The organism is Bilifractor sp. HCP3S3_D3 (assembly GCF_052063915.1).
In the GTDB taxonomy this organism is placed as follows: domain Bacteria; phylum Bacillota; class Clostridia; order Lachnospirales; family Lachnospiraceae; genus Bilifractor.
The window spans coordinates 115344-173014 of the sequence record NZ_JBQHWP010000003.1 but is presented as its reverse complement, the minus strand read 5'-3'; the positions used below and the strand labels follow the sequence as shown (position 1 = coordinate 173014).

The window sequence follows — 57671 nt, the reverse complement described above, 5'->3', positions numbered from 1 at the left end:
CCGTAGCTGTTGATCAGGTGCCGAAGTACTGCGTTTAGTATGTGTGGATTCTGGGAGAGGTCATGCTGACCAGCGGGATCTCCGTGATCATGATTATAAGTAAAATCTACAAAAAGGGAGATATTTCTCTGCCTGGCAGATTCAACGGCAAGATCGAGATTGGAAAAGTCCAATGCTCCGTTTCGGGGATTTATGCGAACCAGTTCTTCCGTGAAGAGGTTAAAGCATCGGAAGCAGCGAAAAGGAAGACGATCTCCATATGTTTCAAGGCCGAGAAAAAATGAATCCTTCAGCATGTTGGAGAGCGGACCGATGTTAATGGTATCCTGCCAGTTTTTTTGAAAAGGGGTCAATTCGTCGGAGGAAAGCGTCAGATTCATGCTGACCGGCTGGCTGGCAATATTCTGCCATGTAATCTGTGCGCTGACTGCGTCAGGATTCTTCCCTTCTGTTTTCTTGCGGGTCCGATAAACGGCAGGGGGCATTCCGTATTTGGCGCGAAATGCTTTTTCCATGGATGAAATTCCGGGAAAGCCGTTGGTAAGTGCGATATCCGTGATAGAGCGGTTGGTGTTTTCAATGTCAAAGACGGCATGCTCCAGCCTTATCTCCCGCAGAAGTGTGGAAAAAGTTTTTCCAAAATTCTTTCTTATAAATTGAGACAGATACTGCGGAGTCAGAAAAAATGTACTGGCCAGTCCGGACAGAGACAGGGGCTGACCATAGTTGGCTTCAAGAAAGTCGTAAAGCTTCTGGGCCCTGGACTCTGCTGAGGTGTTCGAAAATCTGGCGGATAGTGCGGCGGTATGGGTGAATCTCTGGCTAAGCTGCTCGAGCAGTTCAAGCAGCAGGGACAAAATGAGAGTTTCATCCTGATTTGTAATGTAGGCGGAGCCGATTCGTATCAATATATCAATAAGGGTCGGGTAATAGGGATTGTCGCTGTCCTTGACCGAATTGCAGAGAATTGATCTGCCGTCTTCTTCTATGGTACTGATAAAGGAACGGTTGACGGAAATACAGAGAAGAGAATCTGTATCTACAGAGATACAGGAGAATTCCTTCTCGGGAGCAATCAGAATCACGCCGTGATGAGGAAGAATACAGGGAACAGATTCATCCGGAAGGATAAGCGTGATGGATCCGCTGAGGGGGATAAAGAATCGAAAGTCTTCTGATGCCGGCGCGTGCAGATAAAACGTATTCAGGATATGAGCGTGGATATCAACATGGATATGTCTGTTTATTTTCATGCAAATACCTCCAGTCATTTCTTTGTCTCTTGATTTTCATAGATTAGTTGACACTACCCTATTCTTTGATTTTGTATTCACCATTTGCTCCTTAAGTCCTTATATATGCTTCTCAAGCGTTACCAGGCGGACTTCATTGTAACTCAGAGAAGCGGTCAGGTCGAAATGGTCTTCGACGGTTACTGCCTGTATCTCGACAGCTGGAGCGGAATCATGGAGAAGAAATTCATACTCCTCCGCACGGAGATCATTCCAGTAATTGAGCTTTCGCCAGCTGTTCAGTATATTTCCGTGAAGCAGGTCGATCTGTTCTTCACGCATCAGATAATTGCCTGGTTCGACGCCTCTGATACGCAGCGTCAGATCCAGCGGGGGTTCACTCTCAAAGGCAGAAAACGGATAGTGAAGGACATCTTTTCCGCGGGGAGTCATGGCAAACTCCTTATTCAGCCGAACCAGACGGAAAAACAGGATGTGCCAGTTTGCCCCGTTTCTCGTTACGATATAGTTTCGTGATCGCGCGACACAGATATTATCCAGAAGATTAAGCATGCGCAGAGCATAAAAACCGGATTTCGGCAGTCCGCTGGCGGATACGATGCCGTTGCCGCCCCAGAAAGGCCTTCCGGTGATTTCGTACTGGAGAGAGGTGTCGGATGCCAGCCAGTAAGCAATTACCTGCGCAAGAGAGTGGTTCTGAATCATCTGATACACAAGATATGCTGAAGGGTAGGTGGAATCGTTGATGAAATTTCCCGAACTTGTAAAGGCTCCAAGCTCTGTTACATAGAGCGGCGTATGGGCAAAACCTTCCTCTCTGAGAATTTCACTCATAGCAGTTAGTTTGATCTGCAGCAGATCTGTCTCGGAGCTTACCGGATAATTGCCGTCATCGTGAGAATTTACCGGAAGATAAGGAAAGTAGATTACGGAAATAAAGTCCGGCCGGTGTGTCATATGGCACAGCGAGGTCAGATATGTGCGATAGCTTTCCGGTTCTCTGTAAAGATTAAAGCCGGGACCTCCAAGCCTTGCCTCGGGGAGGATATTCTTCAGAAGCGCTGCGGTCTGCTGAAAACGGCGCGAGTATTTTGACGGTGGTTCCATGGAAGCAAGGCTCGCACTGTATCGCGCCCAGAGCTCAAACTGCCACAAGGAAACTTCTTCTATTCCATAGCGGTTCACACATGCCCGGATCAGAGCCGAAAAGAGCTCCGGGAATTCTCTGTCATAGGAAGTATAGTCTGCAAGATTCCGGTAATCGCTGTTCGGATCTTCCGGTTCCTGATAGATATGAAATGGTTTGCCGCTCAGCTCGATGAACGGTTTCAGATGAAGCTTCAGCATAAAATCTACGGCGTCAAAAAAACGGCTGAAATCATAGTAAGTTCGGATTGGTGGATCAGGATGCCGGATCAGCTTTGAGAATTCCAGAAAACGTGCGTATTGAAAATGAAGCGCGTCCTGAATGATTTTCAGAGAATAACGGTATCTGGGATTTTCAAAATCAGAGGCAGCGCCTGTATTGAAGAGCACATTCCAGGGGCATCTCAGGACTTCTGAAGGAGAAGGGGAGATGTCGGCTGTGACTGTTGTGCTCGCGGGAGCTTTTTCAGGTGCGTCAAAGCTTCCGGGAAGATAATTGTAGAGATAATCCATGATCAGTGGATAGTCTGTGATTCGCATAAACTCCGGCGGCATGGGAGGAATTGCCATAAGCCGATGCAGGTTCACATACTTTCCGGGAGTGGTATGAAACGATTCTTCGAATGCCTTCAGGAAAGACGCCTGGTTAGGAAATCCGGACAGGGAAGCGACGCGCGACAGAGGCTCGTCTGTCTTCTGGAGAAGAAGGAGTGCCAGTGCCAGACGGGGCTTCGTGACAAGTTCTATGAAACCGGTATGCATTTTTTTGCGGATGAAGGAAGAAAGATACTGCGGGGTGCATCCGAGCTCTTTCGAGGCATGCTCCAGAAGACAGCGGGAGCGGTAGTTCTCATTGATATAGTTCATTAAACGGTCTTCATAGCTGTCCGTGCAATTGCTTCTTTCCGCGGAAAAATGACGCAGGAAGTCGAAGGCCAGCAGAAGAATCTGCGTTCGTGGGCCAGAGGAACGGTGGGTGTGACAGGAAGCAACGAGAGAGGCGAGATCTGCGGCGTATTCTCTCTTTTCAGAGGAGGGGTGCTGTCCGGAAAAATAGGAGAGTTCTGAATATTCCGGGCCTAACACATCTGCCAGAAGCCAGGGGTGGAATTCAAGCAGGATGACGGTGGAGCTTTTCAGAGGGATTATGGAGCAGGTTTCATCCGGTTTTATATAAAGAATGTCGGAAGGAGCAAGCAGATAGGAATCCTTATTGGTCTGGATTTTCAGACTCCCCGACAGAAGACAAAAAAAGTCAGACGAAGGCCGCTGCATTGAAAAAGACTTGGAAATCTGTCCGAAAAAGGAGCAGACAGGCGGAATAACAGATGAAATTTCGTACACTGGGCACCTCCACGGTTTTGTGCAATGAGCTATGAACCTGAAATAGTGTGTGATTTTTAAAATGATTCAGATGCAATCACATCATATACTTCGGATTATACCAGGAATTATATAAAATCACGAAGAAAAATAAAAGAAAAGATTAAAAAAACATATTAAAAAATTAATGCGCGACTCGCATGAGTGAATTTTTATATCAAAGATCATAAAAATGAGCAAGTGCAGGGAGAAAAAAGCTTACCTGTGAAAGAGAAGATGAACCGTTATTTTGGGTATACTGTCATCACAAGCAAATCATACAGCGCATATGGTGCCAGTGCCATATGGAGAGTGCTGTAAAATTGAGTATTACGTATTTGGGAGGAGAAAAGCATGAAAAAGAAGCTGGTATCCATTATTCTTTCCGGAATCATGGCGGCATCGGTTCTTGCCGGTTGCGGAGGAACAGCAACAGAGGAGGGAGCAGAGACCTCGGAATCTGCAGCTTCTGCAGAATCAACGGAGGCTGTAGGTTCAGGCAGCAGTGTATCATCAACGTCAGGATCGGCAGCGGCAAAGAAGGTTTCCGATGGAGATGTTGTAGATATCGAGATGTACGGTCTGGGATTTTTTGGTGAAAACGGGCTGGATGAGGTCATGGATGAGATCAACAAGATCTCTGAGGCGAAGATCGGCGTCCATGTAAACTATCACATTCTTGATATTGCGACATATATGCAGCAGATGCCGCTGATGCTGACCGGAGGAAGTGATCAGGTAGACCTGATCATGGATACGGCAATGCCGACCACCAGCTTCTCCACCTTTACGGCACAGAATCAGCTGATGGACATTTCTGAGTATCTGGATGATTATGCGCCGGATGCCAAGAAACTGCTGAGCGAATATCTCCCGGCGACTACCATTGACGGAGCGGTTTACGCGCTTCCTGCATACAGAACTTACAATTCCAGTTATTACATTATCATGCGCAAGGATATCCTGGATGAACTGGGACTTACGGAAAAGGCACAGAACCTGTCCTCGTGGAGTGAGTTCAAGGAACTTCTCCAGACGGTTCATGATTCTCAGGATAAGCTTCCGGACAATATGAAGACGACTGCCATGCTGTGCAATGCAGATACGCAGGGAAATGTCATGATGGGAACTTATACAGATACCGCTGCGGACAGCTTTGCGGATGACTATGGATTTGACGTTCTCGGGGACGCAAACCGGATTATCCGGGCGAATGATGACGGTACCGTGGACAATTATTTTGCAAGCGATGATTACAAGGCGAGTGTTGAGAGAACCATCGACTTTTATAACAGCGATCTGATCTATAAGGATTCTGCCACCGCGCAGGACGGAGCAGATCAGCAGATGGCCAACGGCGTGACCTTCGCATATACTGTTCAGTCTGAAATCGGCGTAGAACAGGCGAAGAAATCTGCTACCGGATACGATGTGGTATGCGTGCCATACCTGGATGTTCCGGTACAGTCCTCGAATGTAAACACCTGGGGATGGTCTGTTCCCTCAACCTCTGAAGAGCCGGAAGCGGCTGTGGCTTTCATGAATTTGATGTACACCGATCCGGATATCGAGAACCTCTTTGTATACGGCATTGAGGGCAGGGATTATGAACTGAATGACCAGGGAGAAGCTAAGCTTCTGGATACCAAGGAGTACCAGAACAGTGACTTCTTCTTTGGAAACCAGTTTAATGCATATCCTGCGGAGGGCACAGGATCGGATTTCCGCACAAAAGCAAAGGAAGCTCTGGATAATGCCGAGATTTCTCCGTATTTTGGTTTAGTGGTCAACACCGAACCCATCGCAAACGAGCAGACGGCGCTTTCAGCGGTTCTGAAGAAATACGAAAATGCATTGGAATCCGGATCCGCCGATATCAGTACATTAGATGCGATGAACAGTGAGCTGGAGGGCGCGGGACTGCAAAAGTACCTCGACTATTATCAGGAACAGCTGGATAACTGGAAAGCAGAGCAAAAATAATACAGCTGAAAAGAATATCCGGCATTGCCCGGATATTCTTCTTATGAGGAAAAGAACGGATTATGAAGACACAGAGCACAAAAAATCGAAACACAACAATACAGCGTGCCAATAAAGCGGAGCCGGGAATTCCGGAAGCCCTTTTGCGGCTGGCGCCTGCGGTACTTGCCGTTGCGGCGGTGGCGCTGTTATACATCCTCCCCTATGCCACCTATCAGTATAAGCGGCGAACCTATGGCATTCTGGGCAGATCCCTGCTGTTTGGCACGAAAATTGCAGGAGGGAGACATGAAGTGGGACAGAGCACGGTTCTTTGGATTTTTGTGGCATCCATGGCTGTTGTTCTGATTTCATCCCTTATTAAGCTCAGAAAGCGGGTGGTTTCAGAAGAAATCATGACGATAGCGGGAATTGCCGGTCTTGTCTCCTCCGCCTTTATGGCATCCAATGTGGCCGGAATGCTGGAGGGAGTGAAGAAGACCGCGGCATCCACAGGGGCGGTGGCGTCGGTGGTTCTCAGTATCCTGGTGATCGCCTGCGGCCTGTATGCGCTGCGGGAGCATAAAGTTCTCTGTTCCCTGGACTTCATGATCCTCCCGGGTCTACTGTATTTTATCATCAATAACTATATTCCGATGTTTGGCATCTACATCGCGTTTAAGAAAATTGACTATTCCAGGGGACTCTGGGGAAGTGACTGGGTCGGGTTTGATAATTTCAAGTATCTTTTCTCTACAACAGATGCATGGGTAATTACAAGAAACACGCTGCTGTACAACGCGGCGTTCATCGTTCTGGGGATCGTGTCCGGACTGGTGGTCGGCATCTGTCTGTCAGAAGTCGCCCGGAAGGCGATGCAGAAGTTTTATCAGACTTCAATTCTTCTTCCGCAGCTGATTTCATTTGTCATTGTTTCTTATATTGTATATGCGTTTCTGAGCAATGAGACGGGACTGATTACCAAGGCGTTAGGATCTGCGGCACCGAACTTTTATGCGGACAAGACATGGTGGCCGTTTATACTGATCTTCATCAATGTCTGGAAGCAGCTGGGATACAACGGAATTATCTTCCTTTCGTCGATTGTTGGTATTGATTATGGTATATATGAGGCGGCAAGAGTAGACGGCGCCACCAGATGGCAGATGATCTGGAAAATTACAATTCCGCAGCTGAAGCCGACGATCATGACACTGTTCTTGCTGCAGGTGGGACGTATCTTCTATTCGGATTTTGGTCTGTTCTATCAGGTACCGCTGAATGCAGGAGCGCTGTATGATGTGACCAATACCATCGACACCTATGTGTACCGTGCGTTGATGGTCAACAATAATATTTCTCTTGCTTCCGCGGCAAGTACCTATCAGGCGATCGTAGGTTTTGCAATTGTACTTGTGGTGAATCTGATCGTCCGCAAGGTTGATAAAGAAAATGCGATGTTCTGATGAAAGGAGGAAAGTCTGAATGAACGATACAAGTGTAAAAGGAAAGGGAGAGAAGAGATTTCAGATCATCATTCACATCATTCTGATGATTTTTGCGCTATGTGCGATTCTTCCTTTTATTCTGCTTCTTTCTTCTTCGCTGACGGACGATTCTGTTCTGATGCAGTTCGGTTATAATTTCTGGCCGAGGAAATTTTCAGCTTATGCGTATCAGTATCTGTTTACCTCCAATGGAGGAGGAATTCTCCGTTCCTATGGGATTACGATACTGGTCACAGCCATTGGTACAGTGATACACCTTCTGGTGGGACCGCTGCTTGCATACCCGTTGTCAAGAAGGGATTATAAAAGGGCGGGACTGGTTACTTTCTTGATCTTTTTCACCATGCTGTTCAATGGCGGCATTGTGCCGTCCTACCTGATGTGGACGGGTGTCTTTCATGTGAAGAATACGATATGGGCACTGATCTTTCCCACGCTTCTCATGAATGGATTTTTTATCATTCTGTATAAAAATAATTTTGCCACCAACATTCATCCCGCGCTGATTGAAGCGGCAAAGATTGACGGTGCAGGAGAGTGGTACATCTACTTTAAGATCATTCTTCCGCTGTCGCTTCCGATTCTCGCGACCATCGGACTTATGGTGGGGCTTGGATACTGGAACGACTGGGCAAACGGACTGTATTATATCACGGACACAAATCTGTATTCCCTTCAGCTCCTGCTGAAGAGCATTATCGACAACATCCGGAATCTGGCAAATATGAGTGTCAATACGGGCAGCGCTGCGGCATCTCTCCCGTCCAACTCAATCCGGATGGCAATGGCAGTGGTTGGAATTATTCCTGTCATGGTTTTATATCCCTTCTTCCAGAAGGCATTCGTGGCGGGTATCTCGCTCGGCGGCGTTAAAGAATGATTTCTGCAGGATTGCGCGCTTACGCAGGCGGCGCAATTCGCAGCCGGGACAGTTTTGGGGCAAATATTTGCGCGTATTTACAGAAGTCTATTAAGAGAGACAGGCGGTAAAGTCGTATGGCAAGAATCTTTGATCTGGACAATCCTTTTTTTTCAGCGGTCAGCAAGATCTTATCGGTAATCGGACTGAATTTTCTGTGGCTTGCTCTTTGTGTTCCGGTGGTCACTGCAGGGGCATCCTGCACAGCATTCTATTATACGATCCAGAAGAACATCAAGAACAGCCGGGGCTATATGCTCTCGGACTTTATGAAAAGCTTTAAGGAAAATTTCAAACAGGCCACCGGGATCTGGATGATTCTTCTGGCGGTGCTGACAGTCATATCCTTGGATCTGGCAGCAGTGAAGACGCTGATTCACCAGGAGAGAATTCCGGAAGGCACTCAGTATTTCTTTTATATTCTGATGATCCTTATCGGGGTATATGCAATCTGGACCTTTGCGTGTCTTGCGCGGTTTGAGAATACGGTGCGGCAGACAATGAAAAATGCGGCTTTGCTGATGATTTCCAGTCTTCCGGTTTCTCTGGCGGTCTTTTTACTTGCGGCGGGAGCGGCTCTGATTATCTGGCTGATGCCGGTCGCCGTTCTGGTTATGCCGGCGACGGCTCTATGGCTTGCTTCTGTCTTGCTGGAAAAAGTATTCCGAAAAGGGATGTCGGATGAAGACAGGCGGGAGGAGGATGCGCGGAATCTGGTATACCATGACGATTATACAGAAGGGAAGAAGTCCGGATCGAGACAGCTCCAATATAGTGAAAAGGAACAGATTAATACTGGTGAAAGCGGAAAGCCTGTTCCAACCCGCCCGGTCTGGAGAAATGGAAAATATGAATAAGAACGCTGCAGTCATGGATCGGATTCTTGCTGCCGCGAGGCACACGTTTAAAAAGCGGACGGTGCTGATTCTGATTCTATGTATGCTTTCGGCAGGAGTTCTGGAAGGGTGCGGTCAGGAAGAAGGGAAGGCAGACTCTGTTCTGCAGGTGACGCTCGTCGGAGCGGATTCCCTGGAGGCAGAGAAAAGCAGTCTTGTGGAGGACTACCGGAAAGCAGCCGGATATGCAGATGACGAAACGCTGACGATGGATACAAGTCTCTATTACGATTCCGGGGCGCAGGATCAGAGATCCGCTTCCTCCCTGCAGATTCTTGCTGCACAGTTTCTCTCCGGAGAAATCGACGTCTTTGCCGGAGAAGAGGAGCTGTTTGAAAAGGAAGCTGAGAATCATGCGTTTCTCAACCTGGAGGAAGTGTTACCGGAATCGGTGCTAGAGGACTACAGGAATGATCTGATTTACAGTGAAGATGAATCGGATGGAGAATCCCGTCCTTCGGGGATTCTATTGAAAGATACACGGCTCACGAAGGATCGCTTCTACGGGAGGGGGCAGGCCATTGCCATCGGAGTAGGAAGCCGGTCTGATTCACCGGAGGAGGCAGGCAATTTTATCACTTATCTGCTGACCGGCCAGACAGACTGCCGGCCGGACAGAGCGGCTGTTGAGCAGGATAGTTCTCGATGAGGGCCTGCAAGTGGCCTTCTCCGCTTGAGATAGTAATATGCTGAATAGTCACAAATAGAACCTAAAAGAAAGGGAGGTAACAGGATGTTTGATGATTTTCTGATCCGAAAGGACAGCTTGAAGAATGTCGTCCGCGACGGCAAGACCGTCGGATTTTGTTTCGGTGTTCGAATTGCAGATTATCGGGGATGTTTTTTGTCTCTGCATAACGGATATTATATTTCGGTAGACGGTGTGGAATATCCGAGAGAGAAGCAGCGCTTTGCGATTAACGGAAAAGCACCGCGAACTTTCGAAGAAATCAAGAAATGCTGCTGGGAACACTGGGATTTTGACGATGAAGGAATGGTTTATGTAGATAAGGAAGGCGGACTTGCGCCGGGCGTCCACAGAGTAGGATTGCAGCAGTCAATTTTGTCACAGTATGGGTATATGCCCTGGGACGAGGAATGGGTGAAAAATCCTCCGGTGCCGGGAAGCGGTGCAGGAGCGGGAAAAACTGCAAACATCTGCTATTATGATCTGAAATTACAGGAAGGAGGGGACGAGAAATGATAAAACGAGGAGTATCCTTATACAGCTATCAGCAGGCGCAGTTCTTCAAAAAACTGGACCTGAAGGCACAGATCCGCGAGGTTCGTGAGGGATTGGGAACAGATGGAATTGAAATCATTGATGAAGCGGCAATTCCGCATTATCCCTTCCCTTCCGAGGAGTTCATATATGACTGGCACAGCTATATGGCGAGATACCGTATGAAAGCGGTCACAATGGATGTTTACATGGATGTGCATCAGTTCCGGGATCATGTCATGACCCATGAAGAAGCGGCGGAACATCTGAAACAGGATATCATGCTCGCTCACAAACTGGGATTCCGGAATGTAAGAACACTGGTGCTTGTTCCTACAGATGTTATTGAAATGTGTATTCCGACTGCGGAAAAATACGATATCCGCATCGGAAAAGAAATCCATGCTCCCTGGCCAATTAAGCCGGGCGGGCAGATCAAGGCCGAAAAAGGGATGGCGGCTGCTGTAAATTTCCGCATGGTGGATGAGCTTCTGGAATTAAAGGAACGCACGCATACAGAGCATATCGGACTGGTTCCGGACTTTGGTATTTTCCAGTATCGGCCTTCGGAGGTCGCGGTTGCCTATGTGAAGCGCCACGCAAAGAACCCTGAGGCGGTGGACTGGATTCTCGAAAATGCCGCAAATTATTCACACGATGAGATCCTCACACTAGTGGACGAGAAGTTTCCGGGACACGGGATTCCGGGAAGTGATGTAGAGCGAATGGCTACACATGAGTCCAGTGCAAAGCCGGAGGATATCATTGATATTATCCCGCATATTGTAAGCATTCACGGAAAATTCTACAATATGACTGAGATCCCCGGGCAGCCCGGCCATTATGAAGACAAATGCATCGACTATGAGACACCGATGAAATATCTGCGGGAATATGGATATGACGGCTATATTGATTCTGAATTTGAGGGACAGAGAGACCAGCAGGATCGGGGTATAGAATACCTGGTAGACGAGGTGGAACAGGTGAGAAGGCATCATGAGATGCTGAAAAGACTGTCAGGAGAGCGGGAAAAGACATCTTGAGGTGCAGAAGATACTGCCCGGAGAGCGGGAAGACTAAGAAAAATGAATATGTGTTTCTTATCGGATTATTTGTTGTAACCGATATTGGTCCGGAGTCATGTGATTATATTCTCTGAATTTTTTGCCGAAATAGCTTGGACTGGCAAAGCCGCAGTCTGAAGCAATTTCGGCTATTTTTTTGTTCGAGTTAGTGAGGAGTTCTGTTCTCGCATGAGCAATCCGAATTTCTGTAAGATGTGTGATAATCGTTTTCTTCATATCACGCCGGTATATACCGCAGATGTATTCCTTCGAATAGCCCAGAGAGTCTGACAGCTGTTCGAGGGAAATGTCTTCATTGTAGTGATCCTCCAGGTAGACAGAGATTTGCCGGGAAATCGGGTGGCTTCCGTCTGGAGCAGAAGCCTGCAGGAGAGAAAGATTTTCTGATAAATCTATCAGAAATGCATAAAGCAGCTTGGATGCAGTGCGTTTTTTATTCAGTTCTGCGTGGTGAGTACCGGAAGCGTCTGCGTCGAGGAGCTTTTCTAATTCTATTACCTGCTGCAAAAAGAAAGAGGGTTTTGCATAGTGGTAAGCACCCGGGGATGAAATACCAAGGTCCTGTGCGAGCGTGGCGAGGCAGTTTCCACCAAATCCGACAAAATTCAGTCGGAGCAGATCTCCCTGTGCATGATATTCATGGGGAATATGGGAGGGGATGATGAAACCGTCTCCCTTTTTAATGCGGTATTGTTTGTCGGAGATATTTAGTATAGCAGTACCTTCTGACACCTGAAAGCATTGCCAGATTGGCATACCGTAGGGGCGGCTTACGGGATCCTGCAGGTAGTCAATGCCGAGAATCAGAAGACGCAGAGGGATATGATCTGTTTCGTAACGGGTATAACCAATTGAAAAAAACATATTGTCTCCTTTATAGAATGGCAAGTACTTACAGAACATTAATATAATGATAGAAATATTATAATATTAATATTGAGTGAAGAAAAGGCAATTATTATAATTTTTTATAACGTATCTCAATAAGGTCGTATTTCATAATAAACAGCTGATCATTAGAGAGGCTGTATAAGGGCTGACCGTGCTGGCGGCGTCCGGAAGAGAAAGGAGAAGAGGTCATGAGCACACCGATAATCAGAAAAGATGAGAAGGGAATTCTCACACTGTACGTGAAGAACCAGCCGTTCTTTATTTATGGAGGAGAGATTCACAATTCTTCCGCAAGTGACAGTGAGTACATGGAACGGGAGGTATGGCCTGCTGTAGAAGGCATGCACATGAATACAATTCTGGCACCCGTTTACTGGGAGCTTATTGAGGAGAAGGAGGGCGTTTATGATTTTTCCTCGGTAGGCGCACTGATCAATCAGGCAAGATCTCATCACATGCATCTTGTGCTGCTCTGGTTCGGGCTCTGGAAAAATGCGGAGTCCATGTACGTACCCGGCTGGATGAAGAGCGACACGCAGAAGTATTTTCGCGTAGAAAAGAAATCCGGCGAGAAAATTCCCGTGGTGTCTCCTTTTTGCAGGGAAGCGATAGAAAAAGACCGCACTTGTTTTCGGTCTCTGATGGAGTATATCCGCAGCATAGATGAGGAAGAAAATACAGTTCTCATGATGCAGGTGGAAAATGAAGTGGGAATGCTTGGGGATGCCCGGGACTATTCTGCGGCAGCAAACGAGGCTTTTGAACAGCGGATACCTTCGGAGCTTACTGACCTAACAGGGAAAAAAGGAACGTGGAGAGATGTGTTCAAGGAAGAGGCGGAGGAGGCTTTTATGGCATGGAGCTTTGGAAGTGCCGTAGGTAAGATCACCGCTTCCGGAAAAGAAGTCTATCCGCTTCCCTGCTATGTGAATGCCTGGCTGAAACAGTATCCCTGGTATCCGGGATCTTATCCATCGGGAGGTCCGGTAGTTTCTATGCAGCAGATCTGGAGAACTGCTGCTCCAGGGTTGGATCTGTTCGCACCGGATATCTATGTTCCCTACTGCGCGAAGGTAATGGACGAGTATCAGACAGAGGAGAACCCGCTGTTTGTCCCGGAGATTCGAAAAGATGCTGTGACAGCTTCATACTGTATGTATGCTTTTGGATCCAAGTATGCCATTGGGTATTCTCCATTTGGGATCGAGGAACTGACGAAGGATCCGGATGCGGTGGATCGTCCGCCGATGGAAGTGATGCGTGCCTTAAATATTGATCCGACTGCCTTCGAAATTGAAGGAAGTGCAGAAATTCTCTCAGAAACGTACAGGATACTGAAGGAAATGGAACCGTTGCTTCTGCAGCTGCGCGGAACCGTTCATCTGAACAGCTTTGTAAGACACGGAGAAAATGATTTTGGAACCTTTGCGCGATTTTCACGCTACGATATGCAGGTGGCTTATGAACCAAGGTCCGGCGGAAACCCTCTCGGGGCAGGGATTATAATGGAGCTTTCTGAAAATGAATTTCTATTGACAGGTATCATGTGCAGAATCAACTTCTTATCGAAGCCTGAAGATGCAGATAAGACAGAAATACTCAGGCTGGAAGAGGGCAGCATAGTCGACGGTCAGTTCGTACGAGGAAGAGTACTTAATGGAGATGAAAAAATGTCTGTCCGGTTTGGCAGGATACCCCAGACGTATCGTGTGGTGCTTTACCGGTACTGATTTTTAAAAGGTTATTCAGAGAGAGTAAGACTTTACAAGGAGAGAACGATCGGCCCGAAAACAGCCTGAAGATAAAAACAGAGATTTATTTTTGACCTTTTCCGGTTGGACTGGATACCAGAAGTCAAAACATGTATAAAAGGAAGGTCAAAATCAAATAGTCGGTCAGGCCGGAAAGAAGTACAGTATAAGAAAACGTGCGAATGGAACGCCAATTATTTGGGTATTCAGGTATTTATGCATTTAACCGCAGACGTTCCGGTACTTCGGCATAAAGAAAACAAGGGAGGAAAACAAAATGAGCAACAGATTACCGGTTGGCATTCAGGTATATGGTTTACGCGATCTTCTTGAGAACACACCGGAAAGATTTCCGGAGGTGATGCAGTCTGTCAAGGATATGGGCTATGATGGCGTGGAGCTTGCAGGTCTATATGGATTGGAACCGGAATATATCAAGGAAACACTTGACAAAATCGGCTTGAATCCGATCAGTGCCCATGTGCCGCTGGTGGATATGATGGCGGATCCGCAGGGAATCGCTGACACCTATAAGAAGATCGGTGTGAAATATATCGCGGTTCCGTATCTGCCGGAGGAGTACAGACCGAATGTGAGCCCGGAAGGTTACAAGAAAGTCATCGAGGAGATGACCCGCATCGGCAGGATTTTCAAGGAGAACGGCATCAAGCTGGAATATCACAATCATGATTTCGAGTTCGTCAAGATGCCGGACGGAAGCTTCTGCTTTGATGATATCTATACGCAGATTCCCGAGGATCTTTTGAAAGTAGAGCCGGATCTGTGCTGGATCAAAGTCGCTGGTCAGAAACCGGTGGAATATCTGAAGAAATACGGCGCCCGCTGCGAAGTGGTTCATCTGAAGGACTTCATCAAAGAGGGAAATCCGAAGAACATGTATAAGCTGATCGGAACGACCGTGAAAGAAGAGGAAGGCGATGATGGCATCTTCGAATTCCGTCCGGTCGGATTTGGTATGCAGATCTGGGAGCCGATTCTGGATACATGCACGGAGATCGGCGCTAAATGGGTAGTGGTCGAGCAGGACGAGCATTACAGCCTGGATCCACTGGAGGCGGCGAGAAGAAGCCGTGAATATCTGAAGATCCTCGGATGGTAAACGGCTGCATTTCTGCACGACAAAGAGGCACAGTGTATTGTGAATACAGTGAAGATTCTTCTGCACGGCACTGGTTTCATAGAACATAACCGGAATTGCGCAGAACCTGTATCCGGAGATGGACTCAGAACCTGATCCGGATATAGCAGAAGGTTATGGTATTGATCAAAAGAAGATAAATCAGAGAGGAGTTCATGAAATGAGAGAACTGAGAATTGCCATTATCGGATGTGGAATGATTTCACACAGACATATGACGGTAATCCAGAACCTGAAAAACCGCGGATATGACCTTAAAGTTGTTGCCGCAGCTGAAATCGTACCGGAACGCCTGAAAGCATTCGGTGAAAAATATGGCATTGAGGAAAAAAATCTGTACGCGGATTTTCGTGAGATGCTGAAAAGAGATGATATTGATGAGGTAGAGGTTTGCGTACACAACAACCTGCATACTTCTGTAGCAACCGCGGTTATGGCAGCCGGATATCCCTGTTATTCGGAAAAACCGATGGCAGCCAGCTACGCGGATGCGAAGATCCTTTACGATGCGCAGAAGAAGTATGGTCAGAAGCTGGCAGTCCAGATTAGCTCCATCTATAATCCGCAGACAAGAATCGCAAAGAAGATGATTGCGGAAGGAAAGCTTGGAAAAGTTTACCACGCGAGAAGCGTCGGACACAGACGTCAGGGCCGCCCCGGATACGATATGCCGTTCTTCAGCCATGATTTCATTACCCCGGATGTGGGCGTTCACGGTCCTCTGTTTGATCTTGGAATCTATCATCTGGCACAGATGCTTTATGTGCTTGGCATGCCGGAGCTGGAGAGCGTATATGGAGTAACAACAAGTGATTACTGGACAGATCCCGCAATCGATAAGGCGGTTGGCCGCACGGCTCCGGTGGAGGATCTCAGTGTCGCCATCGCGCGCTTCAAGGGCGGACTTTCCATGGATATTTATGAAGACTGGGCAATCCATATGGATGAAATCGGAACATCCTTTATCGCCGGATCTAACGGCGGTCTGAAATTCACCGACGTAGATCAGACAGGCGGCCCGATGGCTGTACCGGAGGGCGGACAGATCGTTGGAGGCGGAAATCTGCAGAAACCCAGACTGGAGTGGTTCGGAGTCAACGACGAAGGACAGCTCTTTGACAATAAGCTGGACTGCGCAATCGGAGATATTACCGGCCAGCAGGAGCTTCTGATGCATCCGGAGATGGCGATGTACAATGACAATCAGCTGCAGTGGTATTCCTATCTGTGGGGAGACCTGACCGATGAGACACGCGTAGATTCTCCGTATATTGCCATGAAGACAGCGTTCCTTTCCGAGGGATGTGTTCTTTCCGGCAATCTCGGACGCAGTGTGACGGCAGATGAGATCAAGGCACTTTCGAAGTCTATCGCTCTTCGTGAGCAGGAGACTCCGTTCGGAACCATCAAGTACGATTTTGATGATTACAAGGCAGACTAATGTAACGTTTATCGGGTAGAAATGTGAGAAGTAAATATTGAGCAAGACAGTTCGGCGTTGCACACCTTTCGGGCGTGCAGCGCCGAATTTTGTATAGTTCCCAGATACAGCGTGCCACATACTGTATTAGTCCCGGCATGGCACTGGCTTCTATCTGCTATCGGATATGATGTGGTCATTTTCTTTGATAATCATTGACCTTTATACAGACTATCTTCCACGCGTGGTCAAAATAGAGTCGAAATATAGACGACGACATTATATTTCATCGGGAAGGAAATGGATATGATGGAAAAAATGGCCGAGGTTGCGTATTGAAGGAACGGATCATCAGACAATGACCGGGAAAGCAATCGTGAATATCAAGAATGCGAGGACAAAAAATGGATGTTGTTATGAACAAAACGACGATTCATCCGTACAGCAGAGGAGTATCCATCATTGGCGTTGGATGTACTCCGTTTATGTATACGGTGGACAATCCGGAAACGGATGGACTGACAGAAGGAGAAATGTATGGCTATGCGGCTTTGAAAGCGATGGAGGATGCCGGTGTAAATCCGCAGGACGTGGATTTCTATTTCCATGGTGAGGCAAGTCCTCTTGCATCTTCCAACTATCTGACACCGAACGTGCAGATCGCGAACTGGTTCGGCATGAAGGGCAAGGCATCCATTCATCATTCTGAGGCCTGCTGCACCGGATACTACGCGATTGAAGAGGCAGTTAATGCCGTGGCGTCCGGAAAATATAACTGTGTGCTTTCCGGGTGTGTAGAGTTTGGCGACAGCGCTGCGATTCCGGAGCATCCCTACAAGCGTGAAAAAATCACGATGGAGCGTTTCCTGAAGACGACGGCATGGCTGTATGACCGGAATTACACCAGAAGCCTGATGGGTGGTCTGAACCTGATTTATGACGACGCGGCGGAGTGGTACAAGAGAACACGCGGACTGACGGATCAGCAGATGGATGACACCTTGAACTGGATGTGCATCAACAATCGCAGAAATGCGTCGAAGAACCCGCTGGCGATTGCAAGAACTCCTTACGAGGAGATTGCTAAGGAGAAAGGATTCGACAATGTCCTGGATTATATGCGTTCTCCATATAATCCGAGAATGGGCGATTTTCTTCGCGCTTCCGGGCTGGAGCTGAAGTGTGACGGCGCGGCGGCGGTCATTGTCTGTGCGACGGATATGGTTGACAAGTACATGGGAAATAAGTCCCATAAACCGATTGAGGTGTTGGGTGTCGGCTGTGCTGCCTGTGAGGCGACAACTCCGCACTTCGAAGTCAATGCAACGATCGAAGCGGTCCGCCAGGTATATGAGCTTACCGGTGTGAAGCCGGAGGAGCTGGATCTCTTCTATGCGAATGACTTCATTATCACCTCACATCTGGTGGCAGCGGAGATCGCAGGGTATCTGCCCTATGGAGAGGGTTGGAAATATATCTGCGAAGGACGTACTGCCTATGACGGAGACAAGCCGATCAATACAAATGGCGGCCGGACATCCTTTGGCCATGCCCATGCGGCTTCCGGTCTTGCGGATCTCTATGAGGCGGTTCATCAGATGCGTGGCGAGGCTGGTGAAGGCCAGGTAAAGAAACTGCCGAAAACAGCCATGCTTCGCGGATATGGCGGCGCACAGAATATCTGTACATATATCATCCGCACAGCGGACTAAGGAGGAAACGAAATCATGAGTGAAAGTCCGATTAAACTGGAAAAGGTGGTTGCTACTTTCTACGAGAATCTGGAGAAGGGCAAAATCACCGCAAAGAGATGCAAAAAATGCGGAGCAGTAGAGTTTCCTCCGGTCTACGCCTGCAATACCTGTGGAAACTGGGATATGGAGTGGATTGAGATCAGCGGAAAAGCAAAGCTTCATTCCATGGTAATGCCGGCTCCGCTTTCGATGAAACCGGAATACAAGGCTCTCGGCAAGTTCTGTTACGGGGATGTGGAGATTGAAGAAGGCGCGCATCTGAATGCAGTAGTGCGCGGCGTCAGCAAGAAAAAAAGACGGGAGATTCTCGAAGGAAAGGGACTTCCGGTTAATGTACATGCGTCCATCTATCAGAGAGACGGCTATAAAACGGTAGTTTTTGATTTGGATGAAGATCAATAAACGATGACGCATGCTATAACACGGAATAACTATATGGATTGCCCTCGAAACTACAGCAGATCTCTCGTTCGAGTCTTGTATGCGTCGATGCTGCCTGCGTTTTCGAGGAGTTGATCGGGAAACAGAGATCATAGTTTTTAATACATACATAAGTTCAAGGAGAAAAAACATGGACAGAAAAGAACTGGAAAACAAGGTAATTGAGCTGGTAGCGGTTTCCTACAACAGAGATGCTTCCGAGCTTTCCACCGAGACGAATTTCAAGGAGGAGCTGAAGGGCGCCTCCGTGCAGATGGTTGCCCTGGTTGCTGAGATCGAGAACGAGTTGGACGCTACGATCACTCTTCAGGATGCGGCTGCATGCACGACAATCGGCGATCTGGTCAATCTGGTTGAGGAAGAAATGTAATCCTATTCATTTCATAACGGAGAGTTGAAAATGAGCGTATTAGATGAAATTTATGCCAAGGCAAAGGCAAACCCGCAGAAGGTTGCTTTTCCGGAGGCGACCAATGAGAAGATGATGCAGGCCGCATATGAGACCGGCAGAGACGGTTATATCATTCCGGTTCTGCTGGGCGATGACCAGCTTCCGAAGCTGGCAGTGGAGCGCGGCTACGATTCCTCTGTATTTACCTTTGTAGATATCAATAATGAAGCATATCGCAAGGAGATTATTGATAAGTATGTTGCAATGCCGGATACAAGACTGAAGGAAAAGGCGTTGAATCGGCGTATGGCGGACCCGCTTTATTACGCGATGGCAATGCAAAAGGCCGGAGAGGTCGGAGTTACCTTCGCGGGAATCGACAACACAACCGGAGACGTGCTTCTGGCGGCGCAGATGATGATCGGAATGAAGCCGGGCATCAGCACGATTTCCAGTATCGGCCTCTGTGATATTCCGGGATTCAAGGGAAGTGAAGGATCCCTGTTGGCTATCGGAGACAGCGCGGTCTGCACGAATCCGGATTCCGAACAGCTGGCGGACATCGCGATCTCTGCCTGTGAGACAGTCAGGGATCTTCTGGACTGGGAGCCCAGATGTGCCATGGTCTGCTATTCCACACTGGGAAGCGGGCAGGGCGAGCTGATCGACAAGGTGACAGCGGCTTTGAAGATCGCACAGGAAAAGAGACCGGATCTCGCCATCGACGGAGAGTTCCAGTTCGACGCGGCGATTTCTCCGGAGGTCGCGGCAAAGAAGGTCAAGAGAGAAAGTAAGGTTGCCGGTAAAGCCAACGTTATTATCTGGCCGGATCTGAATGTCGGTAACGTCGGCGTTAAGCTGATCCAGCAGTTTGGTCATGCGGATGCTTACGGTCCCATGCTGCAGGGCTTTAACAGCGTGGTCTGTGACTGCTCAAGGGGAGCGCCGGTTTCCGAGATCAAAGGAAATATCATCATTTCTGCGGTCCGCGCGGCAAAAATGAATCAGAACTGATCGGAGGAGACAAGGTGGGGTACAAAATATTTGCAATCAATCCGGGCTCTACATCCACGAAGATCGCGATGTTTGACGGGGAGACCTGTTTATTTTCAAAAAATGTAGCACATGACGCGGCGGAGCTTGGAAAATTCAAAACCATGTCAGACCAGCTGCCTTATCGCAGGGATATGATTCTGGACATTGTGCGCGAGAACGGACAGACGCTGGAAGACGTCGATGTATTTGTAGGCCGCGGAGGCGGCCTTCTGTCTGTGGAGGGCGGAACCTATAACCTGAGCGATCTGGTTCTGGAGCATGCCAGAACCTGCGCAAACGGTGTGGTACATCCGGCAACTCTTGGACCGCAGCTCGCACATGAGTTTGCCGTAAAGTACGGCGCAAAAGCCATGATTGTCAATCCGCCGGATACCGATGAGCTTCAGGATCTGGCAAGGATGACCGGAATCAAAGGGGTGTACCGAACCGTTCATCTGCATGCGCTGAATCTGAAGGAAACGGCGATTCGTCATAGCAAGAATGTGCTCGGGAAGAAATATGAAGAATGCAACTATGTAGTCTGTCATATTGGCGGCGGCATCTCCGTATCCGCACACCGTCAGGGGCGGATGGTGGATGGCTTTGATATTGTGGGCGGCGAGGGCCCGATGGCACCGACGCGCTGCGGCGGTATATCTGTCTATGATCTCCTGGACTATATGGAAAGAGAGAAGATGGATATCAAGTCAGTCCGTAAACTCTGCACAAGGCAGGGCGGTTTCGTGAGTCATCTGGGAATTTCCGACGCGCTCGAAGTCAGCAAAAGAGCTGCTGACGGGGACCGCTATGCGGCGATGCTCTGGAACACCATGATCTATCAGATTGAGAAGGCGATCGGTTCTATGGCGGCCGTGCTTAAGGGAAAGGTTGACGGAATTCTCCTGGGCGGCGGAATGGTCTACAATAAGGATCTGGTCAATCAGATTACGGAGTCGTGCAGCTTTATCGCACCGGTCTACGCATATCCGGGTGAATTTGAGATGGAGGCAATGGCCGCCGGCGCGATCCGTGTATTGAACGGAGAGGAAGAACTGAAGGAGTATACGGGCAAAAAGGTGTTTGAAAAATTCGATTTTGCCTGAGCGGCGTGAGCGTTTCACGCCTGTCGGAATGTATTCTTATATATATAAAAGGTAGGGGAAGCGATGAAAATATTAGGAATTTCCTTCGGCAGAAGGAACGAACGATGCGATATTTTGTGTAAGGAGGCGCTGTTCGCGGCGCATAAGGCAGGTGCGGATGTGAAATTTATCAATACCATGCGCATGGAAATCACGCATTGCCATGCCTGTGATTACTGCAGTCGCTGCAGAGATCGCGGCGACGTGGATATTCACTGTGCGTTCAAGGATGGCTATCAGGAGCTGGAAGCTGCTTTTGACGAGTGCGATGGCGTTATTATCGCTGCACCGGTGTATGCGGTTGGAATCGTCGGACAGTTCAAGAATTTCCTGGACCGCTACATGCCTTCCCATGACCGCGCCAATATCCTTGAGGAGAACAAGAAGCGCGCGGCAGAGGGAAAACCGCTTCTGAATCCGAATTATACAAAGGATCGTTACTGCGGTTACATCTCTGTGGGTGGCGCGCAGTCGCACCACTGGGTTTCCATGGGTCTTCCCATGCTTCATCTGTTTTCCTTCTCCCAGTGCATGAAGGCAGTCGGACACATTGACGCCTATGACCAGGGAAGGACCGGAAGCCCGCTGCTCGATGACAAGCTGATGCAGACCAGTGCGGACCTTGGTCGTGCGGTTGCTGAAGCAATCGGTAAACCATACGATGAGGTCAATACCTGGGTGGGACCGAAGGGAGTCTGCCCGGTTTGCCACAATGATCTTCTCATGATCGAAAATGACGGGAAGGATGTACTCTGTCCGGTCTGCGGAATCTACGGCAAGGCTTCTGTAGGAGCTGACGGTAAAATGAATGTCACGTTCTCTGAGGAAGAGCAGAAGCGTGCAAGAAATACGCTTCCGGGAATCTATGAGCATCATTATGAGATCAAAAATATGATCAAGGTGTGCGTTCCGAAGCTGATGGCGAATAAGGACATGCTGGATGAAAAGATGAAGAAGTATCGGAATGACTTCGACGCGGAAATCGCGAAGATGGATGCGGAAGCGAAGGCAGAGCAGTAAGCGGACATGCCGCTTTGTGTTTGACGTTACTGTAGAATTGCAGGAGTGCGCAGCACGGAGCAATCCGTAGCTTATACAGTTTGCGGTACAAAGTATCGTATGAGTGTTTGCTGTGTAATACGAAGTGTCATTACTGAGATTTTAAAAGGGACCGGAAGGAGAATTTTCCGCAAAGGCGGGGATCTCTTCCGGTCCCTTCTATAGAGGTCATTTGTCATGCTTCCTTATGATCGCGGGGATGTGTGTGCATGACTTCATCAAAACGCTCCGGGTCTTCTCTGTGTTTCAGGCTCATATAGAGAGCACCGACCCGCATGACATTGAGCAGATTGACGATATCATCAATGTCCATGATTTCCATGGAATCGTCGGAGTCAAGCCAGGTCTGCGCCGAAAGAAAATGAAGCTCGATAAAGATGTCGACAAAATGAGAGCGAAGCTCATCTCTGGGAACTCCATCGCGGTCCATCATATCCTGAATATAGCTGCTGATCAGCGGTTTCAGGCGCTTTACAAAATAGGTATCACCGTTCTTGCGATCCAGAAGGGCCATCATTGCCTGTTTATGATTCCGGCAGAATTCGAACCAGGTCAGAAATATTTCCGGAGGAGCAGGGTTGAAATTGGTGAAAAAGGTTTCCGTGCTGACAGGTAGCTGCGACTGTCGGCGGGAGCTGGCAAAGCGGTTTGACAGCTCCGTGAGGAGGGAGGTTTCAATCTGCTCCATCATGTCGTATATATCGCTGAAATACTGATAAAAGGTTCCCCTGGTGATATCAGACTGGCGGCAGATCTCAATGACAGAGATTTTATCCCATTTTTTTTCCCGGATCAGGGTCAGGTAGGATTCTATAATACGTTCTCTGGTCTGCTCGGATTTATTAGTTCGATGCGGTGCGGCGGATGCTTTTGCCATTATAATTCTTTCCTCTCCCATTCAATGCCTGCATAAGAGGCGGATTCTACCAATACTGCACAAGAGTCTTGCGGCTGCGTCAACTGCCGGTTGCCCTATGCCGTGCTCATGTATGACTATAGATATTGTACATGCAGAAGAAAAAATCTTCAAGCAACGGGAGGCGCAAGTATCTGTCAGTAATGTGAAAAAGGTTACTGTTCGCGTGCGGCTAAAATCCTTGCCGTACATAGTTGTGAGTGAACAATAGATGAAAGATAACCCAATTCGCTGAGAGAAGCAGATCTGTAAAATTTTTGCTTAATAAAACTTGAACAGGGTAACTGCGAGAGCAGTCGAAGACTACGTATACTGTACAGTTTGCGGAAAAGTGTGCAATTAACACAGAACGGCCGGATGTGTTCTGTTTTTTACAGGATCCTTTCGATAGACTGAAAATAACAGCTGAACTGATGAAGGGAGAGAAACTATGAGCTACAATTTTTTTATAAAGAGTAATATTGTGTTTGGCAGAGATTCCGCGGATAAGATTCCGGAGCTTCTGGCGTCACACGGATTGCATAAGGTAATGATTGTCTATGACGGCGGGGTGAAGGCGGCCGGAATAGCAGAGAAGATCATCGCGCAGGTGGAAAAGGCCGGCGTCGGGTATGTGATCTTTGACGGAGTCATTCCGAATCCGACCAATGAAGTCGTTGAGGAAGCGTCAAAAATTGCAAAGGACGAGAAGGTTGAGGGATTTGTAGCTGTCGGCGGAGGCAGCAGTATTGATCTGGCGAAGGCAGTGAACGTGCTGATGACAAATCCGGGAAACATCAGCGATTATGCGGGAATCGGCATGGTAAAAAATGATCTGCTTCCGCTGATCGCCGTACCGACAACCGCGGGTACCTCGAGCGAGATCACAAACGTCAGCGCCCTGATTGACACGAAGAAGGTTGTGAAATATGTCGTAATCGACAACAAGCTAACAGCGTCGGATGTGGTCTGCGATCCTGAGTTCACACGGACGATGCCCGTGTCTGTAACGGCGGCTACCGGTATGGACGCGATTACGCACGCGGTGGAGAGTTATATTTCCAATTGCGCAACGCCGCTGACGGAGTACAACTCGCTCAAGGGACTGTCGATTCTCTATGAGAATCTGCCGAAGGTGGTAGCGGACGGGAACAACATGGAGGCGAGAGAGCAGATGATGCTCGGCTGTATCATCACAGGCTTCGGATTCTCCAATGCAAACCTCGGTCTGAACCATGCGATCGCACATACCCTGAGCGCTCATTTCGGGCTGGCGCACGGAATGGCAAATGCCTGTGTGCTTCCTTATGTAATGGCCTTCAACGCGGAGAGCTGCCCGGAGAAAATGGTGGACATGGCCCGGACGATCGATTTGGAACCGACGGGTGATCCCGAGAAGGATCCGTATCTGCTGTCGGATGCTCTTCTGAAGATGATCCGGGATCTGAAGATCCGTACCCTTTCCGAGCAGAAGATCCGGAAAGAGGATTTCGATATGCTGGCCGGGGAAGTGCTGAAAGAGGCGCCTCTGATGTTTAATCCCCGTCAGGGTGTAACAAAAGAAGACGTCATCGGTATTCTGGAAAAGGCATACTGAGACAGAAAAATAGAAAGAGAGAGAACAATTGGAACAAGAAAAAATGAATCCCGCAAAAAAACTACGAATTATTTTTTCCATTGTCGGAATTTCATTTATACAGGGACTGCAGTTCAGCGTTTCGCCGGTGCTTGATAAAATCAGCGCGCATTTCCCTGAGGTTGACGTGAGTCTTGTGCAGATGCTCATCACGGCGCCTTCCTTTGTGGCAATGATTTTTGCCCTGTTATCCGGTGTACTGGTGCTCAAATTCAGCAAGAAGTCGCTTTTGATCGTGGCGGGTCTTCTGGCTGGGATCAGCGGATTTGTTCCGTTTCTAGCGGATTCCTTCTGGCTGCTGTTTGTGTGCAGAGCAGTGTATGGCATCTCCCTTGGAATTGCAACTGCATTGAATACAGCGGTTGTCGCCGAGTGGTTTACCGGTCCCGAGCGGACGCAGGTCATGGGAATTCAGGCGGCTTCGGTGGGAGCCGGGATGGTGGTAGTCACGACCGTAGGCGGCCTTTTGGGAGCGCATCATTTTACCACCTCGTATCTGATCAACATCATCGGATTTCTTTCCTTTGCTGTGATTGCGGCGATGCTTCCGGCATCGGAGCACGCGAAGGAGGAGAAGAAAACGGAGAAGATCCGGCTCAATGGAAGAGTTTTTGAGGTATCTCTGCTGGGATTCTTCGAATATCTGTTTTTGATCACATTCACGACGAATGTTTCCATGCATCTCGCGGGTGCGCTGAAAGGAAGCAGCAGCGCTTCCGGAACTCTGGCAGGTATTTTTTCCGGGGCGCAGATTGTAATCGGACTTCTTCTGGGAGTTGTCTCAAGAGTGGCAAAGAAATACACCCTGCCTGTGGCGATGTTCAGCTTTGCCGTAGGGGCGGGAATTCTGGTGGCTTTCCCCGGCAATTTTGCGATGCTGGCCGTCGGAGCGGTCTTCTGCGGCTTTTCACAGGGAATCTTCATCCCGACCGGAATGGTAGAGGTATCCAACGCGGTGCCGCCCATTGCCGCTGCTCTTGCCTCCGGATGTTTCACCTGCTTTACCAACTTCGGGCAGACGGTTTCTCCGTTTGTCCTGAACACGGCTTCAAGAGGAATTTTCGGAGAAGTGACAACTTCTCATGTCTACATGCTTTCTGCTGTCGGCGTTGCAATTGCCGGTCTGGCAGCGGTCATCCGCATCCGCTTTCGTAAATCAAAGAAGAAAAGCTGATCTGTACCCTGCGGCCCCAGCAACATATGTATCTATAAAATCAGGAGGATTTTTACTATGAAAAAAACAATGGCATTATGTACAAGACTTCCGGAGGAGGAGCTTGAAAAGCTGAAGGAAACCTGTGACATCACAGTCTGCGGCGAGCTGAAGCACGGAAAGGGAAACGCGCCGGAGGAGCAAACCCGTGAGGAGTGCATGGGAAAGGAAATGGTGGTTCTGGGCGACGAGTATGCCGGCACGGAAACTATCAAGGCATGGCTGGATTCCGGAATGAAGTTTATCGGCGTAGCTAAGGGTACTCCGGCAACGGTTGATTTTGGCGCCATTCAGGCAGGAGGTCTGGATCTGCATTATACACCGGGCAGAAACCGCGTAGCCGTTGCGGAATTCGCGATGGGCATGATGATTGCAATGGCAAGACATCTTGCAATTTCCGCAGAAGGACTTCATAAGGGAGAGCACTGCGGACCGGCGAAAGAAAATATCTACGATGTACCGGACGTTAAAAATGTAACCTTCGGACCGCTGGATGAAAATCATCCGTTTATGGATTATGGAATTGGTTTTGAGCTTTATGGAAAGACGCTCGGCATCGCCGGATATGGGGCAATCGGACGTGAGGTGGCCGTACGCGCAAAAGCATTCGGCATGAAGATCCTGGCTTATGATCCCTATCTGGATCCCGCGAAAATCGAAGCGGACGGATGCGTTCCGGCGGATCTTGATACCATGCTTGCGAATTCAGACATCGTGAGCATCCACCTTCCGGTGCTTCCGTCCACAAGAGCATCCGTCAATAAGGACTGGTTCAAAAAAATGAAGAAATCCGCGTATCTGCTGAATACCGCAAGAGCAGCTGTCATCGATCAGAAGGATTTTGTGGAGGCGCTGCAGAACGGAGAGATTGCAGGCGCAGCTACAGATGTATATTGGGAGGAGCCGGTTCCGGTCAATCATCCTCTACTCAAGATGAGAAACGTTCTGTGTACGCCGCATATGGCCGGTCTGACGACAGATGTAGACGGATGGTCCGGGCGGATGATGGCAGAGGAAATTGATGCCTACCTTGCCGGTGAAAAAGGAAAATATCTGTGGAAGGTAAGAAAGTGAGGGACAAAAGATGAGTGCGCAGAGTTTTGAGGGAAAATGCAGATATCCGAATCTGCTTTCTCCGATCCGTATCGGAAATATCAAGCTGAAAAACAGAATCATTGCAGCACCGACCAGTCCCGGAATGATTGATACTCAGGGGCATATGACGTATGCGATGCAGGCGTATCTGGAGCGGAAGGCAAAGGGCGGTGCGGCAGTGGTTACGTATGGCGAATCCATCGTCCATTCTCTGACCGGCAAACAGCACAATATGCAGCTGCAGCTGGATTCCTACGGAAACCGTCAGGGGCTGAAGGAATGCGCGGAGGCAATTCACCGCGCAGGGGCTTATGCGAACATCCAGCTGTCTCACGGAGGGAAATATGCCGGCCTTGCCTCTGTCGGCGGGGATGAGGACAAGGAAGGAAAGATTGCATACGGACCGAGCCATGAAATAACGCCGGCCGGTGAGGTGCAGGAGATGCCGCGCGAGCTGATCTATGAGATCATCGAATCCTATGGAAAGGGCGCTGCTCTGGTTAAGGACTGCGGTTTTGATATGGTGCAGGTTCACGCAGCACACGGATGGCTATTCTCACAGTTCCTGTCGCCGGTTATGAACCGCAGAACAGATGAATTCGGCGGCTCTCTGGAGAATCGGGCCAGATTTCTCCTCATGAGCCTGGATGCGATTCGTAAAGCAGTCGGTCCTCATTTCCCGATTGAGATCCGTCTGTCCGGAGACGATATGATGGCAGACGGCCTGGATCAAAAGACATGTATCGAAGTGGCGAAGATGGTGGATGATAAGGTAGATCTGATCAACGTCTCCTGCGGAAATCACGAAGATCCGGAGATGTTCTGCCGCACGCATCCATCCGCTTTCTGGCCGCGCGGTGTAAATGTCTATCTGGCAGCAGGAATTAAAAAGTTTGTAAAAACACCGGTTGCGTGTGTGGGTTCTTTGAATGATCCGGCTCAGATGGAACACATCATTGCTTCCGGACAGGCGGATATCGTAGAAATCGGACGTGCGCTGCTCGCTGATCCATACATTCCCTATAAAGCGATGCATGATCAGGCGGATGATATCACACCCTGCCTTCGCTGCTATGAATGCTTTGGTGAAATTGTAAAGAGTGAAACCACAAAATGTACCGTAAATCCGATTACCGGACATGAGCTGGAGGAAAAATATGGCCATCCGGCGCCGGAGAAACAGAAAAAGGTGCTGATCGTCGGTGGAGGTCCCGGCGGAATGGAGGCTGCGATCGTTGCGGCAGAACGCGGTCACGAGGTAACACTTGCCGAGAAAAGCGGCATGCTCGGCGGTAACCTGCACCCGGCAGGAGCGGCGTATTTCAAAGAAGATATTGTGAAATTCTGTCACGTTCTTGAAAAACGGGTGGAGAGAGCAGGAGTTCAGGTTCTGTTAAATACGGAGGTTACACCTGATTTTGTAAAGAACTTTGATCCGGACGCGCTGATCGTTGCGGTGGGTGCAAAGGAGTGGAAGCCGGGGTTTATTAAAGGAATTGACCTGCCGAATGTGGTGATGGCAATTCAGGCGGAGCTCCATCCGGAACAGCTTGGACACCACATCGTGATCATGGGCGGAGGACTGGTAGGTGGGGAAGCCGCGATCTCCTTCCATCATGAAGGTCATGACGTAACTATCGTAGAAATGAAGGATAAAATTGCAGGCGAAGTAAACAGCTTCTACCGCGGCGGACTGATGCCGCAGATCGAGAAGGCGGCATCATGCTATGTAAATACAACGGTCAGGGAAATCCTTCCGGAAGGCGTGCGGGTTGAGCGTGACGGAAAAGAATTCATTATCAACGCGGATAGTGTGGTGTGTGCACTGGGATTCCGCGCGGACTATGAATTTGTAGATTCGCTTACCGCGCTTGTAGATGAAAATTATGTAATTGGTGACTGCAGGAATGTCGGCATGATCTATCATGCGGTGAGTGAGGCTTACAACGCCGCTATGCTGCTGTAACGCAGATCGGACAAGTAAAGAATCATTGCAGAGAAAGAGGCTGGCGCATCAGATGGTGCGGCAGCCTAAAAGTGAATTGTACTGGTTAACTTTGTCTCGAAAATAAATTTTGATGATATTCAAAAGTGGGACTGACACATCGCTCTTTAACGTGTCAGTCCCACACTTTGTTCAGAAAAAAGTCAATTCATCATAAATTTCTTGTTCGGGTGAACAATCCAGGTAAACAGAAACTATTTCAAAGTTCAGCGATGTAAGTTGAGTGCATTCACCGTGTCTTTGTAGTAGCGAAGATCCTCGTCCAGATCCTTATAGAGGCTGATGTAGTATGGATAAACCTGGTCGTAGATATCGGCCCACTGTTCATTGGGCTCAATGACTTCCTTTACCTTCAGAATCTCATCGACTGCGGCCGGGATATCCGGAAAGAGGCCGACTGCATGCCCGGCAATCAGAATATCGCCGAAGGGAACATCGCCGGATTTATCATCCAGCACATAGACGGGCATGCGCAGCATGGACGCCTTGATGCGGGACCATTCCCGGCTTTTTGCGCCTCCTCCGGTGATCCGGAGTGTCTTTGCGTGTCCGCCCGCGTGGCTGATTTCAGTCATGACATGCCGGAGCGCAAATGCGGTTCCTTCAAACATTGCCCGGGTGAAATCCGCATGCTCTGTGCTCAGGGACATTCCGATAAACATGCCCTTTGCATGGGAGTTCCAGAGAGGAGCCCGTTCCCCCATGAGGTAGGGAAAAAACAGCACACCGTTGGATCCGGCGGGAATTGCTTCGGCGACCTCATTCAATGCGGTATAAGGATCGATCCCCACTTGTTTTGCATAATCTTTTTCTTCCTGTCCCATGGCATCCAGGTACCATTTGACTGCAGCCCCGGATGTGCTGATCGGAGCGTCAAATACGTATGGAACGCCCGGAATGGCACAGGGCCTCGTTGTGACCGGAAGGGACAGGTCTCCGCGCACCGGACTGGCAACAAAAACCAGAGAGGAAGTGCCGGACGATTCCGCAGCGTCACCCTGTCTGCACAGACCGGTGGCAAAGACTGAAGCGGCGGCATCGCTGCAGCCTGCGACAACCGGAATCCCTTCCGTAAGGCCGGTTTCTTCAGCTGCGCAGCGCGTGACCTGTCCGATGATTTCGGTCGTAAGGGAAGGCTTTGGCAGAAGTTCATTAAAGTCCACACCCACGGCGTCTCCGATTTCTTTTGACCAGTTCAGGGTATGAACTTCCATGCACTGACTTCGATTTGCCTGGTCGATGTCCATGGAGTACACTCCGGTCAGCTTTAGATTAATATAAGAGCTGCACTGCAGAATTTTATAGGTTCGTGCAAAGAGCTGGGGCTCATTTCTGCGGAACCAGAGGATCTTGTTCGGCAGAAATCCGGCATCCGGCTGTCCTCCGGTAATCTCCGTGAAACGCGTATGCGTTACTTTGTCGGATATTTCATGCATTTCCTCAGAGGAGCGGACATCCATCCAGATCAGGGCGTTCCGCAGCGGACGTCCGCTCTGATCTACCGGGAGCATGGTCACAGTCTGGGAACTGATTGAGATGGCACGGACATGATCGATCACGTCCCGGCCTGCCTTTGCGGATATCTCACGAAAGACATCACGAGCATTCAGCCACCATTCGTCCGCGTTTTCCTCTGCCATATTGGGCCCCGGGACAATCAGGTGGTTTTTTCTGGATGCGGAAGCGATGATGTCGCCGTGCTGGCTCATAAGGATCGCCTTTGTATTCGTCGTTCCGATATCCATTCCGATGATATAGTTATCTGCTTTATTCATAAAAATCTCCCTTCACATATAGATTTGCCTGTTTTTATCATAGAAAAAGAAAAATGCCGGAAACAGAACACTTTTTTTGAAAGTGAGCGAATTTAACACTTTAACCAAATGTGTCATGTTCTTTCAGGAACGCAGTTGGTATTCTGAAGACACAGAAAAAAACAAACCTGAAAATTATTTCTTGGCATATTGGAGGAACGAAATGAAATACGAGAGAATCCGTAAAATTGTACTTGAGGCAATTCAGCAGGCAGTTGCACAGGGACTGGTGCATGGAACATCCGGGAACATTGCTCTTCGCGATGACGATGACGATGTTGTCGCAATTACGCCGAGCGGTATTTCCTACACGCATATGACAGCGGAAGATATTGCCATCGTTGACCTCAACGGTAAATGGCTGGATGGTCCGTACAAGCCATCTTCAGAGACACCGATGCACACCGCCGTTCTTCGCGCAAGACCGGATATCAAGGCGACTGTTCATACGCATGCAATGTTTGCTACCATTATGGCGATGGGAGAGGACAATGAGCTTCGTCCGATCACCCCTCCGCAGTGTGAGTTCACCCCGGTCCGCATCGTGCCGTTCACCATGCCCGGCTCCAATGATGTTGCTGCAAAGGTTGCAGAGGCAATCGGCAGTGACGGAAGATCGGTTCTCATCAAGAATCATGGAATGTTTTCCTGCGGCAGGGATATGAAGGCGGCACTGGCAGCTGCAACCTACACAGAAGAGATGGCAGTTACTACCTTCTATGCGAAGCTGCTTGGCAAGTATGAGCCGATGCCGAAGGAAGCAGAGGCAGCGATGAAGGCTCTGATTGCAGCGGATCAGGCAGTCTGACGGCACAGACACGACGGCTGGCATGTGGAAAAGTGAAGTAATAATGATAAATTGTGAATAGGGAAGAAATAAGAAGGAGAGAATACGATGACAAGAGAAGAAGTTCTGGCAAAAATGATTGAGTTTGCGGCAATGGCTTTTGGAAAGGATGCCTCGAAAATTAAAGAGGACACCGATATCGCCGCTGAGCTTGGCGTTAAATCTTCTCAGAGAGTAGCAATGGCAGCATCGATTGAGAATGATTTCGACGTAATGATTCCGGTGGCAAGATTCGGAAACTTCAAGACCATTGGGGATCTGGTTGATTACGTTATGGACGAAATGTAAGGAGAAGATCTATGCTGACTAACGTAAAGCTGAACAAAAATATGAGAAGCGTCTCTATCGTCGGTATCGGAGCAACTCCTTTCTTCAACGGCGTGGAGAATCCGACTTACAAGGGGCTGACCAATGGAGAACTGTTTGGCCACGCAGCGCTGGATGCCATGGCGGACGCCGGAGTAGAACCGAGGGATGTGCAGTACTTTTTCCACGGCTCTGCCAATCCGCATGTTTTGAATCACTGCATCACCCCGAATCTGCAGGTTGCGGACTGGTTCGGTATGAGAGGAAAGGGTTCTATCTCCCATTCAGAAGGATGCTGTACAGGCTATATTGCTCTGGAGGAAGCGGTCTTTGCGGTCGCATCCGGCGCTTACGATATCGTTCTGTCCGGCTGCAGTGAGCAGGGTACCGGTATGCCGGACGGGAATACGCCCGCATTCATGCGTGTGCCTCTGACATCTGAGGTGCTTTTTCCGGATCTGGACTCTATTTTTGATCGTGCCTACGGAAGATACCTTGGCGGCGGCCCGGGAATGAATCATGATGACTGGATCAACTATTATGCAAAGGAAAATCATCTGAGCAAAGAAACGATCGACGATGTTCTGGCGCATCAGGCCTATGATTTCCGTCGTGCGGCGGCGCTCTGCCCGCGCGCGATACGACGCAAGACGTTCGATGAGATGGCGAAGGAAGCTGGCTACGATGATGTCTGGGAGTACATGAGATCCTCAAACAATCCGAAGATGACACAGTATCTGCGGACCTCCAGTGATTCCTGTGTGGCAGACGGAGCAGCGGCATGCATTGTTGTTCCGACAGAAATGGCAAAGGAGTTCACGGACAAACCGGTAAAAGTTCTGGGAGTCGGTGCTTCCGTACTGGACGCGATTGTTCCACATCTGGAGAAAAAAGCGACCGCGGAGGCTGCCAGACAGGTATTCGAGCTGACCGGGCTGACGGCGGATGATATCGATCTGCTCTACGTCAACGACTTTATCGGATCTTCTGCCTTCCTCGCGGCAGAGGAGATCGGATATCTTCCGAAGGGCGAGGGCTGGAAATATGTTCTGGACGGAAGAATTGCCTATGATGGAGACAAGCCGATGAATACGAACGGTGGCAGAACCTCTTACGGACATGCTTTTGGGGCTTCCGGCATGGCGGATATCTTTGAGGCAGTGACGCAGATGCGCGGAGAGGCTGGAGAACGGCAGGTAAAGAAACTTCCGAAACGTACCTTCTTACGTGGATTCGGCGGAGCACAGAATGTGCGCGCAATCATCCTGGAATCTGATTTTTAAGTGAGAAAGGACAAGGAGAGTTAAGATGAGCAACGAAAGAATGAAGACAGAGGAATTCTGGAATCCGGAGCATATCGTAGAAAAATTCTGGAATGGTTTGAAGGATGGTGTGATCTATGCCAGAAAATGCAAGGAGTGCGGAGCCATCGAGTTCCCACCGCATCTTGCCTGCAACACATGTGGATATCATGAGACGGAGTGGACTACACTGACCGGTAAAGGCGTTCTGAAAAGCTTTGTATTTACCGGTGTTCTGAACGCAAGACTGGAGTTGGAAGACCGTGGACTGAAATATGTGTGCGGAGAAGTGCAGCTAGATGAGGGACCGTCCATCAATGCGGTAGTTCTCGGTATCAATAAAAAGAAAGCGCGCGAGATTGAAAACAAGCTCCCGGTGCGTGTGCGACCGGTCTTCTATGATATGGGCAGATATACGACATTATTCTTTGAACTGGATGAGTGAGAAATAATAGTCGGTGTGAAAAGGATACAGCCGCCATGCATGATGAATGCACGGCGGCTGTATCCTTTGTACGCATTGTACGCACGGCGGACGGCTGCCTGTTCCGGGAGGGAAAATCATGGAAGCTTTTACCGTACAGCACCGCGGAATGAGCTGTCTCATGTCTGTACAGATTGCAGAATGAATCCTTCGGAAGTCCTGTCGGCACAGCAGGATAGGATCTGCCCCTGTGGAAGGCAGGTCTGATAGCAGAGCACAGACGGATCTGAGCAGGGAATACGGAAGATAGTTTCTGGTGTCTTTCGGGAGAGTGTGGAAACTTTTGCGATAGCTTCCGGAGAGAAGGAGAAGGCTGTAAGGTCGGTATCGACACCAATGCCGGACTTTTTGACATAAGCCTCCTTCAGGGTCCAGAAACGGTAAAAGTATTCCTGTCGAAGACATTCTTCTGAATTGGCCGTTCTCAGGCAATGCTTTTCTCTGTCCGTAAGAGCGCGGTCAATCAGTATTTCTGGAAAATACCCGGGAGGTTCCGCGTCCAGGCCGATTTCATGATCGTCAAAGGCGCATGCGACGAGTCCGTCACAATGTGTTATATTAAAATGCACATTCGGAAAATCAGGCAGATATGGTTTGCCGGTGGAAGCCAGAGCAATTGTTGGAAACGCTGCAGGGGCAGATGGATAGACCTGCGAATCGGATGAAAGAGAGGAAAGAAGATCGTTCAGCCCCCGGAGGAGCAACTGCCGTCCGAGCAGATGCTCCTGCTGACTGATGTCGGCAATAGAGGCGGAAACGGGTGTATAACAGGTATAATAAATGTGTGGCATGGGCTGTCCTCCTTTACAGGCGGATCACCGTACATGGTTTGGATTTACGCGCCGACCGCCTGTCCGGATACCACTTTAACATGACGACGGGAGGAGAACAAGCGGCGGAAGAGAGAACGGCTCTTTCTGTCTTCCTCTTCCATAGCTTTATTTTCCTGCATCATGCGTTCAAATCCTTCATAATGAAGAACGTATCTATTCTCATAATCATTTTCAAACTTTTTAAAATTAGCTGTATAGTTGTCTTTCATAACTGTATTTTCCTTTCTTGAATAATAGTCTTGCTTTTGTTGATAGGAACATAAGATGATTGAGATATTTGAAATCGCATCCGGTCTCTTTCGGGACTTGTGTACGATAATTCTGTCTTCGCTTTCGAATGACTTATCGATCTTATGAGCATAGCTTAACATGGATTAAAGGCAAATTCGTTTCAAAAGAGGAAAGAAACCAATCAAATCTTGCGGAGGTATTAGAGTGAAGCTTTATATCATGAGACATGGGGAGACGGATGGCAACCGGGGAAACCGTCTTCAGGGAAGGGCGGACATCCCCCTCAATGAAAATGGGATACGGCAGGCAAAAGTGGCTGGAGAGAAGCTTTTGAAGAAAAATCTTATATTTGACGCGGTATACAGCAGCCCGCTTCAGCGGGCCATGGATACCGCGGTTCTGGTGTCCGGGAGAAGGAGAGAGGAGCTGCGGACAGATGAACGGCTGTTGGAGATTGATCTGGGGCCTTACGATGGAGCTGATCTGAAGCAATCATTTCCTGTTATCCGGCAGCTGATGGAAAACCGTCCCCCGGAGGGCGTCGAGAAGATCAGCAGTCTGGAGGCGCGGATTTCAGACTTTGTGCGGGACCTGACATCCTCCCCATGCGAGCAGAATGTGCTGATCGTGACGCATGGCGTAGCCATGCGCGGCATCATCCGGGAGCTGACCGGACGGGAGAATGTCTGGGGAATAAATATCGGAAATTGCGAAATCTATGAGGCAGATATCGGATCTCACGGGTGTCGGAGCTGTCGGTCCTTCCAGAGACTGGAGGACGTAGAATTCTGACTTCTTCCGACTATACCTGCTTTCGGATATCCCAGAAGCAGACGTCGTGCGACGCAAGATTCGTTTCCAACTGTATCCTGCCATCAGATTTTAGAAATACGCGGCGTACCTCCGGGCTGCTGGTCTGCATCCGATACTGCAGCTCCTCCGGGGACGGCGATTTTGTCTTCTTCAGAAAATCAATGCGGTCCAGGTTGCTGTGTTCAAATTCGCCGATCATGATATCCAGGTCGCTGCCGTGCTGTTCATTGATCAGAATGCGGTTGACCAGATATATTCCGGGATCCAGCCCTTGGATGGTGACCGATATCTGGAGAACCTCTTCTTTTGCGAAAAAGGTATAGACACGGTCAAAAGCGAATGCGTTGTTTTCCGGAAATTCGCCGGAGGGGGTAAAGTGAGTGTAATGGAAGGCAAGTATCTGGTAATGTGTTGGATTGCACCGGGTGATACAGTAATTATCTCCGCGGCCGAGGATGGTTCCGTTCAGGCGCTGGACCAGACGGTAGGCAAAATAAGCGGATGTCGGGAGCCCCTCGCGGTTGATCAGACCCTGTCCGAAGTAATAGAGCTCCGGGGGATTAAGGGCGGCGGATGCATGGGCGGTGTCGCTCAGGAGCCAGTAAGCAGCCAGATCTGTCTGACTGGGAAGCTTGAGCAGAGTTCTGGCTATGAAGGAAGCCTGAAAGCGAGAGTCCGCGACCGGCAGACCTGCGATCCAGGCAGAAGACCATTCACTGACAGCCAGAGGGGTATCGGGGAAATACTTTTTTAATCTGTGCCGGAGGGAAGCAGCCTCCTGTTCTGGGAAGGACGGGTCCGAGGCGATGGTGAGATCAGGGAGTATCTGTCGTTCAGAACCTTCCGTTGTATGTGCGGGTACATGGCAGCTCAGATGAATAGAAAAAAAGTCAGGCTTTAGTTTTTCCCGGACGAAAGATTCCAGGAGCTCTTCCGGCGAAACAGAGGCTGTGCAGACGTTATACCCCGGCCCGCCCAGACGCGCTCCCGGAAGCCAGGTCCGAAGCAGGCGTGATACTTCCTTAAAATCGTGTATATATTCGGAAACAGATTCCGCAGGTGACATCCACAGTTCAAAGCGCCAGCTTCCGGTCCATCCCTCCGGCCAGTGCCCTGCAATATGTTGAAGGAAATGCTCCAGGAGGTTCATGAAGCGGCGGTTTCTGTGAACGGTATAGAAACTGCTGTCTTCCCCGGTGAGGGGGCGGCGTTCGAGAGGAAGTCTCGAGAGTTCGATCCAGGGAGACAGGTGATTTTCAAACAGAAAATTTATTATCGTATCCACATTTTGAAAATAATAGCTGTAGTCCGGAAGAAGCATCGGAATAAAACTACTGCTCACGAGCTCCAGGATCCGCAGATGGGTAAAGTGCATTTCGCTGTTGAGCTGTGTTACCTGGCCGCGAAAACGGGATGACAGAAGATTGGCCGCGGATCCGATATTAATGACGGAGCTGATATGCCGGAAGGAACCCTGATCATCATCTGCCTGCGCAAGGACAGATTGGCGCATCAATCCCTGCAGGAGCCTCTGCCGGTCGTCTGCGCCAGAACCGGAGAATAACCGGGGAAGAGAAACCGTGTCCTGCACGGCAGCGGCATGTGTCGGCCTGCTGCGCATTTTTTTTCGATATTGAAGCGGGGACATGTGGTAGCGCAGGGAAAAATTCCGGCGGAAAACAGAGAGGCTGCCAAATCCGTTCCGCAGTGCGATTTCCATTATTGTCAGGTCTGTGTTAACGAGATCCCGACATGCGTAGTAGATTCTCCGATCCGTCAGATAGGATTTGAAGTTCTGGTGAAAGGCAGACTTCATAAAAGAGGAGAAATACTGGGGCGTAAGGTAAAAATCATGCGCAATTTTTGTGAGTGTCAGAGGCTCTGCCAGGTGGTGATCAATGTAGGTTTCAATGGTGCGGACTCTGTCCCGGTATTTATCTGGCGTTTCTGCATCATATGCGCCGGAGGGCTGCATTTTGCGGAGCTCTGAAAGTAGCAGATAGAGATTGCCCATGATCTGAAGCGGATCGTTGTGCATTGTATCAAGACAGGATTCTGCGATTTGGAGAATTAATTGTTTCATGGGAAGATAATCACATTCGGGACGGGCGACGGAATCACACAGAAAAACCCGGCGGCCATTCATATGTTCATAAATGAAATCAGAGTCAACGGATAGCATAAGAAGAACTGCGGGTTCTTCTGCGGAAAAACGGATACTTTCCTGCGAAGCGACCAGGAAGAGAGATCCTGCCGGATATTCGCAGGAAAAGGACTGTCGCCCGGCATGAACGGTTCCGTTCATGACACAGAAGAAGGTATGTGCGTTCAGATGCAGTGTTGTTTCGCCCTGCACGGTCAGATAGTTTGTTTTTTGTACCGGAAGATCTCCGGGTGCGGCAATGATTTTAGAACTCATGTTGAGGTTCTCCTTGTTTTTCAGAATCGGAAATGGGCAGATCCGTGCGGGAGGAATAGAGTTCCACCGAATAGAGACAGACCTGTATGTGGTCAAGACAGATGTGCAGCTCGAAGGGCTGTCCCGGCAGGATCGTGATCCGGCTTATTTCAGGAACCGGTTGCGAAAGGCTGCGAAAATCCTCCAGGAGACCCGGCTGGAGCTGAGGCAGAAAGCCGGACTTCTGCCACTCGTGAAAGAGATTGGCATGGCTGGAATCAATAGTGTATTTTCGCAGCAGGTAAGTCCCGGAAGGAACCGGTGGGAGCAAAAAGGTATACTTCTGGGGCGTCGCCGGCAGAAAGATCTGCTCAGGATCCAGGAGTGCGTGCGCCGGGACATTTTGACGGAGGTAGGCTGGTTTCATGTGGCGATAGTGTGTCAGAAGGATCTGAAAACTGCTCTCGGAATTTGCAGTGATCAGATAACCTGGGCCGTTCTGAACGAGATATCTTCCTGTCATACGGAGGAGCTGGTAGGTATTGCTGGACGCTTTGGGCAGACCGGTGTCCGTATAGAGCCCCCATCCTCCGAACAGAAATTCCAGGGAATCGGAGTAGCGGAGCGGGGCGTCCGAGAGAAGATAATAACCCATGGCGGAAACCGGAAGTGCTGCAACGGCAGTCAGGGTTCTGGACAGATAAACAGCCTGATACAGGGAATCGTTCAGATAATTCCTGGAAGACAAATTGGAATTGAATTCCGTGACCCAGATCTGCTTCTCCGGGAAGGCGAAGCGGGAGGCTTCCACAAAGCTTTGCAGCCGCCGGATCAGAACGTCAGGGTCATCCAGAATCGAAAGGATACCGTCGGATTCTTTTTTCATAGGATAGAGATAGAGGGTCATGAAGTCGGGGATGGACTGCTCGGCCTTCATCTGATCCAATGTCCGCTGAATCTGTCCTGGCTTATCCCAGCGATTAAAGCCGGGCCCTCCGATCCTTGCCTTTGCGGAATAACGGCGGATGATTTTCTGGATTCTGCGGAACACGCGAAGATATTGTATGAAGCTGAACGGATTTTTTTCATTTGCAGTATAGCTGTAGCTGACTTCAAATCGCCAGGTATCGAAATATTCCTGTCCGTAGCGGTTGATACAGGTACCGATAAAATCCGGAAGGACTTCAAGAAGTCCTTTATAATACGTTCTTGAATCAATGTTTCCCTCCGGGTAAAAGGAAGCAGAGCTGTTTTTCTGGATGGCAAACGCTTTGTTGCCTAATTCCAGAAAGGGCGTCATATGGTTTTTCATCAGGATATCCAGAATGGAAAAGACCTGCGAAAAGTCGAGAATCGAGCGGTCCGCAATCTGAAAGCGCTGCGCAACATCAAGAATCCTGCAGATTCGTCCATAACGAAAACCGATGGTGTTCTGCATAGCGGATAAGGTGTCTTCGATCCGTAAATTCCGAAGGTCGGAGGCATAGCCGAGATTGATCAGGCACTTCCAACTCTCGGTCATGGGACGGATGGATCGTGCCGGAACGCGGATCAAGGCTGATGCATGGGTGTCTCCCGGATCACAGGAAGGGGAAACAGCCGGAGAAATGAAAGGCTCCGAGACTGCTCTCCCAGGAAGCGGCAGGGATTCGGATTCGGACTGTAAATAGTCTGCGGAGGACCGGAAGCTGTCAGAACCGGTCAGCTGCAGGATCTGGCCGTCCGTCAGATTGGTATGTTTCCGGTAAAGGCGGAAGGCCTCTTCCTGAATCTGTTTCAGATAACCGCGGAAGGTCAGACCGGTGTGCTGACGGATCATACGGGCCAGATATTGCGGAGAAATATGAAAGCGGGCGGCAGTGTCTGCCTGGCCAGGCCCGGCATTATAGTATTTTTTCATGTAAGAAGAGATTTCATCGAACAGCCCGGTGGAGGAGAACACTGCAGGCGTCAGATCAGATGTTTCGCGCCTCCCGGGATCGGTCTGATCCGTTGGACCGGAGAGTAACCCGAGAAGCCGGAATAGATCTGAAGAGAGGAAAAATCTCCGGGAATGATCTTCCGGAGCGGCATCAGCAGAAATATCTGTCCGCAGCTGCCGGAGAGTCAGACAAAGTTCATCCCGCCGGTTATGCGGCAGGTTCCGTGATTTCATATGGAAGATACTTTCTGTCCCGGTACAGACAAGCATCATTTCCGGGCGGAGAACAAGAAAAAAAACAGAGGCACTGTTCTGCGGTTTCAGTATGACTCTTTGTCGGTCAGGAATAATGTAAAGATTGTCGGTTCCGCAGAGATCCGGATCTGCTGACTGCAGAGCAAGGACTCCATCCAGTACAAGCAGAAATACATAGCCGTCGGGTTTCCAGGAAATTGCGGTGTCCAGAAAACGGGTGCCGCAGACGCGGATCATGGTTTGGTTCAGTTCACTAGGGTGCATCATATATCTCCTTTCTGTACAGAATCATACCACAGATTCATTATAAATACATAAAATGAAACAAGATTCTTGGAAAATATAGCAATATTTGAAAAAAGATAATAATAAAGGAAAATAACCGTAATCACACAGTGCTTTATCATGCGTGTCATTGCTAGAATGAACACATCAGAAAGATACAGAACGGCACAGGGCTTCTGATCCGGCGCGGAGAACGCCGGGACAGGCTGCATAAGCCGGATTGTGCAAAGTGAGAAAAAATTCAGGAGGATATTATGGCAGGCAGACCAATTTATGATTCGGAAGGCTTCCGCAATATTGAGGAAGAAGGAAAGACAACCGGTTTTCAGTTCAGATTCAAGCTTCAGTACTATCGCGGAATTACCTTGTCTATTATTCGTGATATCAAGGTCAATATTGACGGTGAAGATGTTCCGCGCGAGGATGTGCTTCTCACAGTAAATGGAGAAACCTTTACGCTGGAAGAGTGCCGCACTGTCATCAGTCCGCTTTATCGCTGGGAGTTTGGCGAGTATGCGACGGTGACTGTTCGTAAGGAAGGCGGACTCTCCAAGGGTACACATCATCTGAATGTGCTTCAGCATATTGCACCTTCTTACATGCCTTTCCCGATTAAGGCAGTGTGTGAAACAGACTTTGAGATTGCATAAGGAGGAGAAAACAATGAGTGCAGATATCAAGAGAAGTGTATCTCTTTATAGTTATCAGGATTCATATTACGAGGGAAAATTAGATCTGGAAGGATGCCTGGCTGAGACATCAAAAACCGGAGCAACAGGTGTGGAACTTCTGGCTGAGGAAATGATTAAACAGTTCCCGAACCCGATTCTGACGGAGGAGTTTCAGGAGCAGTGGAAGGGCTGGCTTGCAAAGTACAACCTGACACCGACCTGCTATGACGCATTTCTGGAGAACCGTATTTTTGACAATCGTACACTGAGCCTTGGAGAGCAGATCGAAATGATGTGCCGTGATCTGAGGATGGCTTCCATTCTTGGATTCTCCTGTATCCGTACACTGGTATCCACTCCGATCGAGGTAATTGAAGGCTCGCTGGAATACGCAGAGCAGGTAGGGGTAAAGATCGGTCTTGAGGTGCACGCACCGTTCTCTCTGAATTCCAGCTGGGCACAGGGATACATGGATAAGCTGGACAAGCCGGGCTCAAAATACAAATATTTCGGCTGGATTCCGGATCTTGGTATCTTCTGTAAGAGAGTTCCGGATGTTCTCCGCGAGAAATGCAGACAGGCTGGAGCGAAGGAGGAGTGCATCAGGGTTGTTGATGATGCTTTCGAGGAGAGGGTCGCAAAGGGTTTCGTAAAGATTGAGTATTCTCACGATCTGGGACAGGCAAACATGAACTACCGCAATGCGAACGGACAGGCAGTTCTGCTGGACAAGCTCAAGGATATGGGAGCCGGCCCCGCGGATATTGAATATCTGATGAGCAGCTATACCTATTCCTGGAGTGATCCGCAGGATCTGATCGACAATATCGACCGGATCGTACATACACATGCAAAATTCTATAATATGCACGAGGACTTCACCGAGACGGCAGTTGCCATTCCGGAAGTTGTTGAGGCGTACAAGAAGGCCGGATACACCGGTTATCTGTCTTCTGAATACGAAGGCGGTGAGCATCTCCGCGCATTTCAGGAGGTGCCGGATGTACATCAGGTAGCTCTTCATCAGGAAGCACTCAGAAGAGCGATTGAAGGATAAAACTTAATAGCCCTAGTGAATGATTAAAGAGCACTTTCATGCTGTGAACCGGCATGGAAGTGCTCTGTTCTATTTTACGCGAACGGTGAGCCGCAGCCGAATGCGAAGTATTCGTGTGCGGCGAGCGTCGCGATAGCGAGATAAAACTCGCGCAGCGTGTTTTATCTCGCTTTTACCTTGCAGTGAGGCGGATGGAACGCAGCTCATTGACTTTTAAGGTCAGCTCGAGAAGAAGTTTTCCGTTTCGGACGGTTACTCTGTGAGACCTCATGTCCGGGATCGCGGTTTGCCGGATGTAATCGATGTCAACCCGGGAAAGATCGGTTTCAAATCCATAGTTCTTCCATTTGGACAGTACACTTCCAGCCTCGCTGTTCAGCGTGACATGATGCACCTGCCAGTTTGTGATTTCGGGATCCACCCGGATAGAGATACTGACCTGAAGTTCCTCCCGGTCGCGGAACAGAGTATCGACATCTGCCGGCCGCAGAGAGTTTTCCTCAGAAAAATAGTACTGGGAAGCCGGCATCTGCAGGTTATGACATAGAATGCGGAGGTCACGGCTGCCGTCGGAAGTGATCAGTACGTGACTGTCCTGATAGATACGGGAACGACCGAGATGCATCATCATTTCAAACGCGTAATATACCGGCTTGTGAATTCCGTTTCTGGAGAGGATGCCTCCGCTTCCGGAGAGAATAGCGGCATTGTCCGAGAAGATATTCAGCAGATCGGAGGCATAGAAGATGCCCATGGCAGAAACCTGTTCGTATTCGGCCAGAATGGTATGTATGGAATATGCCGCCCGAAAGCAGCTGTCCTGCAGGTAGTTCCGGTTCGCAACACTGTATCCCCAGTCAGTGATATAAATCTTTCCGCTGAAAGAATGATTTTTCAATACCTGAAGCATGATGTCAATCTGCCGTGTTATGGAGTCCGGGTCTGAGATCCGCTGAAACGTCTGTTGTGCAGAGACACGATGATCTCCATTGCTCAGGGGGGAATTATACGGGAAGGCCATTGCAGTAAAAATATCGGGATACCTGTCAGGAAGCAAATAGCTGTCCAACAGCATGTTGAGAAACTCAGTGTCTTCGGTTCCGATCATGCCCGGTCCGGCGATCCTGGCTCCGGGAACGATCCGGCGAATAGCGGAATATCCAAGCTCCCAGACTCTGGAACTGCTGTAGTGGGGGTCTATGTAATAAGGACTTTCATTCAGGAAGAAAGAGAATTCGAAAACCCACCGGCTGACTGTCTTCGGCCCGTAACGATCCCGAAGATGCTGAAGAAGGTCATTCAATGCTTCCAGCCAGAGTCTCTCGCTTTCAAAAATGATATTTTCCTCACGGTCATAGATGACAGATTGTTCGCTTGCCCTTGCCAGATTCCGTCTCGGACTGAGATCCAGAAAAAGACGCAGCTGATGATCCGTGCAGAAATCGAGGACTTCATCCAATCGGGCGAAGTTCAGTTCCGGGCGGCCTTCGGCCTGCATCAGAAGGCGCAGATCAAAGATATTCCACAGACGGATGTAAATCGGAGAAAGTTCTTCGGCGAGCTGTAGAACCTGAGCCTGCATGATCGCAGACGTAAGTGCGTAGACGGATCCGACGTTCAGCACGTGGTTCTGCCATTTCTTCATGGGCGAACCGGCGTGGATGTCCGCGTCTATGGTTAAAGTTTCCTGAGAAAGCTTACTCTTGCGCATATCCTGGCGGAGCGCCCTGCGAATCGACTCCTGATTGCTTTCCGGGCTTGGGATTTGTCGGTTCGGCAGCTCTCTTTTTTCTTTTCGGTATTGGGACGGAGTAACCCCGAAATAGTTCCGGAATTCCCGGTTCAGGGTGGATGGACTCGAAAATCCGTTATCGGTGGCAATGCGGAGAATGCTCTTGTCATTTTCAGTGAGTTCATCGGCAACAGCCTCGAGCCGGTGTCTGCGAATGAAGTCCTTAAGGTGAATGCCGGCCTCTTTATAAAAGATCCGGGAAACCGTGGAAGGCGACATAAAGAGACTGTCGGCAATGGCCTGCAGACTGACATCTCCGCTGAGATTCTGGTAGATATTTTCCAGAATAGAGGAAAATGTGTCTTTTCCTGGCAGGGAGACAGAAACCTGATAATGATCGATCAGATCGGACAGAATCTGACAGATGGACTGAATGTCCGGATAATAATTCCGGGGCGAATGCTCGATGGCATGAAGAAACAGATTCTGCAGACTTTTAATCAGTACCTGATCAGCGTCGCTGTCATTTACGGGGGCGTCAAGGTGAAAGAGAAGGCGCGACACACCGGCGGAAGCGCAGAGAGCATAGTAATCGATGGAAAGACAGCCCAGGATAGCGCGTGCCGGTATTACAATGTGAGCTGATTCTGCATGGTTTACAAGGAAAACAGCGGTCTGGGCGGCATCAACCTCTTCGGCATCATTACCCCGGCAATAGTGGCAGGTGCCTTTGATAACATAAAACAGGTGCAGATCGGGGCCATCTGTTGTCATCTCTCCGGACGGTAAAAATGAAATCTTGTAGCCGGGAAGCTGTTTTTGCATGAGATGTACCACTTCCTTTTTCATGGAATGATTCAATAAAATGGTTTTTCTTAGTACTTTCGATTACAAATATAGTATTTCAAAAGTGAGAAAAATGCAAATGAATTATTGCGTTATGAAGCAAAATGCATGGAATGCGCAAAAAATGCGCAATGATTTGATCCGTTTCTCCTCGCAGAGGGAGGGGGTTCTGCTCTATACTTCAATTACAATTTATGAGGGCCCTGAAGGATACAGGGCGAGGAGGAATACATGAGTAATTCAATATCTGCCGCGCCTGCGGCAAAGGAAAAAACGAACTGGCGGACCGGTGCGTTTTATGGCATGGGTGAAGTCGGGTGTCAGATGTCCTGGTACATGATCAGTACCTATCTGACGGTCTTTTACACAGACATCTTGGGACTGTCCGCTGCCGCAATCTCGATGATCTTTATCATTGCACGTGTCTGGGACGCTGTCAACGACCCGATGATGGGAGTCATTGCCGACAAGACGAAATCACGCTGGGGTAAATTCAGACCGTATTTGCTCTTTGCACCGATTGCCCTGTCTATTTTCAATCTGCTGACCTTTTCGACCTTTAATGTGTCGGGTACCATGAAGGTTGTACTTGCTCTCCTGACGTATATTGGTGCGGGGATGTCTTACACAGCAGTCTGCATTCCTTATCAGGGTCTGGTAAATCTGATCGCGAAAGATTCTCAGGTTCGTATGAACTATGCCTCCTGCCGCGCAGTCGGATCCGGCGCCATCGGTATTGTACTTTCTGCGGTATCCATGCCGCTCATCCTGTTCTTCGGAAAATCAGAGACACCGAACGCGCATGGCTATTTCATGACCGCCCTGATTGCATCCATCGCCCTGCTTCCCTGTTTCTGGACCTGCTTTGCCGGATGCAAGGAGAGACCGGACGAAGTCGCTATGACCGAAGCAAAACATACGCCGCTCAAGGAAGCGCTCCCGGCGGTATTCAAGAACAAGAATATTGTGATTACCATTCTGTCTACGTTCTCCGGAGCGATCGGAGCAATGGCCCGGATGTCCATGCTGACCTTTTATATCCTGTACGTGGTAGGCAATCCGATGATGATCGCACCGATCTTTACAACCATGACGGTCTGCCAGCTGATCGGCAATGCATCCCTTCCATGGGGTACAAAGACTTTCACAAAGAAGGGCTATATGCTGATCACGACGTTCATTCAGATTGCCGCTCTGATTGGAATCTTTTTCTTTGGAACAGATATTCGTCTGCTGTTTGTATTCTCCGCAATTATCGGACTGTGCATGTGCAACGGAGCAATTGCACCCGGCATGATGGCAGATTCCATCGAGTACGGCGACTGGAAATATGGGGTGCGTGAGGTCGGCCTGACATTCTCCTTTGTCGGATTTGCCGTAAAACTGGCTACCGCTGTCAGTGGTGTAGTAACCGTACAGCTTCTGAATGCCATCGGATATGTTCCGAATGTAGAGCAGACGGCTTCCGTCAAGTTGGGAATCAATGCGATTGTCAATCTGTTCCCTGCAGCAGTTATTCTTGTCTCGGCAATTGTTATTTTCTTCTATGATCTGTCTCCGAAGAAAATGGATCAGATTTATGCAGAACTTGAAGCCCGCAGAGGAGCAAAGGCGGAGAAAAATGCCAAAGCAGAGGCTGAGACAGATGCGGCTATTGAGGCAGATAATGAACATCTGTAAGTCACTGCTGTCAGAGAATTAGCGTTTGACACGCTGAAAAACGTAACGCAAAAGATATAAAAACAGTTGAAACAGAGATAAGTTGATCGTATCGATATTAATAGTATAATGAAAAAGGAGCTGCGGCGACGATTGGACTTTGTCACCGCAGCTTTTTGAAAATATCCGGTATAAAACGGGGAGGATTTATATGAGCAAAGTAGTAGCGATTTCCTTCGGACGAAAAATGTCCAACACCGATGTAATGCTGAAGGAAGTATTGATTAAATGTCAGGAGGCGGGACATGAGATTCAGTTTATCCGGCCGGACGATCTGAACATTGAGCCGTGCACGGGATGCTGTGCGTGTGTCGGAGGGATCATGAGCGGCAGATCCAACGGCACCTGCATTCACAAAGATGATTTCCACATTGTAGAGGATGCGTTCTACTCCGCGGATGCGGTGCTGATCGGATCTCCGGTTTACGAGACATCTCCCTCCGGTACCTTCAAAACCTTCTGCGACCGCATGGGACCGAGCCATGATCTTGCCTTCCTGACAGAGGCGAAAAAAGAGCGTATCGCAAGCGGAAACCCTCTGCTTCCTGATGAGAGAGTGTTCAAGCCGCGCGTCGGCTGTCTGCTTGCGGTCGGGGGCGCGAGAACCGAGAACTGGACCATCATGACGATTCCGGTGATGTATGAAGCAATGATGTCCACCGGCGTAGATGTGATTGACACACATGTGTATTACGGCGCCATGAATGTTGAACATGTGCTGGGTGTTCCGGAACAGATGGAGCGGATGGATGAGATGGCGCAGCATGTGATCGAAGCGCTCGCTGCATCAAATGATGAAGAACGGACAAAATGGAGAGGATCCGGCGATTATGTATGTCCGGTCTGCCATCAGAGCATGGTGCGCGTACATCAGGGCTCTGACCTTGTGGAGTGTGCAATCTGCGGTACCAACGGAAAAGTTCTCGTAAAAGACGGAAAAATTCGCTACGAGTGGCCGACTGCGGAACAGGCAAGATCCCGCATGACATACGCGGGGAAGCTGGAGCACAGAAATGAAATCGCAAACGGCGCTGTTACCCAGAAGAAGGTAACAGGGCTGAAGGAACTGAAGATAAAATATATGCATGTGGGGGAGTAACATGCACTGGCGCGGTAAGTCATATCCTCTTATATGATAATGACCTTTTGTCAGGCATGCAGAGAATGAACAGGTCAAAATAATCCCTTCAATCAGGTGATTTGAGAAGATGATAAGCCAGCTGCCGCATGATATCCTCTTGTATGAAAATGTTGATTTGTTTTTGAGACGGACGTCGTCCTATTCGGGAATACGGAAAAGCGTATGGCAGAAAGTAAAGAAACAAAAGATATCATACAGGAGGAAAAGATGAAAAAAATACTTGGGCTTAACTTTGGACGTGCACATGGAAACTGCAGAAAATTTCTGGATGCGGCCATGGAGGCAGCAAAAAAGGAAGCGGAAGGCAAGGATGTCGAATTTGAAATTATCGATTGCATGAAGCTGAAGATTACGCATTGTATCGGATGCGGAGCCTGCTCCAGAAAGCTCCAGAGCGGCGTTGAGCAGATCAGCTGTATTCAGAAGGATGATTTTGAAGCACTCTCGGACGCAGTTCTGGCAGCTGACGGAATCATTCTGGCGGCACCGGTGTATGTGCTTGCACAGACCGGTCAGCTCAAGAATTTCATCGATCGTTTCGGACCGGCACACGACAAGGCTTATATGCTTTTCGAAAACGCCCTTCGAGAGGATACGGAAGGCTTTGTTCCGCTTCCGGAAAACTGCCTGAAGAGACACCTGGTTTCTTATATCTCGGTCGGTGGTGCTACGACGCAGAACTGGGTATCTTATGGCCTTCCCAGCATGAACCTGTTCGGTATGAGTCTGAACATGAAGGTGGTAGACCAGCTGGATGCTTATGGCTCTTATGTTCCAGACCGCGCAAGGATGCTGACGGAGCAGTCAGAGCGTATGGGACGCCGGATGGTGGATGCCCTGGATATGAAGACCAGTGAAATCACATGGGAATCCGATCCGGGTACCTGTCCGGTATGCCATTGCAATGAGGTGACCATGATGGGACATAATAAGATCTCCTGCCCGATCTGCGGCATTTATGGTGAGCTGAAGATGGTAGACGGTGAGATCAAGGCTGTTTACTCTAAGGAGCAGCAGGACAGAAGCCGCCTGAAATTTACAGGCGTAATGGAGCATCAGGTAGAACTGAACCGCCGCGACCGTTATCCGAAGTTTGATGAATATGTAGCAAAATTCCGCGTAATGCAGGATGAGATGTAAGGATTATCACCCGGTCATATAGCGGTATTTGGGTCTAATTATTTTCCAGCTCCCCAAGTCACAGTAATCGGAAGAACTGTGGTCTGGGGAGCTGGTGCTGTATATACTGCAAGGAGGAAAAACAATGCATACAGAAACGATTGTACTGAATGAAGAAAGAAATGTAACTCTGACAGCAATGGTGCAGGATGTGGGCGGAGAATACCGTTCGGTTCTGAACCGGCCGGCAGTTTTGATTCTGCCGGGCGGAGGCTATCAGTTCTGCTCAGACCGTGAAGCGGATCCGGTCGCCTTTCCATATCTGGAAGCCGGATTTGATGCTTTTATCCTGCGGTACTCTGTGAAAGAGAACGCGGTATGGCCGAATCCGCTGAATGACTATGATCAGGCGATGGGACTTATTCGTGAAAGAGCGGAGGAGTGGCATGTCCTTCCGGATAAGATAGCGGTCATCGGTTTTTCTGCAGGCGGACATCTTGCGGGAGCGGCTGCGACGATGGCAAAAAACAGGCCGAATGCCGCGATTCTCGGATATGCGGTTCTTCGCGGGGATACTACGCACGAGATCATGCCGGATGGCCCCTCGATCGTAGAGGCCGTGGATGAGAAGACCTGCCCGTGCTTCCTCTTTGCGACCCGTACAGACAATGTCGTCCCGATTCAGAACACGCTGGATATGATGAACGCGCTGAATCAATACCAGACATCTTTTGAATGTCATATCTATGATTTCGGACCGCATGGTTTTTCTACTGCGGATCACAGCATCCAGTCGATTTCAACGCTGATTTCGGATCGGGCGAAGAACTGGGTCGGCGACAGCATCGGATGGCTGCGGGATGTGTTTGGGGAATTTACGGAGCAGGGACTTACGAAACCCAGATGTAAGAGCCATATCAGCGACGATCACGAGGCGTGGCTTTCTCTTGACTGCACGATCGGCCGCATTTTCGGCAATCCGGAGGCAAAAAAAGTGCTGACGGACACGATAGAGAAAATGCGGAAGGAGATTGTCCCGTTCAGTCCGGAACTCACCTTTGAAGATATGATGGGAATTTTGAGTTCAATGAAGCTCAGAGATCTGCTGGCGGAGCGTGGAATTGAAACGGATCGTTTTGACGAGCTCGATGAAAAGCTTGGAAAGGTGCCAAATATCTGAGTGAAACACGCAGATATGGCAGGAAACAGGACCAGCAATACAGATCATCAAAGAAATAAAACTAATCGTACAGATCTCAAAAGACAGGAGAAATTAGGAGGAGGATAGACATGGCTGCCAGACTCACAGAAGAACAGCGAGACCGGGTGGAAGAGCTGCTGGCCAGCATGACGCTGGAAGAAAAAATAGGCCAGATGAATCAGGAGTCAGTCTCGATTGTCGGAGGATTTGACGTGCCCTTCGAGCAGTTAATAGAGATGATGACAGACGGAAGACTGTCAAAGGAAGAATTCCAGAAAATCATGAGCACCGCAGAGACCGATTACCACGAGGATGCAATCCGGAAGGGACTGGTCGGGTCTCTGATGGTACAGGATCCTGAGAAATGCAACGAACTGCAGCGGATCGCGGTGGAGGAAACCCGTCTGGGAATCCCGCTGCTTTTTGGACTTGACGTCATTCATGGGTTCCGTTCCGTCTATCCGATCGCCATTGCCGAGGCGGGAAGTTTTGATCCGGAGCTGATGGAGGAGACCGCTTCCATGGCGGCGCGGGAATCCAGAGCCTGCGGCGTGGCCTGGCACTTTGCGCCGATGCTGGATATCGCGAGAGATGCGCGCTGGGGGCGCGTTTCCGAGGGACCGGGCGAAGATCCCTGCCTTGCTTCTGTCTTTGCCAGAGCAAAGGTCAGGGGACTGCAGAACGATCATTCCTCCCCGGGACAGTATGTAGCTGCCTGTCTGAAGCATTTTGTGGGTTACGGCGCGGTGGAATCCGGAAAAGATTACAACACCGTGAGCATGGCAAATCATGTTCTGTTCAACAATTACCTGGAGCCCTTCCGGGCTGCAGTTGAAGAAGGCGCGCAGACGGTCATGGCTTCTTTCAATGATCTGAATGGCGTTCCAAGCACCGTTAATCCGTGGCTGCTTCGTTCCATCATGAAAAAACATTACGGATTTCCCGGGTTCATCGTAAGCGATGCCAATGCCATCAGGGAATGCGTTGTCCACGGGATTGCGGAAGACGAAGCAGATGCCGGACGTCAAGCGGCGGATGCCGGGCTTGACATGGACATGGGAACGGAAATATATCTGAACAACCTGAAGAAGCTGATAGAAGAGGGAAAGCTTTCGATGTCCGTCATCGACGATGCCTGCCGGAGAATTCTGGAGGTCAAGATGTGGCTTGGGCTCTTCGAACATCCGTATACACCGGAGGAGGAAATCGGAAGGTTTGATACACTTCCCGAGAAACACGTGGAGCTGGCGCTCAGAGCTGCTGAGGAATCAGCAGTTCTGCTGAAAAATGAAGGTGATATTCTTCCTCTCGCCAGAGATACAAAGATCAGTCTGGTCGGAAATCTGGCGAATGATAAAGAACAGATCATCGGTGCATGGGCGATGAGCTGGAAAGAAAAGGACTGTGTTACGATTCTTGACGGGATGAAGAGAGAGTTTTCGAACGTCAGATATTTCCCATGCGGAGGTCCGGAGGGCGGGATCAACGAGTCGGAAGCAGAAGAGGCATGTTCCTATGGCGACGTAATCGTCGCAGTGCTCGGCGAGACAGTCGCTATGTCTGGTGAAGCCTCCTCTCGTGCGGATATTACGCTTCCGGGAGCCCAGAGACAGCTTGTGGAGAAGCTTCTGGCATCGGGAAAGCCGGTAGTGCTTGTACTGATGAACGGAAGGCCGCTGGCGCTCGGCTGGGAGGCGGAGCATGTTCCCGCAATATTGGAAGGATGGCATCTGGGAATTCAGATGGGAAATGCCATTGCGCATATTCTGTCGGGAAAAAAGAATCCGGAAGGGCGTTTATCGTCCTCTTTCCCTGCAGTCACCGGGCAGTGTCCGATCTATTACAATCATCCGAATACAGGCCGCCCCGCATCGAACTTCAAGTTCACCTCCCGTTACCTGGACGCACCCTTCCAGGCGTTGTATCCGTTCGGTTTCGGATTAAGTTACACAACCTTCGCTTTGCGTGATCTGAAGGTAGAAGATAATGGCAACGTTCTTGGGATTTCTGTAAAGGTGAAGAATACAGGGAAATGTTCCGGTCGGGCGACAGTCCAGTTCTATATGCAGGACGTCACAGCATCATTGGTGCGTCCCATCCGTGAACTCAAGGGGTTTGCGAAGGCGGAGCTTGCATCTGGAGAGGAGAAGACAGTGACATGCGTTCTGGAGAAAAAAAATATGGGGTTCTGGAATAACGAGGGAAAATACCGGCTGGAGGACGGTCTCTTCCGTATCTACGCAGGTCAGGATTCGACAACGGAGATGATGCAGGAGATCCGGCTTTCCTTTGAAGGAGTAGAAAGAGAGCAGGATTATCCGGTGATTTGATTTTAAAATTATGATGTGTTCTGGAGCCGAAGACTCCCGGACTCTCTGCATCTCGGGAACCGCTGGCTCCCGAGATCGGGCTGCTGAATGGTTATCATCATTTAGTGGCTTATCAGAATTTTAACAGAAAGAAAACACAGGAGGAATCCGTGATGGAAGAAAGAAAAATTAAGAATCCAATTATTCCGGGTTTTTATCCGGATCCGTCTATCTGCCGTGTGGGAGATGACTACTACCTGGTGAATTCCAGCTTTGAACTTTATCCGGGAATCCCGGTCTTCCACAGCAGAGATCTGGCGCACTGGGAACAGATCGGTTACGCAATGACGCGTGATAACGGCTTTCATGTGGGAGCGAATATCTTTGCCGGAGGAGTCATGGCACCGACAATTCGCTATCATGAAGGAACTTTTTATATTATCAACGCAAATTTCGGAGACAAGGGGAATTTTATTGTAACCGCCAAAGATCCGGCCGGTCCCTGGTCTGCACCGCACTGGATCACCGATGTGCCTGATATTGACTGTTCTCTGTTTTTTGATCATGATGGAAAATGTTATCTTGTAAGCCCCGGTGACGACCAGGAGCAGGATAACGGACGGGCAATTTATCTGACTCCTTATGATATTGCCGGATTTCATGTGGCCGGTCCAAGAACAAAAATCTGGAACAGCGCACTGCGGAATGCCTGGGCGCCGGAATCTCCGCACCTGTATCACGCAGGAGATTTTTACTATCTGATGATCGCGGAGGGAGGAACCGAGCACAATCATTCTGTGACGGTGGCCCGATGTAAGAGCGTTGACGGGTGGTATGAGGGAGATCCTGCCAATCCGGTTCTGACACATCGGAATCTGGGATGGAATTATCCGATTGAAAATATCGGCCACGCAGATCTTGTGGATACGCCGGATGGAAAATGGTATGCGGTTGAGTTGGGTGTCCGGTTGATCGAGGGGCAGCATATGAATCTGGGAAGAGAGACCTTTATCTGCCCGGTTGAATGGCAGAGAGGCTGGCCTGTCTTCAGTCCTGCGACAGGAAGAGTTGAGTCTGAGTATCTGGCAGATTCTTCTCTTCCGTGGACGGAGTACCCGGAGGAAAAAAAGAGGGATGACTTTGAAGAAGACAGGTTGGATCTGTGCTGGAATTTCTGGGGCACACCGTATATGGATTTTTGGAAACTGGAGAACAGTGCGCTGCACCTGAAATGTCTGGAGCGGCCGATGGCGTGTGCCTTAAAGCCACTAGATCCGCAGCATGTGGATATGAGCCGGGATGACAATGTGAGCTTTCTCGGAAGAAGACAGCGGAAACGTGATTTTCGCTTTACGATTTCAATGGATTTTACCGCACACGGGCAAGAGTCTGCAGGAATGGTCATCATGCAGGCCTCCAATCACCAGTACCGGCTGGAAAAACGCTGCAGGGACGGAAGGCAGATGCTCACGCTTGTACTGGTTACGACCTGGCAGAAAGGGCTCCCTTTTATGCCGGGATACGAGAGCAGGACGACGGAACAGATTCTGAAACAGGCGGAGATAAAGGAAACACCGTTGATTATGAGGCTGGAAGCGAAAGGACAGGATTACACATTTCTCACGGGTCCGGACGAAGACCACCTCGAAGTCTTCTTCGAGCATGCGGACGGGAGAAAAATCAATCCGGAAGAGGTTGGAGGAATGGTTGGTACCATGCTTGGAATGTTTGCTTCCGGAAATGGAACTGAGACCGATAACTGGGCAGTCTTTGACTGGGCTGAGCTGTTGTGAATAAAGGTTCCGCGGATGTCGCCGGTGCAAACCGTATCGCATGTTATCTCTATCAAGTTTCAAAAAACATGTGAAAAAAGAAACTAGACATAATAATAATGGCGTGGGATATCAAATGTTGATCTGTTTCCACTGATTTATCAAAATATTTATCAGATTTTTAGAAGAGAAGCAGTGTAAAATCAATACAGGTTGAAACAGAATACAGCCATTCAGTTTTATGAGAGGCTGCCGCACATATAGCACAGAGTGAATCATTTATCCGATTTCCAGGCATGACAGCTGCAGAAATGCGGTTACAGACGCCTTTGATTCACGGAATTGCCTGGTGCGGCGGCCTTTTCGCTTTTCCCTTTTGTTGTCAACTTGCGTTAATAGGATGTATGGTAGAATGAAGGTTAATGATTTTTTTGATAGTAACAAAAACCTGAACATGACAGAAGGAAAGCCCTTCGGACTGATCATGCGCTTTGCGCTGCCGCTGTTTATCGGGTCTGTCTTTCAGCAGGTCTACAATATGGTGGATTCGATTGTGGTGGGTCAGTTCGTAGGGAAAAATGCTCTGGCAGCGGTAGGGGGCTGCGGTGCCGCCTACAATCTGACCATAGCTTTGGTCACAGGATTTTCCGCAGCGGCATCGGTTCTGCTCGCGCAGGCATACGGAAGCGGAGACAATGAGCAGGTGCGGAAATCATTTGCCACTTCAATTGCAATGATTATGGTCACAGGGGGCGCTTTAATGGCGGTCGGGCTGGTTTCTTGTGGAGAACTTCTATATCTGCTCGGGACGCCTTCGGATGTGCTTCCGGATGCAACAATATATCTGCGGACAATCTGCGCAGGGGGTTTGGCGACCAGTCTGTATAATGCAATGTCATCGTGCCTTCGTGCGGTCGGAGACTCTGTAACTCCGCTGGTTGCTTTGATTGTGGCATCCCTGCTGAATGTGACACTGGATGTTCTCTTTGTCGTTTCTTTTGGTATGGGCGTATTCGGAGTTGCCATTGCCACGGTGATCTCCCAGTTAGTTTCCGGACTCTATTGTCTGGTTTATGCGCTTTGCAGAACAGAAGCCTTTCACTTTCGAAGGGAGGAACTGGGTGGAAACGTGTTTATTGACAGAGCAATTATCCGGGAGATTTTCCGAATCGGGATCCCATCGGCTTTGTCGTCGGCGATCGTTGTCATCTCCGCTATGTTCATGCAGAGAGCGGTCAATCAGTTCGGATCGGATGCGGCTGCGGCTTACGCGGCGGGAAACCGCACCGAACAGATCTTCATGTGTTTGAGCTTTTCTATCGGGATGGCAATCGGAACCTTCTGCGGCCAGAATATTGGTGCCAGAGAATATGAACGAGTGAAAGCGGGAATGCGCTGCGGCTATCTGATCAACCTGATTTACACCGTCGTTATGGGTGTGATTATGTTTTTCTTTGCTCCTCAGGTGATCGGAATTTTTACCGACAGCAGGCAGGTGGTCGAAATCGGTGTTCCGATGGTCAGGATTACGGCAATCTTTGCACCTGTCCTGGGATTTGTATTTATCTTTCAGAACTTTCTGAGAAGCGCTTCGGATATTGCGCCGACAATCTGGATGAGCGGGTGTGAAATCGGAGCCAGAAGTGTTCTTTCCTTTGTATTTGCGGCTATTGCCGGATATTTTGGTGTGTGGTGGGCAACACCGATCGGATGGACAGGATCGGCCCTGATTGGTTTGCTTCGTTATCGCGGCGGAAAATGGAAAATTAAATGTGAGGCAGCGCAGAATCGTTTGAAAGAGCAGAAAAGAAGCAGTGAGTAGGAGAAAACACGGTTAAGGGGGAGAATGAACATGAATAACTATATTTTACCATTTCTCTGGATGCGTGGAGAGAAGGAAGAGATCATCCGGGAGGAAATAAGTAAAATCGATTTCTGCGGGATCAAGGCAGTTTGCGTGGAAGCGCGCCCGCACAAAGATTTTTGCGGCCCCGGATGGTGGCATGACATGGATATTGTCATTGATGAAGCAAAGAAAAGAAACATGAGAATCTGGATTCTGGACGATAAGCATTTTCCGACCGGCTACGCCAACGGATTGATTGAATCCAGATATCCCGAAAGAAAAAAACAGTATCTTGCCTGCACGGTCTGTGATGTATTCGGATCGAGGCGGCCGCATGAATTGCAGGTCAGCCGCATGATGAAGCCGACGATCGGCTTCTGGCAGATCGGACAGCCGGTCAACGAGAAAGAACGGGCAAACAATCGTGTCGTTTCAATCGTTGCTGTGCCATTTGCAGAGGGCGGGAGCTTTCATGAGAAGGGGATCGATCTGACGGGACTCTATGACGGCGGTGACAGGATCCGATTTGAGCTTCCGGAGGGGCAGTGGAGAATCCATGTGATTTATACGACCCGGACGGATGGAGGAAATGAGAGCTACATCAATATGATCGATGCTGTGTCCGCACACACGCAGATTGAAGGCGTCTATGAGGCGCACTACCAGCATTACGGAGATCTGTTCGGAACGGTGATCGCCGGCTTTTTCTCGGACGAACCGCAGCTGGGTAACATTACGGACCAGAGCAATGATACCAGGCTCGGAAGACCGGGGATGCCGCTTCCGTGGAGCGTGGAGCTGGCAGATATGCTGAAGGAACGCTGGAGGGACAATTATCTTGTTTATCTGGCATTGCTCTTTGCGGACAGCGCGGATCACAGGCTGCAGCCGCAGATCCGGTATGACTATATGGACTGCGTCTCCAGACTTTATGAGAGGGATTTTTCCCGTCCGATCGGAGAATGGTGTCATGCGCACGGAGTCGAATACATCGGGCATGTGGTAGAAGACAACGGGCTGCACAGCAGGCTCGGACTTGGCGCGGGCCACTGGTTCCGCGCCATGAGCGGACAGGACATGGCGGGAATCGACAGCATCGGCGGCCAGATCGTGTACGGTGCGCCGGTACAGCAGCGGATGAGCATGGGACCGCTTACGGCGGACGGAGAATTCTTTCACTATACTCTCGGTAAACTGGGAGCCTCCGGCGGTCATCTGGACCCGAAAAAGAAAGGACGCACCATGTGTGAGCTTTTCGGTGCCTATGGATGGAACTTCGGAGTGCGGGATATGAAGCATCTTCTGGATCATCTTCTTGTAAGAGGTGTTAATTACCTGGTACCGCACGCATTTTCGATGGCGGAGTACCCGGATTTTGACTGCCCTCCTCATTTTTACGCGCGCGGCAACAACCCGGAATTTCCCTTCTTTGCGGAATTGATGAAATACGCAAACCGCATGTGCGGGGTACTTAATGGAGGGAAGCATCCGGCGCGGATCGCTCTTCTCTATGACGCAGAAGCGGAC

Annotated in this window: 45 protein-coding genes (2 of these 45 cut by a window edge); 35 read left to right on the top strand and 10 right to left on the bottom strand. The window is 49.4% G+C overall.

The annotated features are described in order from the left end of the window. Together ACTNDI_RS03030 and ACTNDI_RS03025 are read right to left on the bottom strand one after the other, a co-directional pair. Positions 1-1253 carry the 5' portion of a helix-turn-helix domain-containing protein gene (locus ACTNDI_RS03030; RefSeq protein WP_441099281.1) on the bottom strand. Its footprint begins 1111 nt before the window's first position, so 1253 of the gene's 2364 nt are visible here — the first part of the coding sequence; its start codon is at positions 1251-1253; its stop codon lies off the left edge, out of view. A 99-nt stretch (positions 1254-1352) separates the two neighbouring features. Next, positions 1353-3743, bottom strand: coding sequence for a GH39 family glycosyl hydrolase (locus tag ACTNDI_RS03025; protein ID WP_441099280.1), 2391 nt, complete (start codon positions 3741-3743; stop codon positions 1353-1355). A 372-nt stretch (positions 3744-4115) separates the two neighbouring features. Here ACTNDI_RS03025 and ACTNDI_RS03020 point away from each other — a divergent pair, with 372 nt between their 5' ends. The 7 genes from ACTNDI_RS03020 (at position 4116) to ACTNDI_RS02990 (ending at position 11314) form a co-directional block, all read left to right on the top strand. After that, the gene (locus ACTNDI_RS03020) at positions 4116-5744 is read left to right on the top strand and encodes an ABC transporter substrate-binding protein (RefSeq protein WP_441099279.1); all 1629 of its coding nucleotides are present in this window, start codon (positions 4116-4118) and stop codon (positions 5742-5744) included. Positions 5745-5806: 62 nt separating this feature from the next. Then, positions 5807-7189, top strand: coding sequence for an ABC transporter permease (locus ACTNDI_RS03015; RefSeq protein ID WP_441099278.1), 1383 nt, complete (start codon positions 5807-5809; stop codon positions 7187-7189). 19 nt (positions 7190-7208) lie between these two features. Beyond that, positions 7209-8111, top strand: coding sequence for a carbohydrate ABC transporter permease (locus tag ACTNDI_RS03010; protein WP_441099277.1), 903 nt, complete (start codon positions 7209-7211; stop codon positions 8109-8111). Positions 8112-8227: 116 nt separating this feature from the next. Next, positions 8228-9007, top strand: coding sequence for a YesL family protein (locus ACTNDI_RS03005; RefSeq protein WP_441099276.1), 780 nt, complete (start codon positions 8228-8230; stop codon positions 9005-9007). Further along, positions 9000-9695: a hypothetical protein gene (locus ACTNDI_RS03000; RefSeq protein ID WP_441099275.1), complete on the top strand. Its 696-nt coding sequence runs from the start codon at positions 9000-9002 to the stop codon at positions 9693-9695. The genes ACTNDI_RS03005 and ACTNDI_RS03000 overlap by 8 nt, the downstream gene beginning before the upstream one ends. Positions 9696-9779: 84 nt before the next feature. Beyond that, the gene (locus ACTNDI_RS02995) at positions 9780-10250 is read left to right on the top strand and encodes a C-glycoside deglycosidase beta subunit domain-containing protein (RefSeq protein WP_441099274.1); all 471 of its coding nucleotides are present in this window, start codon (positions 9780-9782) and stop codon (positions 10248-10250) included. Next, positions 10247-11314 carry a hypothetical protein gene (locus ACTNDI_RS02990; RefSeq protein ID WP_441099273.1) on the top strand — a complete coding sequence of 356 codons (1068 nt, stop codon included), beginning with the start codon at positions 10247-10249 and terminating at the stop codon, positions 11312-11314. Before ACTNDI_RS02995 ends, ACTNDI_RS02990 begins: the two co-directional genes overlap by 4 nt. Positions 11315-11371: 57 nt before the next feature. Here the strand turns inward: ACTNDI_RS02990 and ACTNDI_RS02985 are convergent, their stop codons facing one another. Next, positions 11372-12220: an AraC family transcriptional regulator gene (locus tag ACTNDI_RS02985; protein ID WP_441099272.1), complete on the bottom strand. Its 849-nt coding sequence runs from the start codon at positions 12218-12220 to the stop codon at positions 11372-11374. Between the two features lie 215 nt (positions 12221-12435). Between ACTNDI_RS02985 and ACTNDI_RS02980 the strand changes: the two genes are divergently transcribed. The 9 genes from ACTNDI_RS02980 to ACTNDI_RS02940 all read left to right on the top strand — a co-directional run bounded on the left by ACTNDI_RS02980 (position 12436) and on the right by ACTNDI_RS02940 (position 22360). Continuing rightward, positions 12436-13977 carry a DUF5597 domain-containing protein gene (locus ACTNDI_RS02980; protein WP_441099271.1) on the top strand — a complete coding sequence of 514 codons (1542 nt, stop codon included), beginning with the start codon at positions 12436-12438 and terminating at the stop codon, positions 13975-13977. Between the two features lie 298 nt (positions 13978-14275). Then, positions 14276-15118, top strand: coding sequence for a sugar phosphate isomerase/epimerase family protein (locus ACTNDI_RS02975; RefSeq protein ID WP_441099270.1), 843 nt, complete (start codon positions 14276-14278; stop codon positions 15116-15118). A 199-nt stretch (positions 15119-15317) separates the two neighbouring features. After that, entirely contained in the window at positions 15318-16598 is a 1281-nt protein-coding gene (locus ACTNDI_RS02970; RefSeq protein ID WP_441099269.1) for a Gfo/Idh/MocA family protein, read from the top strand. 383 nt (positions 16599-16981) lie between these two features. Further along, on the top strand, positions 16982-18289 hold the full coding sequence (locus tag ACTNDI_RS02965; protein ID WP_441099268.1) for a thiolase family protein: 1308 nt from the start codon (positions 16982-16984) through the stop codon (positions 18287-18289). 15 nt (positions 18290-18304) lie between these two features. Further along, positions 18305-18733 (top strand): Zn-ribbon domain-containing OB-fold protein, encoded by a 429-nt coding sequence (locus ACTNDI_RS02960; RefSeq protein ID WP_441099267.1) that lies wholly within the window; start codon positions 18305-18307, stop codon positions 18731-18733. Between the two features lie 169 nt (positions 18734-18902). Then, positions 18903-19142: an acyl carrier protein gene (locus tag ACTNDI_RS02955; protein WP_441099266.1), complete on the top strand. Its 240-nt coding sequence runs from the start codon at positions 18903-18905 to the stop codon at positions 19140-19142. A 30-nt stretch (positions 19143-19172) separates the two neighbouring features. Next, positions 19173-20177 (top strand): phosphate acyltransferase, encoded by a 1005-nt coding sequence (locus ACTNDI_RS02950; RefSeq protein ID WP_441099265.1) that lies wholly within the window; start codon positions 19173-19175, stop codon positions 20175-20177. 14 nt (positions 20178-20191) lie between these two features. Further along, entirely contained in the window at positions 20192-21301 is a 1110-nt protein-coding gene (gene buk, locus ACTNDI_RS02945; RefSeq protein ID WP_441099264.1) for a butyrate kinase, read from the top strand. Between the two features lie 63 nt (positions 21302-21364). Next, a complete protein-coding gene (locus ACTNDI_RS02940) occupies positions 21365-22360 on the top strand; it encodes a flavodoxin family protein (RefSeq protein WP_441099263.1) in 996 nt (331 codons plus the stop codon). 214 nt (positions 22361-22574) lie between these two features. On the opposite strand, the gene ACTNDI_RS02935 is transcribed toward ACTNDI_RS02940, so the two are convergent. After that, positions 22575-23276 (bottom strand): TetR/AcrR family transcriptional regulator, encoded by a 702-nt coding sequence (locus ACTNDI_RS02935; RefSeq protein ID WP_441099262.1) that lies wholly within the window; start codon positions 23274-23276, stop codon positions 22575-22577. Positions 23277-23745: 469 nt separating this feature from the next. Between ACTNDI_RS02935 and ACTNDI_RS02930 the strand changes: the two genes are divergently transcribed. Genes ACTNDI_RS02930 through ACTNDI_RS02915 form a run of 4 tightly spaced genes read left to right on the top strand, consistent with a single transcriptional unit; the run spans position 23746 to position 29204 of the window. Then, complete coding sequence (locus tag ACTNDI_RS02930) at positions 23746-24891, top strand: iron-containing alcohol dehydrogenase family protein (RefSeq protein ID WP_441099261.1); 1146 nt, start codon at positions 23746-23748, stop codon at positions 24889-24891. A 28-nt stretch (positions 24892-24919) separates the two neighbouring features. Beyond that, complete coding sequence (locus ACTNDI_RS02925) at positions 24920-26104, top strand: MFS transporter (protein ID WP_441099260.1); 1185 nt, start codon at positions 24920-24922, stop codon at positions 26102-26104. A 57-nt stretch (positions 26105-26161) separates the two neighbouring features. Next, positions 26162-27217 carry an NAD(P)-dependent oxidoreductase gene (locus ACTNDI_RS02920; RefSeq protein WP_441099259.1) on the top strand — a complete coding sequence of 352 codons (1056 nt, stop codon included), beginning with the start codon at positions 26162-26164 and terminating at the stop codon, positions 27215-27217. A 10-nt stretch (positions 27218-27227) separates the two neighbouring features. After that, complete coding sequence (locus ACTNDI_RS02915) at positions 27228-29204, top strand: oxidoreductase (RefSeq protein ID WP_441099258.1); 1977 nt, start codon at positions 27228-27230, stop codon at positions 29202-29204. A gap of 245 nt (positions 29205-29449) precedes the next feature. On the opposite strand, the gene ACTNDI_RS02910 is transcribed toward ACTNDI_RS02915, so the two are convergent. Further along, positions 29450-31018, bottom strand: a complete 1569-nt coding sequence (locus ACTNDI_RS02910; RefSeq protein ID WP_441099257.1) for a xylulokinase — start codon at positions 31016-31018, stop codon at positions 29450-29452. Between the two features lie 202 nt (positions 31019-31220). Here ACTNDI_RS02910 and ACTNDI_RS02905 point away from each other — a divergent pair, with 202 nt between their 5' ends. From ACTNDI_RS02905 to ACTNDI_RS02890, 4 genes are all read left to right on the top strand, one after another. Further along, a complete protein-coding gene (locus tag ACTNDI_RS02905) occupies positions 31221-31865 on the top strand; it encodes a class II aldolase/adducin family protein (RefSeq protein WP_441099256.1) in 645 nt (214 codons plus the stop codon). Positions 31866-31952: 87 nt separating this feature from the next. Continuing rightward, positions 31953-32192 (top strand): acyl carrier protein, encoded by a 240-nt coding sequence (locus tag ACTNDI_RS02900; RefSeq protein WP_441099255.1) that lies wholly within the window; start codon positions 31953-31955, stop codon positions 32190-32192. A gap of 11 nt (positions 32193-32203) precedes the next feature. Continuing rightward, positions 32204-33493: a thiolase family protein gene (locus tag ACTNDI_RS02895; RefSeq protein WP_441099254.1), complete on the top strand. Its 1290-nt coding sequence runs from the start codon at positions 32204-32206 to the stop codon at positions 33491-33493. Positions 33494-33518: 25 nt separating this feature from the next. Further along, positions 33519-33956 carry a Zn-ribbon domain-containing OB-fold protein gene (locus ACTNDI_RS02890; RefSeq protein ID WP_441099253.1) on the top strand — a complete coding sequence of 146 codons (438 nt, stop codon included), beginning with the start codon at positions 33519-33521 and terminating at the stop codon, positions 33954-33956. A 158-nt stretch (positions 33957-34114) separates the two neighbouring features. Here ACTNDI_RS02890 and ACTNDI_RS02885 read toward each other — a convergent pair whose 3' ends face one another. Next, positions 34115-34786, bottom strand: coding sequence for a 4'-phosphopantetheinyl transferase family protein (locus ACTNDI_RS02885; protein ID WP_441099252.1), 672 nt, complete (start codon positions 34784-34786; stop codon positions 34115-34117). Positions 34787-34830: 44 nt separating this feature from the next. Next, positions 34831-35037 carry a hypothetical protein gene (locus tag ACTNDI_RS02880; RefSeq protein ID WP_441099251.1) on the bottom strand — a complete coding sequence of 69 codons (207 nt, stop codon included), beginning with the start codon at positions 35035-35037 and terminating at the stop codon, positions 34831-34833. A 226-nt stretch (positions 35038-35263) separates the two neighbouring features. On the opposite strand from ACTNDI_RS02880, the gene ACTNDI_RS02875 reads away from it, so the two are divergent. Then, positions 35264-35851: a histidine phosphatase family protein gene (locus tag ACTNDI_RS02875; protein ID WP_441099250.1), complete on the top strand. Its 588-nt coding sequence runs from the start codon at positions 35264-35266 to the stop codon at positions 35849-35851. Between the two features lie 10 nt (positions 35852-35861). Here ACTNDI_RS02875 and ACTNDI_RS02870 read toward each other — a convergent pair whose 3' ends face one another. After that, complete coding sequence (locus tag ACTNDI_RS02870) at positions 35862-38291, bottom strand: GH39 family glycosyl hydrolase (protein WP_441099249.1); 2430 nt, start codon at positions 38289-38291, stop codon at positions 35862-35864. Further along, positions 38281-40713 carry a GH39 family glycosyl hydrolase gene (locus ACTNDI_RS02865; RefSeq protein ID WP_441099248.1) on the bottom strand — a complete coding sequence of 811 codons (2433 nt, stop codon included), beginning with the start codon at positions 40711-40713 and terminating at the stop codon, positions 38281-38283. The genes ACTNDI_RS02870 and ACTNDI_RS02865 overlap by 11 nt, the downstream gene beginning before the upstream one ends. A gap of 272 nt (positions 40714-40985) precedes the next feature. On the opposite strand from ACTNDI_RS02865, the gene ACTNDI_RS02860 reads away from it, so the two are divergent. Then, the gene (locus tag ACTNDI_RS02860; protein WP_441099247.1) at positions 40986-41381 is read left to right on the top strand and encodes a C-glycoside deglycosidase beta subunit domain-containing protein; all 396 of its coding nucleotides are present in this window, start codon (positions 40986-40988) and stop codon (positions 41379-41381) included. A gap of 13 nt (positions 41382-41394) precedes the next feature. Next, on the top strand, positions 41395-42459 hold the full coding sequence (locus ACTNDI_RS02855) for a sugar phosphate isomerase/epimerase family protein (protein ID WP_441099246.1): 1065 nt from the start codon (positions 41395-41397) through the stop codon (positions 42457-42459). 172 nt (positions 42460-42631) lie between these two features. Here the strand turns inward: ACTNDI_RS02855 and ACTNDI_RS02850 are convergent, their stop codons facing one another. Continuing rightward, positions 42632-45016, bottom strand: coding sequence for a helix-turn-helix domain-containing protein (locus ACTNDI_RS02850; RefSeq protein WP_441099245.1), 2385 nt, complete (start codon positions 45014-45016; stop codon positions 42632-42634). Positions 45017-45268: 252 nt separating this feature from the next. Here ACTNDI_RS02850 and ACTNDI_RS02845 point away from each other — a divergent pair, with 252 nt between their 5' ends. From ACTNDI_RS02845 to ACTNDI_RS02810, 8 genes are all read left to right on the top strand, one after another. Further along, positions 45269-46717, top strand: coding sequence for an MFS transporter (locus tag ACTNDI_RS02845; RefSeq protein ID WP_441099244.1), 1449 nt, complete (start codon positions 45269-45271; stop codon positions 46715-46717). A gap of 190 nt (positions 46718-46907) precedes the next feature. Beyond that, on the top strand, positions 46908-47855 hold the full coding sequence (locus ACTNDI_RS02840; protein WP_441099243.1) for a flavodoxin family protein: 948 nt from the start codon (positions 46908-46910) through the stop codon (positions 47853-47855). Positions 47856-48104: 249 nt separating this feature from the next. Continuing rightward, complete coding sequence (locus tag ACTNDI_RS02835; protein WP_441099242.1) at positions 48105-49037, top strand: flavodoxin family protein; 933 nt, start codon at positions 48105-48107, stop codon at positions 49035-49037. Positions 49038-49161: 124 nt separating this feature from the next. Next, positions 49162-50196 carry an alpha/beta hydrolase gene (locus ACTNDI_RS02830; RefSeq protein ID WP_441099241.1) on the top strand — a complete coding sequence of 345 codons (1035 nt, stop codon included), beginning with the start codon at positions 49162-49164 and terminating at the stop codon, positions 50194-50196. A 110-nt stretch (positions 50197-50306) separates the two neighbouring features. After that, a complete protein-coding gene (locus tag ACTNDI_RS02825) occupies positions 50307-52547 on the top strand; it encodes a glycoside hydrolase family 3 N-terminal domain-containing protein (protein WP_441099240.1) in 2241 nt (746 codons plus the stop codon). A gap of 152 nt (positions 52548-52699) precedes the next feature. Next, a complete protein-coding gene (locus ACTNDI_RS02820; protein WP_441099239.1) occupies positions 52700-54319 on the top strand; it encodes a glycoside hydrolase family 43 protein in 1620 nt (539 codons plus the stop codon). Positions 54320-54710: 391 nt separating this feature from the next. Further along, a complete protein-coding gene (locus tag ACTNDI_RS02815; RefSeq protein ID WP_441099238.1) occupies positions 54711-56120 on the top strand; it encodes an MATE family efflux transporter in 1410 nt (469 codons plus the stop codon). A 30-nt stretch (positions 56121-56150) separates the two neighbouring features. Beyond that, a protein-coding gene (locus ACTNDI_RS02810) for a glycoside hydrolase family 2 (protein WP_441099237.1) crosses the window boundary here: on the top strand, positions 56151-57671 show its 5' portion. It continues 1122 nt past the right edge of the window; 1521 of the gene's 2643 nt are visible here — the first part of the coding sequence; it begins with the start codon at positions 56151-56153; the stop codon falls past the right edge of the window.

What these genes read in the sequence shown, in the direction of transcription:
- ACTNDI_RS03020 (WP_441099279.1), top strand. Translation starts at nt 4,116, where the DNA reads ATGAAAAAGAAGCTGGTATCCATTATTCTTTCCGGAATCATGGCGGCA.
- ACTNDI_RS03015 (WP_441099278.1), top strand. Translation starts at nt 5,807, where the DNA reads ATGAAGACACAGAGCACAAAAAATCGAAACACAACAATACAGCGTGCC.
- ACTNDI_RS03010 (WP_441099277.1), top strand. Translation starts at nt 7,209, where the DNA reads ATGAACGATACAAGTGTAAAAGGAAAGGGAGAGAAGAGATTTCAGATC.
- ACTNDI_RS03005 (WP_441099276.1), top strand. Translation starts at nt 8,228, where the DNA reads ATGGCAAGAATCTTTGATCTGGACAATCCTTTTTTTTCAGCGGTCAGC.
- ACTNDI_RS03000 (WP_441099275.1), top strand. Translation starts at nt 9,000, where the DNA reads ATGAATAAGAACGCTGCAGTCATGGATCGGATTCTTGCTGCCGCGAGG.
- ACTNDI_RS02995 (WP_441099274.1), top strand. Translation starts at nt 9,780, where the DNA reads ATGTTTGATGATTTTCTGATCCGAAAGGACAGCTTGAAGAATGTCGTC.
- ACTNDI_RS02990 (WP_441099273.1), top strand. Translation starts at nt 10,247, where the DNA reads ATGATAAAACGAGGAGTATCCTTATACAGCTATCAGCAGGCGCAGTTC.
- ACTNDI_RS02985 (WP_441099272.1), bottom strand. Translation starts at nt 12,220, where the DNA reads ATGTTTTTTTCAATTGGTTATACCCGTTACGAAACAGATCATATCCCT.
- ACTNDI_RS02980 (WP_441099271.1), top strand. Translation starts at nt 12,436, where the DNA reads ATGAGCACACCGATAATCAGAAAAGATGAGAAGGGAATTCTCACACTG.
- ACTNDI_RS02975 (WP_441099270.1), top strand. Translation starts at nt 14,276, where the DNA reads ATGAGCAACAGATTACCGGTTGGCATTCAGGTATATGGTTTACGCGAT.
- ACTNDI_RS02970 (WP_441099269.1), top strand. Translation starts at nt 15,318, where the DNA reads ATGAGAGAACTGAGAATTGCCATTATCGGATGTGGAATGATTTCACAC.
- ACTNDI_RS02965 (WP_441099268.1), top strand. Translation starts at nt 16,982, where the DNA reads ATGGATGTTGTTATGAACAAAACGACGATTCATCCGTACAGCAGAGGA.
- ACTNDI_RS02960 (WP_441099267.1), top strand. Translation starts at nt 18,305, where the DNA reads ATGAGTGAAAGTCCGATTAAACTGGAAAAGGTGGTTGCTACTTTCTAC.
- ACTNDI_RS02955 (WP_441099266.1), top strand. Translation starts at nt 18,903, where the DNA reads ATGGACAGAAAAGAACTGGAAAACAAGGTAATTGAGCTGGTAGCGGTT.
- ACTNDI_RS02950 (WP_441099265.1), top strand. Translation starts at nt 19,173, where the DNA reads ATGAGCGTATTAGATGAAATTTATGCCAAGGCAAAGGCAAACCCGCAG.
- ACTNDI_RS02940 (WP_441099263.1), top strand. Translation starts at nt 21,365, where the DNA reads ATGAAAATATTAGGAATTTCCTTCGGCAGAAGGAACGAACGATGCGAT.
- ACTNDI_RS02935 (WP_441099262.1), bottom strand. Translation starts at nt 23,276, where the DNA reads ATGGCAAAAGCATCCGCCGCACCGCATCGAACTAATAAATCCGAGCAG.
- ACTNDI_RS02930 (WP_441099261.1), top strand. Translation starts at nt 23,746, where the DNA reads ATGAGCTACAATTTTTTTATAAAGAGTAATATTGTGTTTGGCAGAGAT.
- ACTNDI_RS02920 (WP_441099259.1), top strand. Translation starts at nt 26,162, where the DNA reads ATGAAAAAAACAATGGCATTATGTACAAGACTTCCGGAGGAGGAGCTT.
- ACTNDI_RS02915 (WP_441099258.1), top strand. Translation starts at nt 27,228, where the DNA reads ATGAGTGCGCAGAGTTTTGAGGGAAAATGCAGATATCCGAATCTGCTT.
- ACTNDI_RS02910 (WP_441099257.1), bottom strand. Translation starts at nt 31,018, where the DNA reads ATGAATAAAGCAGATAACTATATCATCGGAATGGATATCGGAACGACG.
- ACTNDI_RS02905 (WP_441099256.1), top strand. Translation starts at nt 31,221, where the DNA reads ATGAAATACGAGAGAATCCGTAAAATTGTACTTGAGGCAATTCAGCAG.
- ACTNDI_RS02900 (WP_441099255.1), top strand. Translation starts at nt 31,953, where the DNA reads ATGACAAGAGAAGAAGTTCTGGCAAAAATGATTGAGTTTGCGGCAATG.
- ACTNDI_RS02895 (WP_441099254.1), top strand. Translation starts at nt 32,204, where the DNA reads ATGCTGACTAACGTAAAGCTGAACAAAAATATGAGAAGCGTCTCTATC.
- ACTNDI_RS02890 (WP_441099253.1), top strand. Translation starts at nt 33,519, where the DNA reads ATGAGCAACGAAAGAATGAAGACAGAGGAATTCTGGAATCCGGAGCAT.
- ACTNDI_RS02885 (WP_441099252.1), bottom strand. Translation starts at nt 34,786, where the DNA reads ATGCCACACATTTATTATACCTGTTATACACCCGTTTCCGCCTCTATT.
- ACTNDI_RS02880 (WP_441099251.1), bottom strand. Translation starts at nt 35,037, where the DNA reads ATGAAAGACAACTATACAGCTAATTTTAAAAAGTTTGAAAATGATTAT.
- ACTNDI_RS02870 (WP_441099249.1), bottom strand. Translation starts at nt 38,291, where the DNA reads ATGAGTTCTAAAATCATTGCCGCACCCGGAGATCTTCCGGTACAAAAA.
- ACTNDI_RS02865 (WP_441099248.1), bottom strand. Translation starts at nt 40,713, where the DNA reads ATGATGCACCCTAGTGAACTGAACCAAACCATGATCCGCGTCTGCGGC.
- ACTNDI_RS02860 (WP_441099247.1), top strand. Translation starts at nt 40,986, where the DNA reads ATGGCAGGCAGACCAATTTATGATTCGGAAGGCTTCCGCAATATTGAG.
- ACTNDI_RS02855 (WP_441099246.1), top strand. Translation starts at nt 41,395, where the DNA reads ATGAGTGCAGATATCAAGAGAAGTGTATCTCTTTATAGTTATCAGGAT.
- ACTNDI_RS02850 (WP_441099245.1), bottom strand. Translation starts at nt 45,016, where the DNA reads ATGCAAAAACAGCTTCCCGGCTACAAGATTTCATTTTTACCGTCCGGA.
- ACTNDI_RS02845 (WP_441099244.1), top strand. Translation starts at nt 45,269, where the DNA reads ATGAGTAATTCAATATCTGCCGCGCCTGCGGCAAAGGAAAAAACGAAC.
- ACTNDI_RS02840 (WP_441099243.1), top strand. Translation starts at nt 46,908, where the DNA reads ATGAGCAAAGTAGTAGCGATTTCCTTCGGACGAAAAATGTCCAACACC.
- ACTNDI_RS02835 (WP_441099242.1), top strand. Translation starts at nt 48,105, where the DNA reads ATGAAAAAAATACTTGGGCTTAACTTTGGACGTGCACATGGAAACTGC.
- ACTNDI_RS02830 (WP_441099241.1), top strand. Translation starts at nt 49,162, where the DNA reads ATGCATACAGAAACGATTGTACTGAATGAAGAAAGAAATGTAACTCTG.
- ACTNDI_RS02825 (WP_441099240.1), top strand. Translation starts at nt 50,307, where the DNA reads ATGGCTGCCAGACTCACAGAAGAACAGCGAGACCGGGTGGAAGAGCTG.
- ACTNDI_RS02820 (WP_441099239.1), top strand. Translation starts at nt 52,700, where the DNA reads ATGGAAGAAAGAAAAATTAAGAATCCAATTATTCCGGGTTTTTATCCG.
- ACTNDI_RS02815 (WP_441099238.1), top strand. Translation starts at nt 54,711, where the DNA reads ATGAAGGTTAATGATTTTTTTGATAGTAACAAAAACCTGAACATGACA.